Annotated in this window: 46 protein-coding genes, 1 tRNA gene, 1 other RNA gene and 1 pseudogene; 39 read left to right on the top strand and 10 right to left on the bottom strand. The window is 39.0% G+C overall.

Annotated elements, in window-relative coordinates:
* Nucleotides 1-155 (bottom strand): annotated as a pseudogene (locus A3EO_RS13295) (IS5/IS1182 family transposase); the annotation flags it as partial.
* 186 nt (nucleotides 156-341) lie between these two features.
* Here A3EO_RS13295 and A3EO_RS0102740 point away from each other — a divergent pair.
* From A3EO_RS0102740 to A3EO_RS0102720, 5 genes are read left to right on the top strand one after another with little or no spacing between them, the layout of a single operon-like run.
* Nucleotides 342-677: a TusE/DsrC/DsvC family sulfur relay protein gene (locus A3EO_RS0102740; RefSeq protein ID WP_018345889.1), complete on the top strand. Its 336-nt coding sequence runs from the start codon at nucleotides 342-344 to the stop codon at nucleotides 675-677.
* A 49-nt stretch (nucleotides 678-726) separates the two neighbouring features.
* The gene (locus tag A3EO_RS0102735; protein WP_169333122.1) at nucleotides 727-1,629 is read left to right on the top strand and encodes a metal ABC transporter substrate-binding protein; all 903 of its coding nucleotides are present in this window, start codon (nucleotides 727-729) and stop codon (nucleotides 1,627-1,629) included.
* The gene (locus A3EO_RS0102730) at nucleotides 1,622-2,500 is read left to right on the top strand and encodes a metal ABC transporter ATP-binding protein (protein ID WP_018345887.1); all 879 of its coding nucleotides are present in this window, start codon (nucleotides 1,622-1,624) and stop codon (nucleotides 2,498-2,500) included. Before A3EO_RS0102735 ends, A3EO_RS0102730 begins: the two co-directional genes overlap by 8 nt.
* Nucleotide 2,501: 1 nt before the next feature.
* Entirely contained in the window at nucleotides 2,502-3,353 is an 852-nt protein-coding gene (locus tag A3EO_RS0102725; protein ID WP_018345886.1) for a metal ABC transporter permease, read from the top strand.
* Between the two features lie 9 nt (nucleotides 3,354-3,362).
* Entirely contained in the window at nucleotides 3,363-4,202 is an 840-nt protein-coding gene (locus A3EO_RS0102720; RefSeq protein ID WP_018345885.1) for a metal ABC transporter permease, read from the top strand.
* On the opposite strand, the gene A3EO_RS0102715 is transcribed toward A3EO_RS0102720, so the two are convergent.
* Nucleotides 4,199-4,471 carry an acylphosphatase gene (locus A3EO_RS0102715; protein WP_018345884.1) on the bottom strand — a complete coding sequence of 91 codons (273 nt, stop codon included), beginning with the start codon at nucleotides 4,469-4,471 and terminating at the stop codon, nucleotides 4,199-4,201. The two genes, A3EO_RS0102720 and A3EO_RS0102715, sit on opposite strands and share 4 nt — an antisense overlap.
* Before the next feature lie 92 nt (nucleotides 4,472-4,563).
* Here A3EO_RS0102715 and A3EO_RS0102710 point away from each other — a divergent pair, with 92 nt between their 5' ends.
* From A3EO_RS0102710 to yccS, 4 genes are all read left to right on the top strand, one after another.
* Complete coding sequence (locus A3EO_RS0102710; RefSeq protein WP_018345883.1) at nucleotides 4,564-5,223, top strand: curli polymerization inhibitor CsgI-related protein; 660 nt, start codon at nucleotides 4,564-4,566, stop codon at nucleotides 5,221-5,223.
* A gap of 79 nt (nucleotides 5,224-5,302) precedes the next feature.
* The gene (locus A3EO_RS0102705; RefSeq protein WP_013745106.1) at nucleotides 5,303-5,761 is read left to right on the top strand and encodes a methylglyoxal synthase; all 459 of its coding nucleotides are present in this window, start codon (nucleotides 5,303-5,305) and stop codon (nucleotides 5,759-5,761) included.
* A gap of 3 nt (nucleotides 5,762-5,764) precedes the next feature.
* The gene (locus A3EO_RS0102700; protein ID WP_013745105.1) at nucleotides 5,765-6,199 is read left to right on the top strand and encodes a YccF domain-containing protein; all 435 of its coding nucleotides are present in this window, start codon (nucleotides 5,765-5,767) and stop codon (nucleotides 6,197-6,199) included.
* A gap of 11 nt (nucleotides 6,200-6,210) precedes the next feature.
* Nucleotides 6,211-8,394, top strand: a complete 2,184-nt coding sequence (yccS, locus tag A3EO_RS0102695) for a YccS family putative transporter (RefSeq protein ID WP_018345882.1) — start codon at nucleotides 6,211-6,213, stop codon at nucleotides 8,392-8,394.
* A gap of 36 nt (nucleotides 8,395-8,430) precedes the next feature.
* Here yccS and ycaO read toward each other — a convergent pair whose 3' ends face one another.
* From ycaO to argR, 3 genes are all read right to left on the bottom strand, one after another.
* Nucleotides 8,431-10,188 carry a 30S ribosomal protein S12 methylthiotransferase accessory factor YcaO gene (ycaO, locus tag A3EO_RS0102690; RefSeq protein ID WP_018345881.1) on the bottom strand — a complete coding sequence of 586 codons (1,758 nt, stop codon included), beginning with the start codon at nucleotides 10,186-10,188 and terminating at the stop codon, nucleotides 8,431-8,433.
* A gap of 173 nt (nucleotides 10,189-10,361) precedes the next feature.
* Complete coding sequence (locus A3EO_RS0102685) at nucleotides 10,362-11,252, bottom strand: TIGR01777 family oxidoreductase (protein ID WP_018345880.1); 891 nt, start codon at nucleotides 11,250-11,252, stop codon at nucleotides 10,362-10,364.
* Between the two features lie 20 nt (nucleotides 11,253-11,272).
* Nucleotides 11,273-11,737, bottom strand: coding sequence for a transcriptional regulator ArgR (argR, locus tag A3EO_RS0102680; RefSeq protein ID WP_031205037.1), 465 nt, complete (start codon nucleotides 11,735-11,737; stop codon nucleotides 11,273-11,275).
* A gap of 232 nt (nucleotides 11,738-11,969) precedes the next feature.
* Here argR and mdh point away from each other — a divergent pair, with 232 nt between their 5' ends.
* The 8 genes from mdh (at nucleotide 11,970) to ruvC (ending at nucleotide 19,496) form a co-directional block, all read left to right on the top strand.
* On the top strand, nucleotides 11,970-12,902 hold the full coding sequence (mdh, locus tag A3EO_RS0102675) for a malate dehydrogenase (RefSeq protein ID WP_018345879.1): 933 nt from the start codon (nucleotides 11,970-11,972) through the stop codon (nucleotides 12,900-12,902).
* A 163-nt stretch (nucleotides 12,903-13,065) separates the two neighbouring features.
* The gene (locus tag A3EO_RS0102670) at nucleotides 13,066-14,082 is read left to right on the top strand and encodes a branched-chain amino acid aminotransferase (RefSeq protein ID WP_013745095.1); all 1,017 of its coding nucleotides are present in this window, start codon (nucleotides 13,066-13,068) and stop codon (nucleotides 14,080-14,082) included.
* Nucleotides 14,083-14,169: 87 nt separating this feature from the next.
* Entirely contained in the window at nucleotides 14,170-14,898 is a 729-nt protein-coding gene (cmoA, locus tag A3EO_RS0102665; protein ID WP_018345878.1) for a carboxy-S-adenosyl-L-methionine synthase CmoA, read from the top strand.
* Between the two features lie 93 nt (nucleotides 14,899-14,991).
* The gene (gene aspS, locus A3EO_RS0102660; RefSeq protein ID WP_018345877.1) at nucleotides 14,992-16,761 is read left to right on the top strand and encodes an aspartate--tRNA ligase; all 1,770 of its coding nucleotides are present in this window, start codon (nucleotides 14,992-14,994) and stop codon (nucleotides 16,759-16,761) included.
* Nucleotides 16,762-16,774: 13 nt separating this feature from the next.
* Nucleotides 16,775-17,668, top strand: coding sequence for a DUF3298 domain-containing protein (locus tag A3EO_RS0102655; protein WP_018345876.1), 894 nt, complete (start codon nucleotides 16,775-16,777; stop codon nucleotides 17,666-17,668).
* A gap of 3 nt (nucleotides 17,669-17,671) precedes the next feature.
* The gene (gene nudB, locus A3EO_RS0102650; protein WP_018345875.1) at nucleotides 17,672-18,124 is read left to right on the top strand and encodes a dihydroneopterin triphosphate diphosphatase; all 453 of its coding nucleotides are present in this window, start codon (nucleotides 17,672-17,674) and stop codon (nucleotides 18,122-18,124) included.
* Between the two features lie 12 nt (nucleotides 18,125-18,136).
* Nucleotides 18,137-18,880 (top strand): YebC/PmpR family DNA-binding transcriptional regulator, encoded by a 744-nt coding sequence (locus A3EO_RS0102645; protein WP_018345874.1) that lies wholly within the window; start codon nucleotides 18,137-18,139, stop codon nucleotides 18,878-18,880.
* A gap of 52 nt (nucleotides 18,881-18,932) precedes the next feature.
* Nucleotides 18,933-19,496 carry a crossover junction endodeoxyribonuclease RuvC gene (gene ruvC / locus A3EO_RS0102640; protein WP_018345873.1) on the top strand — a complete coding sequence of 188 codons (564 nt, stop codon included), beginning with the start codon at nucleotides 18,933-18,935 and terminating at the stop codon, nucleotides 19,494-19,496.
* A gap of 236 nt (nucleotides 19,497-19,732) precedes the next feature.
* On the opposite strand, the gene A3EO_RS0102635 is transcribed toward ruvC, so the two are convergent.
* Nucleotides 19,733-19,822, bottom strand: a tRNA-Ser gene (locus A3EO_RS0102635).
* A gap of 209 nt (nucleotides 19,823-20,031) precedes the next feature.
* Between A3EO_RS0102635 and dinB the strand changes: the two genes are divergently transcribed.
* The 3 genes from dinB (at nucleotide 20,032) to A3EO_RS0102620 (ending at nucleotide 22,672) form a co-directional block, all read left to right on the top strand.
* A complete protein-coding gene (gene dinB / locus A3EO_RS0102630) occupies nucleotides 20,032-21,096 on the top strand; it encodes a DNA polymerase IV (protein ID WP_018345872.1) in 1,065 nt (354 codons plus the stop codon).
* Between the two features lie 100 nt (nucleotides 21,097-21,196).
* Nucleotides 21,197-22,060 (top strand): protease HtpX, encoded by an 864-nt coding sequence (htpX, locus tag A3EO_RS0102625; RefSeq protein WP_013745087.1) that lies wholly within the window; start codon nucleotides 21,197-21,199, stop codon nucleotides 22,058-22,060.
* Nucleotides 22,061-22,135: 75 nt separating this feature from the next.
* Nucleotides 22,136-22,672, top strand: coding sequence for an elongation factor P hydroxylase (locus A3EO_RS0102620; protein WP_018345871.1), 537 nt, complete (start codon nucleotides 22,136-22,138; stop codon nucleotides 22,670-22,672).
* Nucleotides 22,673-22,678: 6 nt separating this feature from the next.
* On the opposite strand, the gene can is transcribed toward A3EO_RS0102620, so the two are convergent.
* Complete coding sequence (can, locus tag A3EO_RS0102615) at nucleotides 22,679-23,368, bottom strand: carbonate dehydratase (RefSeq protein WP_013745085.1); 690 nt, start codon at nucleotides 23,366-23,368, stop codon at nucleotides 22,679-22,681.
* 118 nt (nucleotides 23,369-23,486) lie between these two features.
* Between can and A3EO_RS0102610 the strand changes: the two genes are divergently transcribed.
* The 11 genes from A3EO_RS0102610 (at nucleotide 23,487) to ffs (ending at nucleotide 33,864) form a co-directional block, all read left to right on the top strand.
* On the top strand, nucleotides 23,487-24,428 hold the full coding sequence (locus A3EO_RS0102610) for an ABC transporter ATP-binding protein (protein WP_018345870.1): 942 nt from the start codon (nucleotides 23,487-23,489) through the stop codon (nucleotides 24,426-24,428).
* Nucleotides 24,429-25,199 (top strand): ABC transporter permease, encoded by a 771-nt coding sequence (locus A3EO_RS0102605; protein WP_013745083.1) that lies wholly within the window; start codon nucleotides 24,429-24,431, stop codon nucleotides 25,197-25,199.
* 25 nt (nucleotides 25,200-25,224) lie between these two features.
* Nucleotides 25,225-25,941 (top strand): molybdate ABC transporter permease subunit, encoded by a 717-nt coding sequence (gene modB / locus A3EO_RS0102600; RefSeq protein WP_018345869.1) that lies wholly within the window; start codon nucleotides 25,225-25,227, stop codon nucleotides 25,939-25,941.
* Nucleotides 25,934-26,989 (top strand): molybdenum ABC transporter ATP-binding protein, encoded by a 1,056-nt coding sequence (modC, locus tag A3EO_RS0102595; RefSeq protein ID WP_018345868.1) that lies wholly within the window; start codon nucleotides 25,934-25,936, stop codon nucleotides 26,987-26,989. The genes modB and modC overlap by 8 nt, the downstream gene beginning before the upstream one ends.
* A 44-nt stretch (nucleotides 26,990-27,033) precedes the next feature.
* Nucleotides 27,034-27,792, top strand: a complete 759-nt coding sequence (gene modA, locus A3EO_RS0102590; RefSeq protein WP_018345867.1) for a molybdate ABC transporter substrate-binding protein — start codon at nucleotides 27,034-27,036, stop codon at nucleotides 27,790-27,792.
* 207 nt (nucleotides 27,793-27,999) lie between these two features.
* Complete coding sequence (locus A3EO_RS0102585) at nucleotides 28,000-28,953, top strand: ABC transporter permease (RefSeq protein ID WP_026210961.1); 954 nt, start codon at nucleotides 28,000-28,002, stop codon at nucleotides 28,951-28,953.
* The gene (locus A3EO_RS0102580) at nucleotides 28,946-29,911 is read left to right on the top strand and encodes an iron chelate uptake ABC transporter family permease subunit (RefSeq protein ID WP_018345866.1); all 966 of its coding nucleotides are present in this window, start codon (nucleotides 28,946-28,948) and stop codon (nucleotides 29,909-29,911) included. Before A3EO_RS0102585 ends, A3EO_RS0102580 begins: the two co-directional genes overlap by 8 nt.
* Nucleotides 29,902-30,663, top strand: coding sequence for an iron ABC transporter ATP-binding protein (locus A3EO_RS0102575; protein WP_018345865.1), 762 nt, complete (start codon nucleotides 29,902-29,904; stop codon nucleotides 30,661-30,663). The genes A3EO_RS0102580 and A3EO_RS0102575 overlap by 10 nt, the downstream gene beginning before the upstream one ends.
* Nucleotides 30,664-30,693: 30 nt before the next feature.
* A complete protein-coding gene (locus A3EO_RS0102570) occupies nucleotides 30,694-31,602 on the top strand; it encodes a siderophore ABC transporter substrate-binding protein (protein ID WP_018345864.1) in 909 nt (302 codons plus the stop codon).
* Between the two features lie 114 nt (nucleotides 31,603-31,716).
* Nucleotides 31,717-33,639, top strand: a complete 1,923-nt coding sequence (locus tag A3EO_RS0102565; RefSeq protein ID WP_018345863.1) for an ABC transporter ATP-binding protein — start codon at nucleotides 31,717-31,719, stop codon at nucleotides 33,637-33,639.
* A 129-nt stretch (nucleotides 33,640-33,768) separates the two neighbouring features.
* Nucleotides 33,769-33,864, top strand: an RNA gene (gene ffs / locus A3EO_RS13055) — signal recognition particle sRNA small type.
* Nucleotides 33,865-33,896: 32 nt separating this feature from the next.
* On the opposite strand, the gene A3EO_RS0102560 is transcribed toward ffs, so the two are convergent.
* Both A3EO_RS0102560 and A3EO_RS0102555 read right to left on the bottom strand, forming a co-directional pair.
* On the bottom strand, nucleotides 33,897-36,554 hold the full coding sequence (locus A3EO_RS0102560) for a PqiB family protein (RefSeq protein ID WP_018345862.1): 2,658 nt from the start codon (nucleotides 36,552-36,554) through the stop codon (nucleotides 33,897-33,899).
* Nucleotides 36,538-37,770, bottom strand: a complete 1,233-nt coding sequence (locus A3EO_RS0102555) for a paraquat-inducible protein A (protein ID WP_013745073.1) — start codon at nucleotides 37,768-37,770, stop codon at nucleotides 36,538-36,540. The genes A3EO_RS0102560 and A3EO_RS0102555 overlap by 17 nt, the downstream gene beginning before the upstream one ends.
* A gap of 226 nt (nucleotides 37,771-37,996) precedes the next feature.
* Between A3EO_RS0102555 and proQ the strand changes: the two genes are divergently transcribed.
* The 8 genes from proQ to hslU all read left to right on the top strand — a co-directional run bounded on the left by proQ (nucleotide 37,997) and on the right by hslU (nucleotide 47,904).
* The gene (proQ, locus tag A3EO_RS0102550; protein ID WP_018345861.1) at nucleotides 37,997-38,641 is read left to right on the top strand and encodes an RNA chaperone ProQ; all 645 of its coding nucleotides are present in this window, start codon (nucleotides 37,997-37,999) and stop codon (nucleotides 38,639-38,641) included.
* Nucleotides 38,642-38,748: 107 nt separating this feature from the next.
* On the top strand, nucleotides 38,749-40,758 hold the full coding sequence (gene prc, locus A3EO_RS0102545; RefSeq protein WP_018345860.1) for a carboxy terminal-processing peptidase: 2,010 nt from the start codon (nucleotides 38,749-38,751) through the stop codon (nucleotides 40,756-40,758).
* A gap of 159 nt (nucleotides 40,759-40,917) precedes the next feature.
* Complete coding sequence (locus tag A3EO_RS0102540) at nucleotides 40,918-42,327, top strand: L,D-transpeptidase family protein (protein WP_018345859.1); 1,410 nt, start codon at nucleotides 40,918-40,920, stop codon at nucleotides 42,325-42,327.
* A gap of 203 nt (nucleotides 42,328-42,530) precedes the next feature.
* Nucleotides 42,531-43,091: a YcbK family protein gene (locus A3EO_RS0102535; RefSeq protein WP_013745069.1), complete on the top strand. Its 561-nt coding sequence runs from the start codon at nucleotides 42,531-42,533 to the stop codon at nucleotides 43,089-43,091.
* A gap of 26 nt (nucleotides 43,092-43,117) precedes the next feature.
* Entirely contained in the window at nucleotides 43,118-43,762 is a 645-nt protein-coding gene (locus A3EO_RS0102530) for an MBL fold metallo-hydrolase (protein WP_026210960.1), read from the top strand.
* A gap of 104 nt (nucleotides 43,763-43,866) precedes the next feature.
* Nucleotides 43,867-45,810: an LTA synthase family protein gene (locus A3EO_RS0102525; RefSeq protein ID WP_018345857.1), complete on the top strand. Its 1,944-nt coding sequence runs from the start codon at nucleotides 43,867-43,869 to the stop codon at nucleotides 45,808-45,810.
* 219 nt (nucleotides 45,811-46,029) lie between these two features.
* On the top strand, nucleotides 46,030-46,554 hold the full coding sequence (gene hslV, locus A3EO_RS0102520) for an ATP-dependent protease subunit HslV (protein WP_013745066.1): 525 nt from the start codon (nucleotides 46,030-46,032) through the stop codon (nucleotides 46,552-46,554).
* Nucleotides 46,555-46,569: 15 nt separating this feature from the next.
* Nucleotides 46,570-47,904, top strand: a complete 1,335-nt coding sequence (gene hslU, locus A3EO_RS0102515; protein WP_013745065.1) for an HslU--HslV peptidase ATPase subunit — start codon at nucleotides 46,570-46,572, stop codon at nucleotides 47,902-47,904.
* A gap of 202 nt (nucleotides 47,905-48,106) precedes the next feature.
* Here the strand turns inward: hslU and A3EO_RS0102510 are convergent.
* On the bottom strand, nucleotides 48,107-48,367 hold a 261-nt coding region (locus A3EO_RS0102510), incomplete at its 5' end, for an IS1595 family transposase (protein ID WP_018345856.1).

Genomic DNA, 48,367 nt, shown 5'->3' with positions numbered 1-48,367 from the left:
CCGTTGTCATGGCAATAGAGATGCGCCACTTCATCACGAATGAAGTCAAAATCGATGGCTTTCGCGACTTTACGGACAAGGTGGTCTTTTGGAACGAGTTGTTCGAGACTTATCATCTCGATTTCATATTGGAGTGAGGGTGTATTTTTGAGCATAGGCATTTCCTTTTTTCGATATGCCTATTAGATCAAACCTCTAGAGGTATGTCTAGAGGTTTGTCAACAGTCTGACCGCATCAATCGATGTGGTTTTTTTATGGCTTGTAAATTGTAACGATAGGTAATTTAAGCGATTATTGAACATAAAATTTTGTACAATAACTAAAAAAACAGAGGAATATTATGGCACAGTTAGATTTTAACGGTAAAAAAATTGAATTGGATGCACAGGGTTATTTATTAAATAGTGAGGATTGGACTCCCGCTTTGGCTGAAATATTGGCAGAGCGTGAAGCATTGACATTGACTGAAGCTCATTGGGAAGTGATCCATTTTGTGCGTGATTTTTATCAAGAATATAAAACTTCGCCAGCTATCCGGATGTTAGTTAAAGCAATGGCGCAGAAATTGGGAGAAGACAAAGGGAATAGCCGTTATTTACAGCGTTTATTTCCTGATGGACCGGCAAAACAGGCAACAAAATTAGCAGGTTTGCCTAAGCCAGCGAAATGTTTGTAGTTGAGAATTATTCTCAAATATGGATCGTTGTGGTAGGATAGTGAAAGTGATGAAGATAAGGAGAAAAGTAGTGTTAAGAAAAGCACTGTTATTGCTTTTACTACTGATTGCACCGCTGGCAATGGCAAAACCGTTTAAAGTGATCACATCATTTACTATTATTCGGGATATTGCGCAGAATGTTGCTGGTGATAGTGCTGTTGTGGAATCGATTACTAAGCCGGGTGCAGATATTCATAATTATCAGCCAACACCAAAAGATATTGTTAAAGCACAGGATGCTCAGTTGATTTTATGGAACGGCTTGAATTTGGAACAGTGGTTTGAGCGTTTTTTTAATAATTTGCCTAGTGTGCCGAGTGTAATTGTTAGTGAGGGGGTTGAACCTTTATCCATTTACAAAGGGCCTTATCAAGGTTTTGCTAATCCTCACGCTTGGATGTCACCGAAAAATGTAATGATTTATGTAGAAAATATCCGTAAAGCATTGGTGAAATATGATCCGCAACATCAGGATAATTACAACCATAATGCAGCGGTTTATCAACAAAAACTGATTGAATTAGATAAGAAATTTCAGCGGCAGTTGGCTTTTATTCCTACAGAAAAACGTTGGTTAGTCACCAGTGAAGGCGCATTTAGTTATTTAGCTAAAGATTATGGCTTTTCTGAATTATATTTGTGGCCGATTAATGCTGAACAACAAGGCTCTCCGCAGCAAATTCGTCACGTTATCGAACAGATGCGTAAACATCGATTGCCGGTGATTTTTAGTGAAAGCACCATTTCCGATAAGCCGGCAAAACAGATTGCAAAAGAGACCGGCGCCAATTACGGTGGGGTGCTTTATGTGGACTCACTTTCGCAACCGGATGGTGCGGTGCCGACGTTTCTTGATTTATTGACAGTCACAGTTAACACAATAACACAGGGATTTAAACAGAATGACTGATTCAGCTTCTTTGGTGGTTGATAATATTAGTGTGCGTTATAATAACGGACATACGGCAATTCAACAAATGTCATTTCATCTTGAGGGTGGCACTATTTGTGCCTTAATTGGTGTAAATGGTAGTGGAAAATCAACACTGTTTAAAAGCATTATGGGATTAATTACACCACAACAAGGGCAGATTAGATTATGTGATAAAAGTGTTAAACAAGCACTGAAGCAACATCTTGTCGCCTATGTGCCACAAAGTGAAGAGGTAGATTGGCAATTTCCGATTTCTGTTTACGATGTGGTAATGCAAGGGCGTTATGCACATATGAATTTTTTGCGTATGGCCAGAGCTGCAGATAAAGCAGCAGTTGAACAAGCGATGGCAAGAATGGATATTACTCATTTGAAAAATCGCCAAATTGGAGAGCTTTCTGGTGGTCAAAAAAAACGGGTGTTCCTAGCGAGAGCATTAGCTCAGCAAAGCCGGATTATTTTGTTGGATGAGCCTTTTACTGGTGTAGATGTGCAAACAGAAGTGGCTATTATTAATTTATTACAGCAGTTACGCGAGGAAGGGCGTTTAATTTTGGTGTCAACGCATAATTTAGGTAGTGTGCCGGATTATTGTGATCAGGTGGTAATGATTAATCGAACTGTTATTGCCAGCGGTGCAACCGCAACCACTTTTACGCAAGAAAATCTGGAAAAAGTGTTCAGTGGTGTGTTGCGTCATATCAAACTGCACGGTGAACATTTACACGAAGATGGCGATGAACGCGCGGTAACAGTGCTGACGGATGATGAAAAGGCAGCGGTGTTCTACGGTAAAACCAAAAATGAGCCGCCGGCAACATTACTCAATCGTAAAAAAGGAAAATAATATGTGGGATCTGCTGATACTGCCGTTTCAATATGATTATATGTTTAAGGCGATTTGGGTGAGTGCGGCGATTGGCGGCGTATGTGCCTTTTTATCTGCTTATTTAATGTTAAAAGGTTGGTCATTGATCGGCGATGCGTTGTCGCACTCGGTAGTGCCCGGTGTGGCGATTGCTTATGCGTTGTCATTGCCGTATGCGATTGGTGCGTTTTTTTCCGGTATTTTGGCAGCAGTGGCGATTTTATGGATAAAGGCAATTACACCTTTGCGTGAAGATGCCATTATCGGTTTTATTTTTACCACTTTTTTAGCGCTGGGATTATTTGTGATTTCGCTAAATCCGACTTCGGTGGATGTGCAAAGCATTATTCTGGGGAATATTTTGGGCATTGCTGATAGTGATGTTTGGCAAGTTGTGATCATTTTGGCGGTCAGTTTTATGCTGTTATTGCTGTTTTGGAAAGATCTATTACTGGTCTTTTTTGATGAAATTCAAGCGAAAGCGAGCGGCTTAAATCCAACGGTATTGAAAGTATTATTTTTTACTTTATTGAGTGCCTGTATTGTCGCCGCGTTGCAAACTGTCGGTGCGATCTTGGTGATTGCAATGGTGGTTACACCGGGTGCAACGGCTTATCTCTTAACCGATAAATTTAAAACGTTGCTGAAAATTGCGGTGGCTTTCGGTTTTTTCACCAGTGGTTTTGGGGCTTATTTAAGTTTCTATCTGAACGGTGCAACCGGCGGCATTATTGTTACCTTACAAACATTACTGTTTTTGTTGGCTTTTGCTTTTTCGCCGAAATATGGCTTTTTTACGCAACGTTATTATCACGTTAGCCGGAAACATTAGGAGATCACAATGTTGGCTTGGTTAATTGAACCGATTTCATATCCCTTTATGCAGGTTTCATTGATAACCGCTTTAATGATTGCAACAATCTGTGCTGTGTTGTCCTGTTATTTGGTATTAAAAGGTTGGGCATTGATGGGCGATGCCATTTCACACGCCATTTTGCCCGGCATTGTACTGGCTTTTATCTTTAATCTACCGTTGACGTTAGGTGCGTTTTTAGCCGGAATCGGTTGTGCCGGCAGCATTGGCTTTTTGAAGAATCACGCCCGTTTGAAAGAAGACACCATTATGGGCATTGTATTTTCCGGAATGTTTGCCTTCGGTTTGGTTTTATTCGGTCAGGTGCAGACCAATCAACATCTGACTCATATTTTATTCGGTGATATTCTGGGCATTGATCGCCGACAAATGTGGCAAATGTTGGCAGTGGGAGCGGCAATTCTAGTATTGATTTACAGTAAATGGCGTGATTTGTTGCTTTATTGTTTTGACTCTGTGCAAGCAAAAGTGATGGGCTTGAATACCACTTTTTTGCATTATGGGTTGTTGGCATTGTTATCTTTGTCAGTCGTGCTGGCGATGCAGATTGTCGGCGTGATTTTGGTGGTTGCAATGCTGATTTCGCCGGGAATTACCGCTTACTTATTGAGTAAACGTTTTTCTACAATGCTGTTGATTGCGATTGGCAGCGCATTAGTATCCAATATTGGCGGCATTATCATCAGTTATCACCTTGACAGTGCAAGCGGTGCGACGATTGTATTGACCCAAGCTGTCCTTTTTATTTTTGCGGTGATGATAAATAAATGGAAAAACCGCCAATTAAGTAAAGTAGATGTTAATTAATGCAAAATACGAAATTCTTCTAAAGATTCCTGTTCCGTTATCGGAAAACATTCCAAATGGGTCACATTAGCGGTTTTCGGACCTTTTTGCAGCCACTGTTGAAAGTCGGCAAGTTGTTGTTCCGTGCCTTGCGCCAACACGGCAACGCTGCCGTCATTTTGATTTTTAACCCAACCGCAAATGCCTAAACGTTGCGCTTCGCGGTAAGTAAAATAACGAAAACCAACGCATTGAACACGACCATAAACGATAAATTGTTGTGTTTTCATACGAAACCCTCCAAATTTTTATGTTCTTTTGAAAAGAAATGGCATAAGATAATAACCTCTTAAACTCGCTTTAACTTTTACTAGGAGTGTACATGAAATTATCACGTTTTGCATTGGCCTGTGTCGCCGCAACTGTTTCAATGAGCAGTTTAGCCGCAACGGTAACCGTAACGCCAAACATTTCTCTTCTTGCCATTGACGGTGAAAAAGCAAAATCCTCTCTTACCAAATCTCAAAACAGTTTCAATATCAATGATAACAACAAACACCAAGTTGTTGTTCGTGTATCTGAAGTGGTAGATAACGGTTCGGATAAAACATTATTTGAATCTGATCCTATTATTGTTACTTTCCAAGCAGGAAATCAGGATTTAGTCATTAGCGCACCACGTTTAGATAATATGCGTAATGCAAATATGTTTGCTAAAGATCCAAAAATTGTAGTAAAAACCAGTGCAGATCAAACTGTGACAAGCAAACAAGATATTCTCAAACAAACCGGCATTTTCCCGGATACTCGTATTGCAGAAGATTTAGCTGAATACAACGCTTCTCAAGGCGTGGCAGCTGTGCCTAATTTAGTTTCTGTCAGTATGCCGGCAGCCATTCCGACTGCGGCAGGCGCAAAAGCAACTAAAGCGAAAATTACTGTTCAAGGTGAAAATGTTGCAGAACAAATGTTGCAATATTGGTATCAACAGGCAGATAAAGAAACTCAAGCACGTTTCTTAAAATGGGCGCAAGGAAAATAATCCTATAGGGTTAGTTATTGATTTAAGGTAAAATAAGCGGGCAGTTTGTCCGCTTTATTTTTATAAAAAGGAGTCATTTATGCAACAAACAACTAGAAAATTGGCGCAGCAGAAAACAGTAGCTTTGGTTGCACACGACCATTGTAAACAGGATTTGATTTTGTGGTGTAAAACTCATCAGCAACAATTATCACAACATCATTTAGTGGCTACTGGAACGACAGGCCATCTTATTCAAAAAGAAACAGGACTTAATATTCATAGTTTATTGAGCGGACCGATGGGCGGCGATCAACAGATTGGGTCATTAATTGCTGAAGGGAAAATAGACGTTTTAATTTTTTTCTGGGATCCGATGAATGCCGCACCACACGATCCGGATGTGAAAGCATTGATGCGTATTGCTACCGTTTGGAATATTCCAACCGCAATTACCAAAGCTTCCGCTAATTTTTTAATTTCATCACCATTGTTCACGCAAGAAACAGAAATTCAAATTCCTGATTATCAAGGTTATTTAACGGAGCGTTTGAAATAATATATGTGGAGTTTTATTTTTAATCTTTTAAATTTTGTATTGGGCGGTTTTGCCACTTCATTAGGGTGGCTAATCGCCACTTTTGTCAGTGCAGTGTTAATTGTGACCTTGCCTTATACGCGCAGTTGTTGGGAAATTTTTAAATTATCGTTGGTGCCTTTTGGACACGATATTGTGCATATTAATCAGATTGAACCGCAACATCCGATAATGAATGGCTTAGGTTCGGTGTTAAATATTGTTTGGTTTATCCTGTTTGGTTGGTGGTTGGCAATAATGCACATTATTGTTGGCGTAACTCAATGTTTAACTATTATCGGTATACCGACCGGTATTATGCATTTTAAATTGGTTCGTATTTCACTCTTTCCGGTTGGACAACGGGTGGTGGATAAAGAGTATGCGAATTTTTTAAAACAGAATAAATTTTTTAATTAAAAAATAGAATTATGATTCATCAAATAATAAAAAAAATAAATACAAACTGGTTAAATAGCAAAGTTATTGCCATTATTCCTATTTTTTTAGCGGTGAATATTGTGTCAATAATCGTTTGGTATTTTGATATTGCTTCAGTCAGTATGCCATTGACATTAGGGACAATTGCCGGTGGCTTGGTTGATTTAGATAATCGTTTAAGCGGCAGATTAAAAAATCTTTTTTATACATTAATCGCCTTTGCTATTTCTTCTTTGGTTATTCAGGTCACCTTTGTCGATCATTATTTATTTATTTTAATAATGGCGATTTTAACCTTTTTATTCACAATGTTAGGTGCAATCGGACAACGTTATAATACGATTGCGTTCGGCAGTTTGGTGGTCGCACTTTATACTATTCTTGCTTACGATCCGAATCAAATTTGGTTTATTAATCCATTGCTTATTTTGGTCGGCACATCGTTATACAGTTTCTTAACGATGCTGATTTATCTTGTTTTCCCTTTGCGACCTGTGCAGGAGAATTTAGCCAAAGCCTATTTATCACTTGCTGAATATTTGCAGGCGAAAGCGGAATTATTTAATCCGGATAATCGCGAGCAGGATTTGGATCGATATCAAACTCGATTGGTGATGGCAAACAGTAAAGTGGTTCAGGCATTTAATCTTTGTCGAAGCGCATTATTTTATCGTTCCTCCGGCGGTTATGTGTCTAATACAACATTAAAAATGATTAATAGCTATTTTATTGCGCAAGATATTCACGAAAGAATTAATTCAAACTATTTTGATTATCCGCAATTATTGAAAGATATGAAATATAGTGATTTGATTTTTAGAATTCGTTATTTAATTGAGTTGCAGGCTAAAATATGTAAGGCGTTTGCGAAACATCTACAGAAAAATGAAAACTTTATTTATCATAAAAAACTCAGATATGCGTTTGAACAGTTGCAACAATCTTACGAGCATTTCCAGCAACAATTTCCGCATTGTGAACATTTAAGTAATTTGAATATTTTATTGGAGAGTTTCCATAAAATAGAGCAGCAATTATCCCGCTTGGATGCAAAAGCAAAAGATATTGACACCACAACAGTTAATTGGCGTATTCATCAGGATCGCATTACCGGATTGGCAAATATTTTTCGAGTGATTAAAAATCAATGTACATTTGAATCTCAATTATTTAGACACGCCGTGCGTTTGACGATAGTGGTAACGGTATGTTGTTTAATTGCAAATAATGTACCGATTGAGCGTGGATATTGGATTTTATTAACGGCAGTTTTTGTGTGCCAACCGAATTATACTACTACTCAGGCACGACTTAGACAGCGTATTATTGGTACGATTCTGGGGGTATTAGTCGGTTCATTATTACCTTATTTTTCCACTAGTTTGGAAAGTAAATTGGGAATTGTAGTAATTGCTAGTAGCTTGTTCTTCTTTTTCCGCACCAATAACTACAGTTTTTCCACTTTCTTTATTACTATTCAGGTATTAATGAGCTTTAATATTATTGGAGTTGATATTGCTTCGGCTACTTTACCGAGAGCAATTGATACTTTAATCGGTTGTTTTATTGCCGGATTAGCTGTTTCTTATTTATGGCCGGATTGGAAATATCTGCGTTTAAATTATACGTTAATTAACGCTTTGAAGAGCAATGCGAGATATTTATTAACGATTATTGTGCAGTTGCAATTTGGTAATCATAATGATCTGAAATATCGTATTATTCGCCGTCAGGCACATGATAATGCAACGGCATTAAATACCGCTGTATCTAATCTTAATTATCAAGGCTATAAGGATAAATCACGTTTAAATAATGCCTTTGATTTATTGAAATTAAATTATGCCTTATTAAGTTATATTTCTGCGTTAGCAACATTTCGTAGTCAAATGGGAATTTCACATTTAAATACACAGATGCTGATTCATTTATATCCTATTTCTCGCCATATTGTGGAAATATTGGATAATTTTGCACAACTTAGTAAGCCGGAATTTGAGCAATCAATGCTGGATGTCACAAAATTATTATCTGATTTACAACAACAAGGTAGCGAGAACAGTGAGCTATCAGCACTTCTTCCATTAGTAAAACAGTTAGAAGCGATTGTGAAAACGTTACCTACTTTATTTACAGATTATCGGAAAGAGGTGGAGTGCCAAGCAAGCGTATAAATAAAAGGTGTGCCTTAAGCACACCTGATATGTTAATTAATAGAATGCTTTTTTTGCTTTTTGTAGTTTTTCATATGCCTGTAATAATTTTTGATGTTCATTAAAATTAGATAATGTTTCATCGCTAGCTGGTAATAAAAAGAACGGATTGCCGCCATTAATCGCATTCCAAGCAAAATCAACCGCTTTTTCACCATACATCCGGTTAAATACCTCACGATATTGTGCCGGATCACGATTTTCATCTAAAAATAACTCAAGGCTGTTAATTAAAGTGCGGTAATAGTTAGCTTGTTCAGCTCTAAAAATAGAGCTGTTCATTTGGTATGTCCAAGTTGCCCATTCCAATGCGTTTTCCAGATCACCCAAGGCAAGATAAAGCATCGATTTTAATTCACCGATACGTAATGTCTGCCAGCCACTGTTTTTTGGCGCAACGATACCAATAAATTCACGCACACGCACTGCATCATCGATTGCTTGTTCGTCCAATTCTGCCAATAATTCTTGATAAGTTTCCTGATCGTGATGGAAATGTGGTAGATCCAATATAATTTCACGCCAATCCATTCCCATATTGTTATTGGCATAAATTAAGTCATCAGCCGGATAAATATCAGACATTCCCGGCACGATAATACGACAAGCGTAAACACCGAGATGCTGATAATCCATAATATAGACCTCTTTATTTTCACGGCGGAACAGCGCCATCAAATTTTTATACTCTTCAGCGGTGGTGCCGGAAAAATCCCAATGAACGAATTCATAGTCACTTTGTTGTTTGAATAAATCCCAAGAGATTAAACCGCTGGAATCAATAAAATGTGTTTCCAAGTTGGCGTGATCGGCAACATCTTCATTATTGAATGACGGCGGTGAAAAGACATCAAGATCTTTTAAACTTCTGCCTTGTAGTAATTCGGTAACAGTACGTTCCAATGCGACTGCAAAATTTGGATGCGCACCGAAAGAGGCAAAGCAAGTGCCGTTATTCGGGTTGAGCAACACTACACAGATAACCGGATATTGTCCACCTAATGAAGCATCAAATGCGTAAATAGGGAAGCCCTCTTCTTCTAATTTAGCAATAGAGGCTTGCACAGATGGGTATTGATCCAACACCTGTTTTGGAATTTGCGGCAAACTGATTGCTTCGGCGATAATTTTATTTTTTACATAACGTTCAAAAACTTCAGATAGCCCTTGTACACGCGCTTCATTCTGTGTGTTACCGGCGGACATTCCGTTAGACACATAGAGATTATTGATGATTGCTTGTGGAATATAGATTGTTTTTTGATCGGATTGACGCACATAAGGCAATGCTACAATGCCGCGTTCATCGTTGCCGGATTGAATATCGACCAAGAGATCCGGAGTTAATTCCTGATTCGGATCAAAATAATCCAATAATTGATTATCCAGAATGCCGTTTGGCAGTAATTCCGGATCTTCAATCGGGAACCATTTTTCATTCGGATAATGAACAAATTCACCGTTGGCAATTTTCTTGCCTAAATAGTAATCAGAGAAAAAGTAGTTGGTGGAAAGACGTTCAAAATATTCACCTAAAGCGGATGCAAGAGCTGCTTTTTTGCTGGCACCTTTGCCATTGGAAAAGCATTGCGGACACTCTTTATCACGAATGTGTACCGACCAGACATTAGGCACCGGATTAAGCCAAGAGGCCTCTTCAATATTGAAACCGAGATTTTTTAATTTTTGTTGGAAGTTGGCAATGGAATCTTCCAAAGCGGCATCTTTGCCTAAAATAAAAGTTTGTTCTGTCATACATTATCCTTATTTTGTTATTGTTAGTCATTACAGTGTTTTAATGCATTGAAAAAGATTAAAAGATTTGTTTTCGATTTGAATAAAAGAGATGAAAACAAAAAGATGTAGCGATAGTACGGGAGATTTGATCCTCCCGCAAGCTATTTCAGTGATTACCAATATTTAAACAATCAGTTTTTCAGAATTTTGTTTAAGGCATCCGCTAAGGTCGGCAGCGTGAATTGAAAACCGGCTTTTAGCAGTTTTTCCGGATAAACTTTCTGACAATTCAGCAATAGTGAAGCGCGTTCACCCAAAATTAAGCGTAATAACCACGCAGGAACGTGGCAGATAGCAATACGCTTCATCAGTTTTGCTAACGTTTTATTGAATTCTTGATTGCTGACCGGATTAGGTGAAACTAAATTAAAAGCACCGCTGCACTGAGGGTTTTTTAATAGAAAAATAATCGCATTGACCATATCCGGCAGACTGATCCAAGACCAAATCTGTTGGCCGTTGCCTAATTTACCGCCAAGCCAGTGGCTATATAACGGCAGAATTTTCGCTAACATACCGCCGTAACTGCCTAATACTAAGCCGGTGCGTAATAAACAGACTCGAGTATTTGCCTGTAAAGCGGTATCTTCCCATTGCTTGCAGAGCTGCCCTTGAAAATCATCGGCAGCCGGCATTTTTTCAGTGAGTGTAATTTGATCATTATGACCGTAATAACCGGTGGCAGACCCAGAAATAAAAGTGTGCGGTGGTTGGTTGCTGCGATTAATCAACTCAACCAGTTGCTGTGTAATATGTACACGGCTATCTAACAAACATTGTTTTTGCGCTTCATCCCAACGTTTATCAAAAATCGGTTCACCGGCAAGGTTAATTACCACATCGAATTCATCTAAATTCTCGAAAGAAGATAAAGAGGAAAGAATAGTTGTTTTGGCAGAAAATTGAGTACGATATATTTCCGGCGAGCGAGAAATAAGCGTAATTTGATTTCCTTCACTTTCGAGCTGTTTCAATACTGCCCGACCGATAAAACCTGTACCGCCTGTGATTAGTATATTCATACTCTTCCCCCTTTGTGAAATTATAGAGAATCGTTGAATAATGCTTGAATATTCTCTATAAGTTGATCAATTTGAATATCTCTTGTCGGTGAGACGAAAATAGTATCATCACCGGCAATCGTCCCTAAAATACCTTCCGCTTTACTGACGGAATCTAATAAACGCGCAATTAATTGCGCCGCACCCGGACTGGTTTTAATCACAATAAGGTGGTTATTGTGATCAATATCCAGTACTAAATTTTTTAATGGGCTGGAAGTTGTCGGCACGCTTAACTCATTTGGCAGACAATAGACCATTTCCATTTTTGTATTTCTGGTTCGCACTGCGCCAAATTTTGCCAACATTCTTGAAACCTTGGATTGATTAATATTTTTAAAGCCCATATCGGTTAAAGCGTTGACAATTTCACCTTGCGAACTGAATTTTTCTTCTGCTAATAAAGATTTAAATGCTGAAAGTAATTTTTCTTGTTTATTTTCCATAGTAACCAAGATAAGAATTGCATAAATTTTGCATAAAAATGCAGAAATGAAGATTAAATTGCAATTATACTGCATAAAAATAGCCAAGTGGTGAGTTTTCTGAAAATAAATCAAACTTTTGTTAGAAAATGTGGCATAGCTCTCAATATTGAATTTATTTGTTTGAAAATTTGTTACAGTAGGCATAGAATTTCTTCATTAATTATTTATCTAACCATTAAGGAGTATACAAATGAAAGTTGCTGTTTTAGGTGCGGCAGGCGGAATTGGTCAAGCATTATCTTTATTATTGAAATTACAATTACCGGCAGGTTCTGATTTGGCGTTATATGATATCGCTCCGGTTACTCCGGGTGTGGCGGTTGATGTAAGCCATATTCCGACAGCGGTTACTGTTAAAGGTTTTGCCGGTGAAGATCCGACTCCTGCGCTTGAAGGTGCGGATGTTGTGTTGATTTCAGCAGGTGTAGCACGTAAACCTGGTATGGATCGTTCCGACTTGTTCAATATCAATGCCGGTATCGTGAAAAACTTAATCGAAAAAGTGGCTGCAACTTGTCCGAAAGCTTGTATCGGTATTATTACTAACCCGGTAAATACCACTGTGGCGATTGCTGCGGAAGTGTTGAAAAAAGCCGGTGTTTATGACAAACGTAAACTTTTCGGTGTGACTACTTTGGATACCCTTCGTTCAGAAACTTTCGTGGCTGAATTGAAAAATGTTGATGTCAGCAAAGTACAAGTTCCGGTTATCGGCGGTCACTCAGGCGTAACCATTCTTCCATTATTATCTCAAGTTCATTATGTTGAATGGAAAGAAGAAGAAATTGAACCATTAACAAAACGTATCCAAAACGCCGGTACAGAAGTTGTTAATGCAAAAGCGGGTGGCGGTTCTGCAACCTTGTCTATGGCTCAAGCAGCAGCACGTTTCGCATTATCACTTGTGCGTGCATTAAATGGTGAAAAAGTGGTTGAATGCACTTATGTTGAAGGTAACGGTGAATATGCACGTTTCTTCGCACAACCTGTCCGTTTAGGTAAAGAAGGGGTTGAAGCCTTATTACCGATCGGCCCATTGAGCGCATTTGAAAAAGCGGCAGTTGAAGCAATGTTGCCAACATTGAAGGCAGATATTGAATTAGGTGAAAATTTTGTTAAATAAGGTTCTCCTTAACGCTTGATAATAAAAAGTGCGGCTGATAAAAGTCGCACTTTTTTGTTTTTGCTTATAAAAAACTCACTCTCTGCTGGAAGTGCTTGCAAAGCCGTTATTATGGTGTAGATTAATATTTATTTTTTAGGACACAACAAATTAAGGAAGAATTATGAAAGATATTGACTGGAAAAATTTGGGTTTTAGTTATATCAAAACCGATTATCGCTACATTGCACATTGGAAAGATGGCAAATGGTCAAAAGGTGAATTGACCAAAGATAATCAACTTGTTCTGCACGAAGGTTCGCCGGCATTGCATTATGGTCAGCAATGTTTTGAAGGGTTAAAAGCCTATCGCTGCAAAGACGGTTCAATTAATCTATTCCGTCCGGATGAAAATGCAAAACGTATGCAACGCAGCTGTGATCGTCTGTTAATGCCGCACGTGCCGGTAGAAATGTTTATTGATGCCTGTAAACAGGTCGTTAAAGCTAATGAAGAATGGGTGGCGCCTTATGGTACCGGAGCGACACTTTATTTGCGCCCATTATTGATTGGCGTTGGCGAAAATATCGGCGTGCATCCGGCGAAAGAGTATATTTTTACCGTGTTCTGTTGCCCGGTAGGTGCTTATTTCAAAGGCGGCTTAAAACCGACAAACTTTATTGTTTCTGATTATGACCGTGCTGCGCCACAAGGTACCGGTGCCGCAAAAGTAGGTGGAAACTATGCGGCGAGTTTGCTTCCGGGAGAACACGCTCACGAACGTAATTTTAGTGACTGTATTTACCTTGATCCGGCCACACATACTAAGATTGAAGAAGTGGGTTCCGCTAACTTTTTTGGTATCACAAAAAATAATGAATTTATTACACCGTATTCACCATCTATTTTGCCTAGTATTACTAAATATTCATTGCTTTATCTTGCGGAAAAACGTTTGGGCTTAAAAGCAATTGAAGGCGATGTTTATATTAATCAGTTGGATCAGTTTACTGAAGCAGGCGCGTGTGGTACTGCTGCCGTGATTAGCCCGATTGGCGGTATTCAGTATGGTGATGATTTCCACGTGTTCTATTCTGAAACTGAAGTTGGTCCGGTTACCCAAAAACTTTATAAAGAATTGACCGGCATTCAATTCGGCGATATTGAAGCACCGGAAGGTTGGATTTTCAAAGTCGAATAAATTTTATAGGGTGGGTCGTTCCGCGACCTACCCCAATTTCCCCCATTATATTTTTGAGTTAAAAAGTTTACTTTCCTATTTATCCATATGTCTAAAGATACAATTTTTTCCGCACCTATTGAAAAATTGGGTGATTTTACTTTTGATGAGCGTGTCGCTGAAGTTTTTCCTGATATGATTCAACGTTCAATTCCGGGATATTCTAATATTATTACGGCAATTGGAATGTTGGCGGCTCGTTTTGTGCAACCGCAAACACAGGTTTATGATCTGGGGTGTTCTCGTGGTGCAGCAACATTATCTATACGCCGTAACGTTCATTGTGATGGCGTTAAAATTATTGGTATTGATAATTCTGAAGCTATGGTACAACGCTGTCGACAACATTTAGCCGCTTACCATAGCGAGGTGCCGGTTGAAATTTTTTGTGACGATATTCGTACAGTAGACATTCAGAATGCTTCAATGGTTGTGTTGAACTTCACATTGCAATTTATTCCGCCGGAAGATAGGGCAGCATTACTCAGAAAAATTTATCAAGGATTAAATCCAGGTGGAATTTTGGTGTTATCAGAAAAATATCGTTTTGAAGATAATGCGGTGAACGATCTTTTGATTGATTTACACCATGAATTTAAGCGCGCCAATGGTTATAGCGAATTGGAGGTCAGCCAGAAACGTACCGCATTGGAAAATGTGATGAAGACCGACAGCATTGAACATCAAAAGGAACTTTTGCAGCATATAGGTTTTAATCATATTGAAATGTGGTTCCAATGTTTTAACTTTGGTTCAATGCTTGCAATTAAAGCGTAAACAGTCCATTTTCCAATTCAAAGTAAGGCTAATTTTCGCTATAATCGCCGAGTCAAATTATTTTAGCTAATTTATACAACAAGGATTTATTTTATGATGCGTTCACATTATTGCGGTGCGTTAAATCGCAGCCATATCGGTCAGGAAGTTACTCTTAGTGGTTGGGTTCATCGTCGTCGTGATTTAGGCGGTTTAATTTTTATCGATATGCGTGATCGTGAAGGAATTGTACAGGTTTTTATCGATCCTAAAAATCAACAGGCCTTTGAAAAAGCTGCAAATTTACGCAGCGAATACTGTATTCAAATTAAAGGACAAGTTATTGCCCGTCCGGAAAACCAAATCAATAAAAATATGGCAACCGGTGAAGTGGAAGTTTCTGCAACGGATGTTTTAATTTATAACGCTTCTGAAGTTTTACCGCTAGATTTCAATCAAAATAATACAGAAGAGCAGCGTCTTAAATATCGTTATTTGGATTTACGCCGTCCGGAGATGGCGCAACGTTTAAAAACACGTGCCAAAATTACCAGCTACGTGCGTCGTTTTATGGATAGCCACGGTTTCTTAGATATTGAAACGCCAATGTTAACTAAAGCAACTCCGGAAGGTGCGCGTGATTATCTTGTACCAAGCCGTGTACATAAAGGTAAATTCTATGCGTTGCCACAATCTCCGCAGTTGTTTAAACAGCTATTAATGATGTCCGGCTTTGATCGTTATTACCAAATTGTAAAATGTTTCCGTGACGAGGATTTGCGTGCTGATCGTCAGCCTGAATTTACCCAGATCGATGTGGAAACTTCATTCCTTACTGCACCGGAAGTGCGTGCCATTATGGAAGAGATGATTCACGGTTTATGGTTGGAAATTTTGGGTGTTGATTTAGGCAAATTCCCAATTATGACTTATGCGGAAGCGATGCGTCGTTTCGGTTCTGATAAACCGGATTTGCGTAATCCGTTGGAAATGGTGGATGTTGCTGATTTATTAAAAGAAGTTGATTTCAAAGTATTCAGTGGTCCGGCAAATGATGCTAAAGGTCGTATTGCAGCAATTCGCGTACCGAACGGCTCGCATATTACTCGTAAACAGATCGATGAATATACTCAATTTGTCACTATTTATGGTGCGAAAGGTTTGGCGTGGATGAAAGTCAATGATGTTAATGCAGGTATTGACGGCGTTCAAAGTCCGATTGCTAAATTCTTATCCGCAGAGGTTGTTGCAGCGTTGCTTGAACGTTTACAAGCACAAAGCGGTGATATTATTTTCTTCGGCGCGGATAGTTACAAAGTGGTTACCGATGCGATGGGAGCATTACGTTTGAAATTAGGACGTGATTGTGGCTTAACTCAATTAGATCAATGGGCACCTTTATGGGTGATTGATTTCCCAATGTTTGAAGATGACGGCGAAGGCGGTTTGGCAGCAATGCACCATCCATTCACTTCCCCGGCACATGTTACTCCTGAAGAATTGGAAAAATCGCCGGTTGATGCAGTTGCCAATGCGTATGATATGGTGATTAATGGTTATGAAGTGGGCGGTGGTTCCGTTCGTATTTTTGACCAAAAAATGCAACAGACCGTTTTCCGTATTCTTGGTATTAATGAACAGGAACAATATGAAAAATTCGGCTTCTTGCTTGATGCCTTGAAATACGGTACACCGCCGCACGCCGGTTTGGCATTCGGTCTTGACCGTTTGACAATGTTGTTGACCGGTACGGAAAATATTCGTGATGTCATTGCTTTCCCTAAAACAACTGCCGCAGCCTGCTTGATGACTGAAGCACCAAGCGTAGCAAATCCGGCAGCGTTGCAGGAATTATCAATCCAAGTGGTTAAAGCGAAAGATTAACAAAGGGGAGATAATGAACATAATTAAATGGGGCTTGTTGGGAATGACCGGCTTAGCCCTATTTGTCTGTGAAGAAATTAATGCGGCGGAAATGCCGAATACTTCGGCAGATGCGGTTTCAGTGCCAATGGTAACCGCACAGCCGGAAATTTTCTTACAGACACAAAAGTGTATACGACAGAAAGAGGATCGTGAACGTTGTTATCAGATGGATCTCTATACACTAAAAACCAATATTGATTGGATTGATCCTTACTTTCAAAAGGCTGCACGTTCACTATTAAAATTTGATAGTTATACGCTTTCTAATCGAGAAATTAAAGAAAAGCAGGCGCAATGGGATAAATTGCCGGTTGATAAACTGAAAAAGGAATTTATCGCAAATGTTGAACGCCTCTTTGATAATGACGATGTGATGCCTGTAGGCTACTCATTAGAATATAAACCGCGGTTTCTTGCGCAAAATAATCAATTGGCAATGTTTGTAACTTATTATTATGCCTTTACCGGCGGTGCTCACGGTATTTACGGTACAAGTTTTTATAATTTTGATTTAAAAACGAAAAAATTATTAGATTTGGACGATATTTTGTTACCGGGAAAAAAACGAGAATTTGCCGAGTTATTGCGAGAAGCCTATCTTGAATATATTTCTGTGGTGGAGTCTGAACCGGATCAAGCAAAAGCGGAGCAACGTCTTCTAGAAAGAGAAGATAGAGGCTGGATTGCAGAACCGACAGATAACTTCGCATTCGTTTATAACGGCTTATTATTGGATTATTTGCCTTATATGTTAGGCAGTTTTGCGGAAGGCGAAATCCAATTGTTAATTCCTTATTCAAGGTTAACGGATATTGTTAAGCCGGAATATTTATTTAACACCACTAAAACGATTATTTCTGAGTAAATGATGAAATATAAACACCCTGAATCGGTTTTAGTTGTGGTATATTGTCGCACCACAAAACGTGTCTTAATGCTGCAACGTAAAGACGATCAGGATTTTTGGCAATCAGTATCAGGCAGTTTGGAACCGGGAGAAACTCCATTACAAGCTGCTCAACGAGAAGTATTTGAAGAGTTGCAATTGGATATTTCCAAACTTCCGTTTAAATTAAATGATTGCCATTATGAAGTTGATTTTGAAATCTTTGCCCAATTTCGGCAACGTTACGCCCCTAATGTAACGCATTGTCACGAATATTGGTTTACTTTGCCGTTGAATGAAGAGCAGAATGTGATATTAAGTGAACATTTGGCTTATCGTTGGGTTGAAGCGGACGAAGCGGTTAAGATGACGAAATCTTGGAACAACGCGCAAGCGATAGAGAAATTTGTAATACATCAACCTATTGAAAACTAAAGAGGATTTTTCATGGCTGGTCATAGTAAATGGGCTAATATTAAACACCGTAAAGCGGCACAAGATGCACAACGCGGTAAAATTTTTACTAAATTAATTCGTGAGTTGGTTACCGCTGCTAAATTAGGCGGTGCGGATGTGGGGTCAAATCCACGTTTACGTACAGCAGTGGATAAAGCATTATCAAATAATATGACTCGCGATACTATTAATCGTGCAATTCAACGTGGTGCCGGCGGTGGCGACGATACCAATATGGAATCTATCGTTTATGAAGGTTACGGCCCGGGTGGTACAGCAATTATCGTTGAGTGCTTAACAGACAATCGCAAACGTACCGTTTCTGAAGTGCGTCACGCCTTTACCAAATCCGGCGGTAACTTGGGAACAGATGGTTCGGTAGCCTATTTATTTACTCGTAAAGGCTTAATCTTAATTAATGAAGCGGATGAAGATGCATTGATGGAAGCGGCAATTGAGGCGGGTGCGGATGATGTTCAGCCTCAAGATGACGGCAGCTTTGAAATTTATACTGCTTGGGAAGAGTTGGGCTCAGTGCGCGACGCTTTAGAACAGGCAGGTTTCAAAATCGATGAAGCTGAAGTGACAATGATTCCGTCAACTACTGCAGAATTGGATGTGGAAACTGCGCCAAAATTAATGCGTTTAGTTGATATGTTAGAAGATTGTGATGATGTACAGAACGTTTATCACAATGGTGATATGAGCGATGAAGTCGCAGCAACTTTAGAATAATTTAACTTTTAAAAATAGGGCGTATTCGCCCTATTTTTTTATTTTTTCTGTTATGGCAATTATTCTTGGTATTGACCCCGGTTCTCGCTTAACCGGATATGGTGTGATTAAACAACAGGGTAAACAACTGACCTATTTGGGCAGCGGTGTGATTCGTACCGCTGTGGATGATCTGCCGAGCCGATTACAACGGATTTATAGCGGCGTAACGGAAATTATTACGCAATTTCAACCGGATATGTTATCCATTGAACAGGTTTTTATGGCAAAGAATGCTGATTCAGCATTAAAGCTGGGGCAGGCGAGAGGTGTGGCGATTGTGGCTGCAACAAATCAGAATTTGCCTGTATTTGAATATGCCGCCAGATTAGTAAAACAAACGGTTGTTGGCATTGGTTCAGCGGATAAAAAGCAAGTGCAACATATGGTCACCAGAATTTTGCATTTGTCCGCATCCCCACAAGCAGATGCTGCCGATGCATTAGCGATTGCAATTACCCACGCACATACTATGCAACATTCACTACAGGTGGCGACAACAACACAACCAACATTGAATGCCAATGCCGCATTGCTGAAAACACGTTACAGTCGAGGCCGTTTTAGATTGAAATAGTGTTTAGTCTTTTTATTATCTTCATAATTTTATTCAATATTTTACTATCTTTTGTGACTTGCCATAGAAAATGTTAGAAAGCACTGTATTTAAGTGAGGGGGGCTTTGTAGCATTTCATTTAGATCGTTGTTGACATCGAGAACGATTAAATAAGCGCGACGGAAAGGTTAACATAAAGGATAAAAACAAAAAACCGTAAGTTATTTTTCAAACTTACGGTTTCTTAAGAATGAGATGGCGGAGGAAAAGAGATTCGAACTCTTGGAGGACGTAAATCCTCGCCGGTTTTCAAGACCGGTGCCTTCAACCACTCGACCATTCCTCCGCAGGATAGCTTGTTTTCAGCGCTGTGAATAATACGGATTTCAAAGTGGTAAGTCAAGCAATGAAAATTATATTTTGCATAGTTGCTGGATTATTAGTCATAAAAGCGTGTTAATCGATTTTTGCGAGAGACATTAAGTAATAAATACTGTATTTTTATACAGTATTTGTGTAGAATATTCTATCCTTTTAACTTAATCAGACAACATAATGACAGTGCAAAAAATTATTCATATTGATATGGATTGTTTTTATGCGGCAATAGAAATTCGAGATAATCCAGCCTTAGCTAATCAGCCGGTCGCCGTTGGCGGTTTGCCCCAACAACGCGGTGTTTTAGCGACGTGTAACTATATTGCAAGGCGTTATGGGTTGCATAGTGCAATGTCCAGTGCACAGGCATTGAGGCGTTGTCCTGATTTAATTTTATTACCGGTGAATATGCCGCTATATAAAGAGGTGTCACGGCAATTACATCAAATTTTTCAACGCTATACTGATATTATTGAACCGCTTTCATTGGACGAAGCTTATTTGGATGTAACCGCATCTAACGCCTATTCCGGTTCGGCAACTTGGATTGCACAAGCTATTAGACAAGATATTGAAACGGAACTCCATTTAACAGCTTCAGCCGGTGTTGCACCTTTAAAATTTTTAGCCAAAATTGCTTCCGAGAAAAATAAACCGAACGGAATGTTTGTGATTTCACCCGGTGAAGTGGATGAATTTGTCAAAAATTTAACGTTATCGAAAATTCCCGGTGTAGGAAAGGTAGTAACAGAAAAGTTATCATCAATGGGGCTAATAACTTGTGAGGATGTGCGCCGTTTTCCATGGCATATATTGTATGATCAGCTAGGAAAAATGGGAGAGCGGATTTGGCAATTCAGCCACGCTAATGACACAAGACAAGTACAACCGCATAGAGAGCGTAAATCAATCGGAGTTGAGGAAACACTTTTAATTGATTTGGCGGAATTATCACAAAGTTTGTCGATAGTTGAAAAATTATATCAACAGTTGTTAGGGCGCTTGCAGCGTTATTCTGTCAGTATTTCGGCGCAGTCTTTTAAGTTGGGTGTAAAACTGAAATTTTCTGATTTTCAAATTACAACAGTGGAAAAAAGCGGATTGATATGTGAATTTTGGAGTTTTCAGCAACTGTTGGAAATTGCATGGCAACGAAGTCGAGGACGAAAAGTGCGTTTAATCGGTCTTCATCTTCATTTGCCACCGCCTCATCAACAACAGCAAATGAGTCTTTGGGATTAATTTTGAATAAAAAATTTTTTAAACTCTTGAAAATTGATAAAGAAATGCTATATAAAAGCACAATTTGCACAGAAGCATTATGAAAAGGAGAAAATCGGATATGATGCGTATTGTCTTGTTTTTAATCACAAATATGGCCGTTTTATTTGTGTTTAATATTATTCTAACGCTTACGGGCATTCGCGCCCAAGAGGCGACAGGTTTGTTAATTTTTGCAGCATTATTTGGCTTCAGCGGTTCATTAATTTCGTTGTTTTTATCAAAAACAATGGCGAAACGCTCTGTTGGCGCTGAAGTGATTGTCAATCCACAAAATGAAACAGAACGTTGGTTGGTGAATACGGTTAAGCAACAGACTGAAAAATTGGGTTTACCGATGCCGGAAGTGGCGATTTATCACTCTGCGGATGTGAATGCGTTTGCCACCGGCGCAAGTAAAAACAATTCTTTGGTTGCAGTAAGCACCGGATTATTAAACAGTATGACAAGAGATGAAGCGGAAGCAGTATTGGCACACGAAGTGAGTCACATCGGTAACGGCGATATGGTAACAATGACATTGTTGCAAGGCGTGTTAAATACGTTTGTTATTTTCCTCTCGCGTTTAATTGCCAGTGTAGCGGCACAAAGCCGTAGCAGTGATGAAGAAAGTAGCTCAAATTCAGGTATCTACTTTCTGGTATCAATGGTATTAGAAATTGTATTTGGTTTCTTAGCCAGCATTATTGCAATGTGGTTCTCACGTTATCGTGAGTTTCATGCAGATGCCGGATCGGCTCATCTTGTAGGAAAAGAGAAAATGATCGCAGCATTGCGTCGTTTGCAATCAATTCACGAGCCGGAAGAGCTTAACGGTCAGTTGGCAGCATTCGCTATCAATGGTAAAAGAAGCGGGTTGGCAAGTTTATTTATGAGCCATCCGCCATTAGAAAAACGTATTGAAGCGTTACAAAATTTAAAATAATCAATTAAATTGCTACGTTGGTTAATGCCTTAATTAGTGTAATTAAGGCATTAATTATTTTTTAGGGAAAAGATAATGGATCATAAAATAGAAGATCTAATGGCGATTTTTAATCGCTGTTTTTATGCAGAATATAATACAAAATTAGAAAAAGGTGGGGATGAACCTGTCTATTTGCCGGCAACGGAGGAGCGACCTTATCACGCAATCTATTTTGCTCGCGGATTTTATAGCAGCGGTTTACACGAAATAGCTCATTGGCTGGTTGCTGGCAAAGCGCGCAGAGAATTAGAAGATTTTGGTTATTGGTATGAGCCAGATGGTCGTAGTGAAGCTCAACAGCGGGAATTTGAAAAAGTGGAGGTGAAACCACAAGCTCTGGAATGGATTTTAGCCAATGCGGCAGGTTTTCGTTATTTTGCCAGTGCTGATAATTTGAATGGTAATCCCGGTGATACAAAACCATTTAAGCAAGCGGTGTATAAACAAGTTTGTGCTTATGTGGAGAAAGGGTTGCCGAAAAGAGCGGAAAAACTTCGCCTTGCATTGGCAGAATTTTATCAACGACCGTTAGCAATTAATCTTGCCGAATTTGATGTCGACAAGATTTAAGGCTGTTTATTTAAGTTTGGCGTCTGTTACTGATTGTGGTTGATCCACATATTCTAAGAGCAATTTGGCAATAGCTTGGCGGTAAGTGATCTCCAGTGTTTCTCGACTAGTCGCGATTACACCTTGATCGATGAGAAAACCATCACTGACATCGTAAACCCAACCGTGGAGTGAGAGTTTTTTACCACGATTCCAGGCGGAACGTACGATAGAGGACATCCCCAAGTTATACACCTGTTCGGCAACATTAATTCTGGTTAAAACATCCGCACGCTGTTCCGGTGATAATTTACCTAATAGATGGCTATGTTTGAACCAAATGTCTCGAATATGTAGCAGCCAGTTATTAATTAGACCGAGTTCTTGGTTGCTGATTGCGGCGTGAATGCCGCCACAATTGGTATGACCGCAAATAATGATATGCTCAATATCGAGTACATCAACGGCATATTGCACTACGGACAGACAGTTCAGATCAGTATGGATAACTTGATTGCCGACATTGCGATGTACAAACAGTTCTCCAGGACCTAAATTTGTTAGTTTTTCGGCAGGAACGCGGCTATCGGAGCAGCCAATCCAAAGGTAAGTCGGTTTTTGATGTTCGGCAAGTTGAGCAAAGTAATCTGCGTGTTGCTCTTTCATTTCTGTTGCCCATTTGAAATTGTTGGCAAACAGCTGTTCGATTTTCTTCATTGTTACACCTTAATCTTGAAGATATGTTATTATTGTCGAGCATTTTGCATTATACCGATAAAATCCTACCTGCCTATGACATTTTCATCAACAAAAGAAAATAATTGAAGGATCATTAATGTTTGCATTAGAAATTAAGCAATTAACAAAATCATACCGCAATGGTTTTAAAGCCTTGCACGGTATTGATCTTACTGTAAAAGAGGGTGATTTTTATGCACTGCTCGGGCATAACGGTGCCGGAAAATCTACCACAATTGGTATTATCAGTTCTTTGGTCAATAAGACGAGTGGTCAAGTAAAAGTGTTCGGTTATGATTTAGATACTCAACAGAGTGAGTTGAAAAAACAGCTGGGCGTTGTACCTCAAGAATTTAATTTCAATAATTTTGAGAAAGTGATTGATATTTTGACTAATCAAGCCGGTTATTACGGTGTGCCTCGTCAGGAAGCTTTAAAAAGGGCGGAAATTTGGCTGAAAAAACTGGATTTATGGGATAAGCGTTATCAAAAATCGATGCAGTTATCCGGCGGTATGAAACGCCGTTTAATGATTGCTCGTGCCTTGATGCATAAACCTCGTCTATTAATTTTGGATGAGCCGACTGCCGGTGTGGATATCGAATTACGCCGTACTATGTGGCAATTTTTACAAGAACTGAATCAACAGGGAACCACGATTATTTTAACTACGCACTATTTAGAAGAGGCGGAAATGCTGTGCCGAAATATTGGCATTATTCAGCAAGGGAGATTAGTGGTAAATACCTCGATGAAATCTCTGTTATCAAAATTGGAAACGGAAACGTTCATTTTGGATCTTGCGCATAGCGTATCTGAGGTGAAATTAAGTGATTATGCCGTGAAAATTGTCGATCCTGTCACGTTAGAGGTGGAAGTACATCGTGAACAGGGATTAAACGGACTCTTTCTTGAACTGGAAAAACAGGATATTACGGTGTTAAGTATGCGTAATAAGGCAAATCGATTAGAAGAGTTGTTCGTCAGTATGGCGTTAAATAAATCAGATGCGGATAAAGCAAAACAGGAGGAAGTATAAATGTCGTCACTGTCTTGGGTTGCCTATAAAACCATTTTACGCAAAGAAATTCAACGATTTATGCGTATTTGGGTACAGACTTTAGTGCCGCCGGTGATCACGATGATGCTCTATTTTGTGATTTTCGGAAAATTAATCGGTGGGCGGATCGGTGAAATGAATGGCGTAAGTTATATGCAATTTATTGTTCCGGGATTAATTATGATGTCGGCAATCACCAATTCATTCGCAAATGTCGCTTCATCTTTTTATAGTACAAAATTTGCACGTAACGTTGAGGAGTTATTGGTATCGCCTACTTCACCACATATCATCATTTTAGGTTATATTTCCGGCGGCATGGCAAGAGGCATTTTTGTTGGTTTTTTGGTTACCTTAGTTTCCCTCTTTTTTGTCCGTTTTGATGTCTATTCTTGGGTCGTTATTCTCTGTATTTTGTTGATGACCACGGCAACATTCTCGTTAGGCGGTTTAATTAATGCGGTGTTTGCACGTTCATTTGATGATACTTCTATCATTCCGACTTTTGTTTTAACGCCGCTAACTTATTTGGGCGGAGTTTTTTATTCTATTTCGTTATTACCGGAATTTTGGCAATGGGTATCTAAATTAAACCCGATCGTTTATATGATTAACGGTTTTCGTTATGGCTTTTTAGGCATCAGCGATGTGTCGCTGCATTACACTTTCAGTGTGTTGGCGTTGTTTATTGCAATCTTATATTGCTTTGTTTATCAATTAATTAAACGCGGTGTCGGTCTAAGAAACTAAGTGATGGCTTGAAGGGAAATTCTGTATGGATTGGTTAAACTATTTTATGTTTACGCCACAACAAGTGAAAGCATTATGGCTAAGTTTGGAAGTGGCGCTGAATGCAATGCTATGGAGTTTGCCTTTTGCAATTTTTATTGCTTGGTTATTGGCACGAAAACAGTTTTGGGGTAAATCATTGCTTAATAGCTTGGTCTACTTGCCGTTAGTGTTGCCACCAGTGGTGATTGGTTATTTATTGTTGGTGGTAATGGGAAGAAAAGGCATCATTGGGCAATATCTGTTTAATTGGTTTGGTTTATCGTTCGCTTTTAGCTGGCGAGGTGCGGTGTTAGCTTCAGCGGTAGTGGCATTTCCATTAGTTGTCCGTTCAATTCGGCTCTCATTAGAGAATATTGATCCGCATTTAGAATTAACGGCAAGAACATTAGGAGCTTCACCAAAACGTGTATTTTTTACCATTACATTGCCATTGGCATTGCCGGGGGTATTGGCTGGAATGGTGTTAGGCTTTGCGCGCTCTTTGGGCGAATTTGGTGCAACGATTACCTTTGTTTCCAATATCGTTGGGCAAACGCAAACCATTCCATTAGCGATGTATGCCTTTATTCAAACACCGGGAGCAGAGGATCAAGCCTTTAAACTATGCTTACTTTCCATAATGTTATCCTTGAGTTCATTAGCATTATCAGAATGGTTGGCGCGTTATATGTACAAAAAATTAGGGCAACGTTATGCTTGAATTACGGATTAAAAAACAGTTTCCTGATATTCAGATAGAGGTTGATCTGCAGTTGCCGACACAGGGAATCACAATGTTGTTCGGGCGTTCCGGAGCCGGAAAATCTTCGGTGTTAAATATGATTGCGGGGTTGAGTCATATTGATCAGGGATATATTTGCTTGCAGAACAATAGGTTAGTTGATATTGCACAACAGATTAATTTGCCCATTGAACAACGTCATATCGGCTACGTTTTCCAGGAAGCGCGTCTATTCCCTCATTATCGCGTTAAAGGAAATTTAACCTACGGTATGAAATCTTTTTCAAAAGAAAAGTTTAATGCGATTGTAGAGTTATTAGGATTATCACAACTTTTAAATCGTTATCCGATAACCTTGTCAGGAGGTGAAAAACAGCGTGTTGCTATTGGTCGAGCCTTGCTTTCCGAACCAAAATTATTATTGATGGATGAGCCTTTATCCGCACTGGATATTCCGAGAAAACAGGAGTTAATGCGCTATTTGCAGCGATTAGTGCAAGAAATTGATATTCCAATTCTTTATGTTACGCATAGTTTGGATGAATTGAAAACATTGGCGGATCGTGTGGTGTTATTAGAAAACGGCAAAGTGGCGGCGTTTTCTGATATTGAAACTATTTGGAATAGTGGCGTATTAAGAGAGTGGCAACGAGAACAAGCAAAACAGTGGCTATTCCCGGCAACAGTGACAGCGAATAAAGAGAACCTTGTTTGTGTAGAATTAGCTCAACAACCGTTAGCGATTCCAACCATATCGAAAATTGATGTTGGTTGCTCGGTAAAATGTTTGATTAGCCAGCGTGATCTGGTTTTAAGCCCACAGCCGATAGCAAATAGCAGCATTCCATATTGTTTACAAGGAACGATTCAGACGATAAAAACCAATAGTGCCGGAAGTACGGTGATTGTTTGTCTGTCTGATGATATGGTGATTGATATTCCCGTTAAGCAACAACTTTCGTCAATATTCGTTGCGCAACAAATGGTTTATATCTATTTGTTAGATATACAGATTTTACTTAAGTAGCAATAGTTAGAAAATTTATTCATCACAAGAAAAGGAGAACGGTAATGTTTAGAAAGTTATTAATTACTTCATTATTTTCCATCGCTACAATGTATGCATATGCGGAACAGGTAACGGTTTTTGCTGCAGCATCAATGACCAATGCGTTGCAGGATATTGCTCAACAGTATAAACAAAACTCGCCGAAAGATGAGATTGTCTTCTCTTTTGCATCATCGTCAACATTAGCAAAACAGATTGAAGAGGGAGCGCCGGCAAATATTTTTATCTCTGCTAATACAAAATGGATGAATTATTTGAAAGAGAAAGGGTTGTTGCTAAAAGATTCAGACCGTGTATTGGTCGGTAATGATTTAGTGATGATCGCTAATCAAGAGAGCCATTTGCAGCAAATTGATATTGCAAAAGGAGATTGGATACAAGAGTTGCAGCATAGTTTTCTTTCTGTCGGTGATCCTGATCACGTCCCGGCAGGGCAATATATGAAAGCGGCGACAACAAAACTTGGTCTGTGGGATAAGATCGAATCTAAATTGGCTCGTGGCAAGGATGTACGAGCAGCACTTGCGTTGGTGGAAAGAGATGAAGCGCCTTTAGGTGTGGTGTATGGTACCGATGCAAAACAGAGTGACAAAGTGAAAGTGGTGGCTATTTTCCCAGCGGATAGCTATCCGAAAATTGAGTATCCGGCAGCGTTAATTCGAGGTAATGACAGCGAAGCAGCTAAAGCATTTTTTAGTTATTTGCAGACAGATTCTGCCGCAAAAGTGTTTGAGAAATATGGATTCAGTGTATATAACTAATTGATATTATAAATTTTTTCTTATAGAAACGCGTAATGTGGTGCGCTATAAATTAAAACAGTATAGTTTATTTTTTTGTGAAAACCCTGTTATTCCCAATAGATAACAGGGTTATTTTTTACTTGAAATTCATTTGCTATCGTGGCAATATTGCCGCTTATTAGAAAAATAAGAATTGTTCTCATTTATAAGAGTTGATATAAAATGATGATTCAACGACGATATCTGTTGTTATTATTGGCGGTATTATCAATTACTTCTTTATTAATCGGTGTGAGTTCCGTCTCTATTAGCGGTCTACTACAATTTGATGCCGAACAGTGGCAAATTTTATTGATCAGCCGTATTCCTCGTTTAGTGAGCATTTTGATTGCCGGTGCCGGTTTAAGTATTTGTGGCTTAATTATGCAACAACTTAGTCGTAATCGCTTTGTTTCGCCAACCACCGCCGGAACGATGGATTGTGCGCGATTAGGTGTGTTATTAGCTATTCTTTGCTTTCCTGATGCTTCAATGTTATTAAAATCGGCTATTGCAATTATTGCCGCATTTGCCGGCTCATTATTATTTATGACTTTATTGTCAAAACTAAAATTTACCGATGTTATTTTTGTGCCGCTAGTTGGCATTATGTTTGGCAATATTATTAGTTCTATGACCGCTTTTATCGCCTACCAACAAGATTTATTACAAAATTTATCTGCTTGGTTGCAAGGCGATTTTTCGCTCATTATGAGTGGACGCTATGAGATGCTTTATATCAGCATCCCAACATTATTATTTGCATATATTTATGCGCAACGTTTTTCTATTGTCGGGATGGGAGAAGAATTTGCCACCAACTTAGGATTAAATTATAAGCAGGTACTTTATTTAGGACTAGCCATTGTTTCGATTGTGTCCGCCATTGTTATTGTTACCGTAGGCGTTATTCCTTTTTTAGGATTAATTATCCCAAATATTGTCGCTTTATATTTAGGAGATAACTTACGCAATACTTTGTCGCATACAGCATTATTAGGTGCTATTTTTGTATTATTTTGCGATATTCTTGGACGCATTGTGATTTATCCTTATGAAATTTCGATTAATGCCGTAGTTGGCGTTTTTGGTAGTGCTATTTTCCTCTATTTATTATTTAAAAGGTATCGTAATGCGTAATATTTTCTCTTGCCGTTTAAAGATTATATTATTGATTGTAGTTGCGATTGTTGTAACAGTTTTTTATTTGTTATACCAATTACCAAATCGTTGGCAATATGCATTAATGCATCGGAGTTTATCTTTATTAGCTATTATTGTTACCGGCACGGCAATAGCATTATCGACAATGCTGTTTCAAGCGTTGGTTAATAATAGAATTTTAACGCCGAGTGTACTGGGGTTAGATTCATTATATTTATTTATACAGACGGCTATTATCTTTTTTTCAGGATCAGCGACATTATTTGCGATTGATTCTATTGGATTATTCTTCTTTTCAAGCGCAATAATGTTGCTATTTGCATTAGTCTTATATCAATTATTATTTAGACAAGAACAGCAAAATATGTTTTTCTTATTATTAGTAGGAATAGTATTTGGTACTTTATTCCAAAGTATGACTACTTTTATGGAAGTATTAATTGATCCGAATGAATTCCAAATTGCACAGGATATTGGCTTTGCTAGTTTTAACCGGATTAATACCAATATTTTATGGATTGCGACAATAATGATTGTAGCTATTTCTCTTTTCAGTATTCGTTATTTTAGCGTTTTGGATGTGTTATCTCTTGGACGTGATCAAGCTATAAATTTAGGTATCAATTACCAACGAATAACTAAACAGCTATTAATTATCGTAACATTATTAATTTCAGTAGCAACGGCGTTGGTTGGACCTATTACATTTTTAGGTTTATTGGTTATGAATATTACCTTTGAATTTATGCCGAAATATCAGCATAAATGGTTAATTCCTACTGCGATTTTAATAGCGATTATTACATTAGTATTAGGGCAGTTTATTGTGGCACAATTACTCACCTTTAAAACAACATTGAGTATTTTAGTTAATTTTATCGGTGGAGTTTATTTTATTTATTTATTACTTAGGACAAATAAACAATGGCAATAGAATTAAGAAATATTAGCAAACAGTTTGGGCAGCAAAAAGTAGTGGATAATGTGTCATTGGTTATTCCGGAAGGAAAAATAACGGCATTTATCGGTCCAAACGGCGCAGGGAAAAGTACGTTATTAGCGATTATTAGTCGGTTATTAATGGCGGATCAAGGTGAAGTGATTTTAAATGGAACTCCTTTGCAACAACAATCAAGTGAAAATATTGCACGTCAACTGGCGATTTTAAAACAGAGTAATCATATTCCATTGCGTTTAACCGTTGAAGAATTAGTTTCTTTTGGTCGTTTCCCATATAGTAAAGGAAGGTTAAATGAGGAAGATCATAATGCCATTGCACACGCTATTGATTATATGAATTTAAATGAATTGAAACATAAACAAATTCATTTATTAAGCGGTGGGCAACGGCAGCGTGCTTATATTGCAATGACATTGGCGCAAGATACAGATTATATTCTGTTGGATGAACCGCTCAATAATTTGGATATGAAACACTCTGTACAAATTATGCAAGTATTACGCCAATTAGTAGAAAAATTAGGGAAAACAGTCGTAATTGTTATTCACGATATTAATTTTGCTTCTTGTTATGCTGATAATATTATCGCAATGCAGCAAGGAAAACTGATTGCTGAAGGTACAGTAGATAATATTATGCAGACTGATGTTTTGGCAGATATTTATGATATGCATATTCCAATTCAACAAATTAATGGGCAGAGAATTGCCACCTATTTCCGTTAAATTTAAATCATCTATATTAAGGAGAAAATGATGAAAAAATCATTAAAATTTGCTATTGGCTTACTAGGCTTTTTTATTGGCACTTCTGCTTATGCAGCGGATATAACAGTCGATTCGGTAATAGGCAAGCAGACTATTCCACAAGATGCGAAACGCATTGTGGTGTTAGATTTTGGTGTGGCAGATACATTACGGGAATTAAATGCCGAAGATCGTATTGTCGGTATTCCTAAATCTTCAGCATTACCGGCTTATTTAGAGTCATTTAAAGCAGATAAATTTGAGAATGTGGGGTCTTTGCCTGAACCGGCATTTGAAAAAATTAATGAATTAAATCCGGATTTAATTATTGCTTCCGGTCGTCAACAAAAAATGTTGGATCGTTTTAAAGAAATTGCACCGGTATTCTATTATCAAAATGATTACAACAATTATTACCCATCATTAGTCAATAATTTGGAAATTCTAGGAAAAATTGTAAATAAAGAAGAAGTAGCAAAACAGAAAATTGCGGAATTAGATAAAAAAGTGGATGAGTTAAATAAATTCACTAAAGGTAAAAATGCTTTATTAATATTGGTGAACGAGAATCGTATTAGTGCTTATGGTGATACTTCTCGTTATAGCTTGGTATATCAAAAATTCGGGTTTACGCCGGCAGATAAAAATATTAAATCATCTACTCACGGAATGAGTGTCGGTTTTGAGTATATTGTTGAGAAAAATCCGGATTATTTATTAGTAGTGGATCGTACAGCGGCAATTACTGATAAAAAGGATAATGCAAAAATTGTACTGAATAATGATTTAATTAAGAAAACTAAAGCTTATCAACAAAATCATATTATTTATTTAGATGCAGCAAATTGGTATTTGGCATTTGGCGGTTTAAAAGCAACAGAAAATATGATTTCTGAATTGGAACAGGCAATACAATAAAGTTGATTATCAGCGAAAGCCACTGTGATTTGATATTGAATTGCAGTGGTTTTTTTATTTGCTTTTGTGGGCTACAATAAGCGCCCTCAAGTTGTATGATTTTATAGGCAAATTATGGCGATACTTACTCTTTCAAATGCATATCTTTCATTTAGTGATCATCCTTTATTAGATTATGCCAATATGGCGATTGAGGCTGGGGAGCGAGTCTGTCTGGTGGGGCGTAATGGCGCAGGAAAATCGACTTTATTAAAAATTCTTGCCGGGGAAGCAGGAATGGATGATGGGCAATTGATTATTGAGAAAGATCGTATTATTGCGCGTTTGGAACAAGATCCGCCACGTCATATTGAAGGTACCGTGTTCGATTATGTCGCCGAAGGCGTGCGAGAGCTAGCAGATTTATTGAAAGAATATCATCAATTATCGTTGAAAATTGCACAAGATTATCAAGAAAAAACGATGAACCGTTTGTCTGAAGTGCAGAGTCAGCTGGATCACTTTGATGGTTGGCGTTTTGAAACAAGAATTCAAGAAATTTTGGCGAAATTAGGGTTAAATCCGGATATCGCATTAGCAGAATTGTCCGGTGGATGGCAACGAAAAGCCGCTTTAGCGAAAGCATTGGTTTGTGAGCCGGATTTATTGTTATTGGATGAACCAACCAACCATTTAGATGTTGACACCATTACTTGGCTAGAAAATTTATTGTTGGAGTTTAAAGGTAGTATTGTTTTTATTTCGCACGATAGAGCCTTTATTCGCAGAATGGCTACGCGAATTATCGATTTGGATCGTGGCAAATTGGTTTCCTATCCGGGAAATTATGATCAATATTTGCAACAAAAAGAGGAAGATTTGCGCGTTGAGGCTCTGCAGAATGAGTTGTTCGATAAACGTTTGGCTCAAGAAGAGATTTGGATTCGTAAAGGCATTGAAGCCAGAAGAACGCGCAATGAAGGGCGAGTGAGAGCATTGAAAGCAATGCGCGAGGAGCGTCGTCAGCGTCGAGATGTAATCGGGAAAGCCAATATTCAGGTCGATAACGCGGTGCGTTCCGGAAAAATTGTGTTTGAGATTGAAAATTTAAGTTATCAGCTAGCGGATAGGGCGCTAATCAAGGATTTTTCTGCGACCATTTTGCGTGGTGATAAAATTGCGCTTATCGGTCCGAATGGATGTGGCAAAACAACATTGATTAAGCTGTTATTGGGGGAATTACAACCGACATCCGGACGAATTCATACAGGAACAAAATTGGAAGTGGCCTATTTTGATCAATATCGTTCAACCCTTGATCCTGAGAAAAGCGTGATGGACAACGTGGCGGACGGCAAGCAAGATGTGGAAGTTAATGGCGTGAAGCGTCACGTGCTTGGATATTTGCAGGATTTCCTTTTCCCACCTAAGCGCGCGATGATTCCGGTAAAAGCCTTATCGGGCGGTGAAAAAAATCGGCTATTGTTGGCAAAATTATTATTAAAACCGAATAATTTGTTGATTCTGGATGAGCCGACGAATGATTTGGATGTGGAAACACTAGAGTTATTGGAAGAGTTGCTATCGGAGTATCAATGTACAGTCATTATAGTGAGCCACGATCGACAATTTATTGATAACACGGCAACCGAATGTTTTATTTTTGAAGGTGATGGCATTTTGCATAAATATGTTGGCGGTTACCACGATGCGAAACAGCAACAGGCGAATGTGTTAGCACAGAAAGAACAGCAACAGCCAAAAAGAGAAGAACCGGTAAAAGAGAATAAAAAACAGGCGTTTCGTGACAGTAAAGTGCGAAAAGTGAAGCTCTCTTACAAAGAACAACAGGAATTGGCGAAAATGCCGGAATTGCTGGAGCAGTTGGAGCAACAGATTCAACAGTTGCAACAGGAAATTAATCAGCCGGATTTCTTTAGTCAGCCGAACGAAGTGACCAGCAGTAAATTACAGCAATTAGCCGAACAGGAACAGGCATTGGATGATGCTTTAAATCGTTGGGCGGAATTGGAGCAAATTGCTGAGGGTGGGCAATAACAAACGAAATTTAATGGCAACGTCGTGCAAATGCTAAAAGAATGAACAGTTTAGCTGGCGATAAACTTGCATTTGGCGACAACTTATCGCATAATGCGTCCCGTCTTTTCGACATATCAATGGAGTCCTTTTCGGTTCCTCGCAACAAACTCTAGCTCAGCGGGTCAGGTTCGGAAGAAAGCAGCCCAAGTTAGAACTTTGTGTGCCGAGATCAAGCTGGAAAGGGCTCCGCCATTTTGAGCCCTTTCCATCCATTATCAATTTTGTGGCGCACTGCCTTGATTCCAATTTTGGCTTTCAGCCGGTTTTTTGGTTTGCAATAGAAAATGTTGATAAGCTTTTGCTACTGGCTGCACGACTTTTCCGGAAGGCGTGGAGAAGCCGATACCGCCACGAAGTAACTGCTGTGCGGTACCGGTTTGAAAATCAACACCGCTCCAACCAATATCTAAGGAATAACCTGAAGCTAACCAAAATTCACTGTTTTGACGAACCAAATGGCGATATTGTTGCGCTAATTGAATATCGACAAAAACACGATCGGCCGTAGTATTCAACTTAATATTGCTGATTGCTCCCACTTCAACACCGCGGTATAACACCGGCGCACCAACCGAAAGCGAAGCGGCATTTTCGGTTTCCAACACTAACGGAAAACCGTTTTGGTATTTATTATTTTCGCCGGAAGCGCGGGACAACGTGAATTGAGTTTGTGTTTTACCCTGTCCAAAACTTACATTGATATAGGGTTTCAATAACGCATCTAAATTTTGCACACCGCTGGCAGAGATTTGCGGTGTTACCAAGGTAAAATGACTGCCGTTTTTACTGAGTGCATTGAAGTAATCACGTTGAATAGACGCTAATGCAACCACTCTTTGTTTGTGTTTGTCCAATGATATTTTTTGGATAGTGCCGACCTCTAAACCTAAATAACGTAACGGCATTCCGGTTGTAAGATTGTCGGCATTATCTGCAACAAGCGTGATTTCATATCCGGCAGAGAGTGCCGCAGTTTGAGTTGGATATAGGATGGTTTGCTCACCGCTTTGACCAATATTATCGAAGCTGATTGCTCCTTTCAGTATTCTGGAAAGCGGTGCTGCTTTAATATCGACCCCTTGTAGCGAAACATCAACCTGTACCGCATTTTCTGCCCAGAATCGACTTTGTTTGGTAAATAGATATTGGTATTGCTGATTAATGAAGACCGCAATATCAAACGATTGCTTATTCGGTTTGATCGATAAAATTTTACCGACAGGTAAGCGGCGATAAAGCACTAATGAACCTTCGCTGATGTCAGGCAATTCTGCTGTGGTCAGCACGATAGTCGGTTTGATATTATCCGAAGTAATGCCGGCAAGTGCGTTACTGTTATTGGCATACAACGGATATTGTTGCAAGGCTTTGCCGCCTGTTTTGTTGGAGCGTAATAAAACGTTAATGCCGCCCTGTAACCATTTTCGTGGCGATTCCACATTCATTTGTACGCCATCACTGCTTACATCCAATGAGAAATTGCTTGCGGCCACGAACAGTGTTTCTGCATTAATTAAATGGCGATAAGCTGCCAAAATCACCGCTTTAAAGGTGGTTTTGTCAATCTCAACCTGACGCGACACGATTTCACCGATTTTAATGCCGTTATAGCTGATCGGTTGCCCTTCTTCTATGCCATAAGTTTGTGGTGAAGTTAAACTAAGAATTAAAGCGCCCGGTTGCTGCAGTAATAATTCAGACTGTTTTATCACCTCAAAATGGCTGGTCGGTGTACCGTTGCCGTCAATAATTTCAAAATACTTACCTTGTAAAAATTGATTTAAATTAGACACTTCCGCCAATGAAGGGCGATCCATTAAGACAATTTTTGAACCGCTTTTGAGATTGGATTTGATGCTTGGGTCAACCAAGAGTTTGGCTTGAATTGTTGGGGTACTGTTGATAACCGCCTCATCTTCACCATAATTGATTTCACTTAATACACCAACTTGCAGATCGTGAAAATAGACCGGCGTGTCGTTCTCTTTTAAACCGGAAATATCATTAGGTAGCGTGATATCAACGTTCAGCCCACGTTTTGCCGCTTTGATGGAAGCGTAGAGCGGAAAGGTGGTTTCGCCTTGCACTTCATTGCTGTCATCCGGCGAATCAAAGGCAATTGCACCTTGTAAAATCGCCTGCACGCTATCCATACTAACGGAAATACCGTTCCAATTGGCATCGGCTTTAATTCCGCTGATATTCCAGAAACGGCTCTCTTTTTTCACAAATTTTGCATACTGTTTATAAATAATGATGTCGATAGCGACTTTTTTATCATCAGTAAAGCTATAGTTGTTCACTTTGCCAACCGGCACTTTACGGAAAAAAATGCTTGAGCCTAATTCGATGGAGCCGAGATCATCTGCAATTAAATGGATCAATAAATCACCTTCACTCAATTCGGCAATCGGACCGCGATCTTCAGCCACAAAAGTATCCGCTTCTTCGCCTTTGCCCGGAGAAAGTGTGATGTAGTTTCCTGATACGAGCGCATCTAAACCGGAAACGCCGGCTAACGAGGCGCTGGGTTGAACAATCCAGAATTTAGTATCTTCACGTAATACCGACACGGCTTCTGGGTAGATATTGGCTTCAACTTTGACCGATTTCATATCTTGGGTGAAGTTTACTTTTTTGACTAAACCAATTTGTAAGCCTTGATAACGAATCGGTGTTTTTTCCGCAATTAAGCCTGAGCCGTCAGAAAAAAAGATGGTTATCTTTTCACCTTGCTCCTGATGAATTTGATAAAACAACACGATGCCGACACAAAATGCGATAAAAGGCAACAACCAAAATGGTGAAATCCGCTTAATGGCGGAAATCTTGGCTGACATTGAGGTAGGAATGTTATTATTTGTTTGCTTCATAATTTTTCCAAAGTAAACGCGTATCAAAAACTTCTGCTGAAATCATTGTCAAAAAAACAGCAAGACCAAAATAAATGGCGGCAGGGCCGACCGAAAAGCTGATAATTTGTCCTCTCGTGACCAATGACATCATTAACGATAGCACAAACAGATCCAACATAGACCAACGTCCGACAAAATGAACGATTTCAAACAGTTTCATCTGAAAGTGAATATTTTTGCTATAGCCGAAATGAATGCAACATAAAAGGTACAACATAATCAACACCTTAGAAATCGGCACAAAAATACTGGCGATAAATACGATAGCGGCGATGCTGTAATTGCCCATTTCAATAAAGGTAATCACGCCGGAAATCAGCGTATCTGCACTCGGCGCACCATTCACATAAACAACGGAAATCGGTAATAAATTGGCGGGTAACAGCATTATTGCGCCGGCAATTAACGTGCTCCAAGTACGTTGTAATACTAAATTTTTATCTAATGCAGTGTTAGCGTGACAGCGTGGGCAAATATGATCGGGAGCAGCTTGTTCAGGAAAGCTTAAACCACAGGTTTTACAGTAGCAAAGATGTTGATTTTGTTGGAATTGTGGCGGATAAAAGAGATCCCAAAATTGTTTCGGTGATGTTTTAGTAAACAGCAAGATGGTTAAAAATGTGACTAAAACAAAAGGAATAAGATAAAGCGTAAACGAAATATCGGCGTATTCACGCACTTTAAATGCTGCCACCGCAAGCGAAATTAAATAAACATCAAGCATTACCCAAGAACGGATATAGTTGAGTGACATCAACAACATTCTTGCGCGTAGGTGAAAAAGACGGCAAAGTTGCAACAGTAAAATCAAAACAATATAGGAAACCGGCATGACAATTGCACAAAATAGCACTAAAAATGCAGAATAAGGATAGCCTTCAGTCGCCATTTTCCAAACACCGCTCCAAATTGAGGTGTAAACCGGTACACCTAGCAGTTGAATATTCAACAGTGGAAAGGTGAAAGCGAACGGCATCAAAATTAAAATGGAAAGTGCCAAAATGGAACAACGCTTTAAACTCCATAGACCACCGACTCTGACAACGTGATGACAATGTGGGCAGCTTGCTTTTTGATTTGCGTTTAGCGCCGGTAAAGAGATGGCGTGGTCGCAAATATCGCAACAAATTGCCTGTTCTGTTGCGGAGAGTGGAGAAAAACGTCTAACTTGCATTAAATTTTTGAATAAATAAGATGATTAGTTTAAATAAGCCAATAAAAGTTGTTGAACAAGTATATAAATAAAGGGAAAATATACAAGTAAATAATCTTATCGATTTGAATTTCCAAGGCGTCAATCTTTAAACTAAAAATGCAGATTTTTATGATAAAGATTGACACAATGAATCATAATTAATGTCTATAACAGGGCAATTTAACCAAGTATTACGAGTAGGACTATGTCGTTAGAAACAGAAAACCAAACAGCGAATCAGCAACCAGCAGCAAATGTTGCACCTTCAAAAAATAAATTCCAAGAAAATAACCAAACGATCGCTTATTTAGCAGAAAAATTTCCGCGCTGTTTTTCAACACAGGGCGAAGCAAAACCGTTAAAAATCGGTATTTTTCAAGATATTATTGCTAGATTAAAAGATGATAATACCGTTTCCAACACACAAATTCGTCGTGCATTGCGTCAATATACTGCCGGATGGCGTTATTTATACGGTTATAAAGCCGGGGCAAAACGTGTTGATCTTGACGGCAACGAATGTGGTGAAGTGGAGCAACAACATATTGAACACGCAGAACAACGTTTGCGTGAAAGCAAAGCAAAAAATGCAAGCCATCGTCCACAACAGAAAGAAAATCGAGCAGCACGTAAACCGAATAACAAACCACGCAGAAATGTTGTTAGACGCAAACCGAATTTAGTGCCGGCGGATTTGGCTTCTTTGCAAGAATCACAACAAGTCAAGATTAAAGTCGGTGAAAAAACACAGGTTGCAACCGTAATTGCGGTAGGCAAAGATAATGTTCGTGTCGAATTGGCACAAGGATTAGTCTTAACCGTTACTGAAGATCGTGTATTCCAATTGTGATAGACGAAAGGTTAAGAAATAACAAAGCAGGTGATCGCCTGCTTTCTGTTTCTAACGCAAGTTCAAATTGATTGATGGGTTTATAAGAATTAAGAGGATTGAACGTAATGAAGTTCAAGAAATTGGCACTAAGTATCGTTATCGGTACGTTATTTGTGAATGTGCCGGCGTGGGCGGCAAAACCGGATATCAGCGCAGATAAAATTGTTGTCCCGGCACCATCCGATTCAAATTCATTGGAAGCAAAACGTGTAACATCAAGATTGATTCAATCACATTACAAGAAGTTTTCTTTAGATGATGCATTATCGGAAAAGATTTTTAATCGTTATATCGACTTTTTGGATTACAGCCATAACACATTTTTGCAATCCGATGTTGATGAGTTGCGGGCAAAATATGCAAAACATTTTGATGATGATTTGAATGCAGGCGATTTAACCGCGGCTTTTGCGATGTATGATTTGTTGCAACAACGCCGTTATCAACGCTATAGCTATGCACTTTCGTTGTTGGATAAAGAACCGAATTTAAAAGAAAACGATCAGATTGAAATTGATCGTAGTAAAGCGCCTTTCCCGAAAACAGAAGAAGAGGCGGATAAATTATGGAAAGAGCGTGTTAAAAACGATGTCATTTCTATGCGTTTGCAAGGGAAATCTTGGTCACAAATTAAGAAAAAATTGACAAAACGTTATAATTTGGCGATTAAACGCTTAACACAGACCAAGGCGGATGATATTACGCAACTGTTTTTAAACTCTTTTGCTCGTGAATTGGATCCTCACACCAGTTATCTTTCACCGCGCAATGCGAAAAGTTTCCACGAAGATATGAATCTCTCATTAGAGGGAATCGGAGCGACATTGCAATCGGAAGATGATGAAACCATTATTAAATCACTGGTACCGGGTGCGCCGGCGGATAGAAGTAAAAAAATTAAAGCGGGTGACAAAATCATTGGTGTCGGACAAGGCAAGAAAGGTGAAATCGAAGATGTGGTCGGTTGGCGTCTTGATGATGTTGTTGAGAAAATTAAAGGTAAAAAAGGCACAACTGTTCGCTTGGAATTGGAATCGGCAAAAACCGGCAAAACGCGTATTGTCACTTTAGTGCGTGATAAGGTGCGTATTGAAGATCGTGCAGCCAAATTAAAAATGGAAAAAGTGGATAATCACAATATTGCTGTGATTACTATTCCAAGTTTTTATAATGGCTTAACGGTTGATGTCACTAAATTATTGGCAGAGATGAAACAGAAAAATGCAGAAGCATTAGTGATTGATCTTCGTAATAATGGTGGCGGCTCTTTGCCGGAAGTGGTCAGCTTAAGCGGTTTGTTTATTAGTGACGGTCCGGTGGTTCAGGTGCGTGATGCTTTCAACCGTATCCGTGTGCACGATGATGTTGATCCGCAACAGCTTTATAACGGACCAATGATTGTGATTGTTGACCGTTTCAGCGCATCGGCATCAGAAATTTTTTCAGCGGCAATGCAGGATTACGGGCGTGCGATCATTGTCGGTCAAGACACTTTCGGTAAAGGTACTGTGCAACAAAGTAGACCGTTAAACTTTATTTATGACACTGATCCGACACCTTTAGGCGCAATTCAATACACTATTCAGAAGTTCTATCGTATTAATGGTGGAAGCACTCAATTAAAAGGGGTTACTCCAGATATTAAGATTGCCGAGCTTATTGATGAATCTGAATATGGTGAAAGTAAAGAGGATAATGCATTGGCGTGGGATAAAATTCCTGAAGCACAATATACTCGTGTTGCAGATTTGTCTGATTTAATTAAGAAATTGTCAGAAAATCATAAAGCCAGAGTGGCAAACGATCCTGAATTTATTGTGTTAAATCAAGATATTGAAACCAGAGATCAGCGCAATCAACGCAAATTCCTTTCTTTAAATTTAGCGGATAGAAAAGCTGAGAACGATAAAGACGATGCTAAACGTTTAAAAGATTTAAATGCCAGATTTAAACGTGAAGGTAAGAAGCCATTGAGAAAATTGGATGATTTACCGAAAGATTATGAAGCACCGGATTTTGTATTAAAAGAAGTTGAACATATGGCATCGGATATGTTGCCACAAAAACAAAATTAATTTACATCTTTTGTAATTTTTTGTTATAGAATAAAGTAGGTGGAGGGATTATCTCTCCACCTCTTTTTTAAGAGCGTTCGATAGATTTAAATTTTTATAGCTGGTTATACGCTATCATTCAAATATTTCAATACTTAAGGATTAATCAGGAGGTTAATTATGTTGCTTAAAAAACACGTTTTAACCACAATGTTTCTCTCATCATTGATGATTAGCTCGGCGTTTGCGGAAGAGAACGGGACGGCGAATGAGAATAATCAGGAAGAGAGTACGGTTGCAGTGGTAACTGAAGATCAAACACAGGCACAGCTTTTGAAGTTGAAAGAGGTGATGAAGGATGTTCAGTTGGTATTTCCGGAAAAGCTGGCTGAAATTTATGCGGCTAGAGATTTTTCTCCTATTTGGCAAGATGAAAATGCGAAAAACCAATTTTTGCAAGATTATGCGTTATTAGGTTTGACCAATGTTTCCAATGATGTAAAAGCACAATTGGAAAGACTTTCACACGTAGAGAAAAATAGTTTGGCTGCTGATATTTTAGTGACTGATAGTTGGTTAAATTATTTAAATTATGTTTCCAATGTGCGTTCAAATGCACAAAATTGGCTTTATGACAGTTATCGTTATCGCGCACAGTTGCCAAGTGATGAGGTAATTAATGCGTGGTTGGATGCGGTATCACAGCAACAGTTGGCAGCCTTTGTCGCTAAATTTGATCAAGTTAATCATCGTTATGCACAAACCAAAAAAGCGATTTTGTCCGAATTAACAAAATCAACAGCGGATAGCAACGTATTAGCGAAATTGGCTATTAATTTACAGCGTTTGCGTTTTATTCCGGATTTTGAAACCGGAATTTTTGTGAATATTCCAACTTTTCAATTACATTATTATCGTAACGGTGAGGAAATTTTAAGTTCACGTGTTATTGTTGGTAAAAAAGCGAGAAAAACGCCGGTAATGATGAGTAAACTGAGCAATATTGTGGTCAATCCGCCGTGGAATGCGCCGGTGCGCTTAATTAATGAAGATTTAATTCCGAAGGTTCGCAAAGATCCGAGTTATATTTATCGTAACGGTTATACCATCATTGACAGCAAAGGTAATACTATCGACCCTTACACTATCGATTGGGAAAATATGACGGCAAAACGCTTCCCATATCGTTTGCGTCAGGCGCCGGGCGGTGATAGTGCATTAGGTAATTTTAAATTTAATATGCCGAGTAAAGATGCCATCTATCTGCACGACACACCTAATCATCGTCTGTTTAATAATAAAAACCGCGCGATCAGTTCCGGATGTATTCGTGTCAATAAATCGGATGAATTAGCGACTTTATTGTTAACGGAAGCAGGCTGGAGTGTTGATAAAAAAGCACAAGTGCTAAAAAGCCGTAAAACGACTTCGGTACCGATTCAGTCTACTAATCCGGTCTATCTTTACTATGTAACAGCGTGGGCGGATGCTCAAGGTAAGGTTCATACTGTTGCTGATATTTATGGCTATGATCAAAAATTATCGTTAAGCGAAGAAAATAAATCGTTATTGCAACAATATTTGCTTTGATCATCAGTAAAAATCAGTATAATCCAAAAGGCTATTCTTTATGCAATAGCCTTTTTTAATCTCTTATTTATAGACTCACTATTTACTATAGAACTATAGAAAAGTTACCACGAAGTCACTTATTTTGAGTCGAAGATGTATAAAATCATTTTTGTACATTGAAAATAGGAAACCGGTTTTTTAGTTAGCGATAGGAAAGGGAAATGGGAAATATTGATCAATCACGCCGTAAATGGTTGTCGTTAGGCGGAATTATCCTAGGAAGCTCATTTGTAGCCAACTCCGCTTTGGCAGCATTATCCACAGCAGCACCTAAAATCCTACACTTTAAAAATATCAATACAGGTGAAAAATTAAGTTCACCTTTTTCACCGAATAAAGGATTGGCAAAATCCGAATTACAAAAATTAAATTATTTAATGCGGGATAGACGCAGTAATTTGGTTCACAATATGGATCCAAAATTATTTATGAAGTTTTACCAAATTCAGTCGCGTTTAGGCTTACGTTCTTGTGAAATTTCAGTGATTTGCGGTTATCGTGCGCCGGCAACTAATGCGGCAATGCATCGTCGCAGTAAAGGCGTGGCGAGCAACAGTTATCATATGCGTGGGCAGGCGATAGATTTTCGTATTGATAATGTAGCGTTAAATAGAGTGCGTGAAGTGGCACAGTCGTTAAAAAACGGCGGTGTTGGTTATTATCCGCGCAGTAATTTTGTACACGTTGATACCGGTCCGGTCAGAACGTGGCGCGGTAGTTGATAATGTTTAGAAGTTAAAAAATGAGTATGAATGTTCAAATTATTCCGGTGACGGCATTTCAGCAAAACTGTTCAGTAGTTTGGGATGATGAGAAGAATGCGTCGATTATTGATCCGGGTGGAGATGCAGAAAAAATTCTTCAATTTCTAGAAGATAACAAATTAATTGCAAAGTTTATTTTATTAACGCACGGTCATTTGGATCACGTTGGTGCCGCAGCAAAATTAAAACGTGACTTAAATATTGATATTTTAGGTCCGGAGAAATCTGATGAATATTGGTTACAAGCACTGCCGGAGCAAGCTTCTCAATTCGGTTTGCCTTATTGTGCGCCACTGTTGCCGGATCGTTGGTTAAATGAGGGCGAAGTTATCACGATTGGTAAGTTAACATTTGACGTTCTGCATTTGCCAGGGCATACACCTGGGCATATCGGGTTCATTAATAAGGCTGAAAATATTGCTTTTACCGGTGATGTTCTGTTCAGACAGAGTATTGGGCGAACTGATTTCCAAGGCGGCAGTTTCTCGGAATTAATCGATAGTATCAAAAATAAATTGTGGCCATTAGATAATAATATGCAAGTTGTTGCCGGGCACGGACCATTAACAACGATAGGTTATGAAAAACAATATAATCCTTATCTGACAACACAAATAATAGACGAATAAATTGAACTCTTTATTTGAAATCACCTCTAATAACCGTTTGGTATTAGAGGTTTATTTTGTAATATTCCTTTAAAGAAATAATTTTAATAAATAAAAAGAGACTTATGTCTGAGGGTGGTATGTTTAGAAAATTTTCTCTTTATCCGGTGATCTACTTTTTCTTGCTGAATTTAGTAATTTTATCCTTGAGCCGAATCGGATTAGCATTGTGGCAGCAAGAACGTGTTGATGCGGTAAATGGTTGGTTTCCATTATTAATTCAGGGCATCCGGATGGATGTGGTGTCACTGTGTTGGTTATTTGGTCTGTTTGCACTGTTCTCCACGTTATTATTGGATAACAGCTCGATCGGCAGAGTAATGCGAGTTATTTTACGCATTGGATTGACAGCCGGATCGGTATTCATTCTTTTTATGGAGTTGGCAACACCGGAATTTATCCGTACTTATGATTTTCGTCCGAACCGTCTTTTTGTTGAGTACTTAGTGAATCCGAAAGAGGTGTTCACGATGTTGGCAAAAGGGCATCTGGCGACAATGATTATTTCGTTGATCGTAACGCTATTGGCGATTTGGGCATATTGGAAATTATCCGGTTATGTGACCCGTTATGCGACAGCGGGAAAATGGAAATACCGTCCATTGGTGGCATTGTTGACCGCCGCATTTGTCTTTATCGGTGCGCGTTCTACTTTTGCACATCGCGGTATTAATCCTTCGATGGTGGCATTTTCATCCGACCCTTTGGTCAACTCGTTAGTACTCAATTCTGGTTATTCCGTACTGTTTGCTATGCAACAGATGGGGGATGAGGAAAATGCAGCAGCTGTTTATGGACGTTTACCGCCGGAAGAGATGTTATCAACACTGAAAGCATTGCATCCACGCCCGGCAAGCGATTATATTGACGGTGATATTCCGCTCTTAAGCCAAAATAAAGCGAGCTATCAAGGTAAGCCAAAAAATTTAGTGATTATTTTGGAAGAGAGTTTAGGTGCGCAATTTATCGGTGCATTAAATGGTAAACCGCTATCACCAAATTTGGATCAATTAAGCAAAGAGGGTTGGTGGTTTGAGAATTTATATGCGACCGGTACGCGTTCAGTACGAGGCATTGAGGCAGTGATCACCGGCTTTACGCCGACACCGGCGCGCTCGGTAGTTAAATTACCGAATAGTCAAACTAATTTCTTTACCATCGCTGATTTGTTGAAACGTCACGGTTATCACACTTCCTTTATTTATGGTGGTGAAAAACATTTTGATAATATGGCAAGTTTCTTCTATGGCAATGGTTTTGAGGAGATTGTTGATGAAAATGACTATCCTCATCCAATGTTTAAAGGTACTTGGGGTGTTTCCGATGAAGATCTGTTTATTCGTGCCGATCAGGAGTTTGAGAAATTATCGCAACAAGGCAAGCCGTTTTTCAGTTTAGTGTTCAGCTCAAGCAACCACGATCCGTTTGAATTTCCGGATAATAAAATTTCGCTTTATGAACAGCCGAAAGCGACACGAAACAATGCAGCAAAATATGCTGATTTTGCATTAGGTGAGTTTTTCAAACGTGCTAAACAATCAAAATATTGGAAAGATACAATCTTTTTGGTGATAGCTGATCACGATTCGCGAGTGTCGGGTGCGGTGCTTGTGCCGATTGCTCATTTCCATATTCCGGCATTGATTATTGGTGATGGTGTTGCCGCTAAAGCGGATAATCGTTTAGTCAGCCAAATAGATATGCCGCCAACATTGTTATCATTAATCGGCATAGATGCACAATATCCAATGTTGGGATTTGATTTGACTAAATATAGCCCGAACAGGGCATTAATGCAGTTTGATAAATCAATGGCATTAATGAATGACAAACATCAAGTGGTGATTTTGGAAGCAAATAAACAACCGCAAGGGTTTGTTTATGATACCACGCAAAAAAGCTTAAACCCGGCTGAGGTTTCAGATCAGATGAAAAAAGAAGCGTTAACCTATGCCTTATGGGGAAGTTATTTGTATAAAAACAGATTGTATCATTTGCCAAGTAAATAACTTATTGAAACTGAAATGGAAAAATGGTGTTTGCATAATCTATGATTTATGCAGACACCATTGTTTTATCCTTATAAGACATTTTTGATTTTTTCTCTTTTTATTCTGTACTTAGGATAAAAATTTATCACTTTCGATGATACCTGCCTTGAAACTTCCTATCCAGCACCCATATAGGGAAACATTGTTTTTAAATAGACTAAAAAAGGAAACGAAAAAATGACTACAATCGTAAGTGTTCGCCGTAATGGGCACGTAGTAGTTGGCGGAGATGGACAGGTTTCGCTAGGGAATACCGTAATGAAAGGCAATGCTCGTAAAGTGCGCCGTTTATATGGTGATAAAGTGCTTGCCGGGTTTGCAGGTGGTACAGCCGATGCGTTTACATTGTTTGAATTGTTTGAGCGTAAATTAGAAATGCATCAAGGGCATTTGTTAAAGAGTGCCGTTGAGCTGGCAAAAGAGTGGCGTACGGATCGGGCATTGCGTAAGTTGGAGGCAATGTTGATTGTTGCCGATGCCAAAGAGTCATTGATTATTACCGGTCTAGGGGACGTGGTGCAACCGGAGGAAGATCAAATTCTGGCGATTGGTTCCGGTGGCAACTATGCAATGGCAGCTGCAAGAGCATTGGTTGCAAATACCGATTTATCGGCGAGAGAAATTGTTGAGAAATCATTAAAAATTGCCGGTGATATTTGTGTTTTCACTAACACGAATTTTACTATTGAGGAATTACCGTAAACAAAGGATAAAAAAATGTCTGAGATGACTCCAAGAGAAATAGTTTCTGAATTAGATAAACATATTATTGGCCAAGCGGATGCAAAACGAGCAGTGGCGATTGCGTTGCGTAATCGTTGGCGTCGTATGCAGCTGCAAGAGCCGTTGCGTCACGAAGTAACCCCGAAAAATATTTTGATGATTGGACCGACAGGGGTTGGTAAAACCGAAATTGCTCGCCGTTTGGCAAAATTGGCAAATGCACCTTTTATTAAAGTTGAAGCGACAAAATTTACCGAAGTAGGTTACGTTGGTAAAGAGGTGGATTCCATTATCCGTGATTTGACTGATGTCGCAATGAAATTAGTACGTCAGACTGAGATTAATAAAAATCGCTATCGTGCAGAAGAGGCGGCGGAAGAGCGAATTCTGGATGTTTTGTTGCCTCCGGCGAAGGATCAGTGGGGCAATGTTGAGAGCAATGATTCGCACAGCAATACTCGCCAGATTTTCCGTAAAAAATTGCGTGAAGGTCAGTTGGATGATAAGGAAATCGAAATTGATGTTGCTGCCGGCGGCACAGTTGGTGTTGAAATTATGGCACCACCGGGAATGGAAGAGATGACCAACCAGTTGCAATCAATGTTCCAAAGTTTATCCAGCGGTCAAACGCAAAAACGCAAAATGAAGATTAAAGATGCGTTAAAAGTGTTGATCGAAGATGAAGCGGCTAAATTAATCAATCCGGAAGAGCTGAAATTAAAAGCGATTGAAGCGGTTGAACAACACGGTATCGTTTTTATTGATGAAATCGATAAAATTTGTAAACGCGGTGAAACCAGTGGCCCGGATGTTTCGCGTGAAGGTGTTCAGCGTGATTTATTGCCGTTGGTGGAAGGTTCAACTATTAATACTAAACACGGAATGGTGAAAACTGATCATATTTTGTTTATCGCATCCGGCGCGTTTCAGGTTTCCAGACCTTCGGATTTAATTCCTGAATTACAAGGGCGCTTACCGATTCGTGTTGAGCTCGGTGCATTAAGTGCGAAGGACTTTGAGCGTATTTTAACTGAACCAAATGCATCATTAACGGAGCAATATAAAGCGTTGATGCAGACTGAAGGGGTAACGATTGAGTTTACTCAAGATGCAATCGCCACAATTGCCGAAGCAGCATTTCGTGTTAATGAGAAAACCGAAAATATCGGCGCAAGACGTTTACACACGGTGTTGGAACGCTTGATGGATAAAATTTCTTTTGAAGCATCTGATATGAGTGGTGAAAAAGTGACTATTGATGAAGCTTATGTGAAATCCGCTCTCGGTGATGTCGTTGAAAATGAAGATTTAAGTCGTTTCATTTTATAATATTACTTTATGATATAAAGGCTAAGTAGTTGATACTTAGCTTTTTTTATTCATTGTTATCATAGGTAAAAAGCAAAGGAACACATAAGTTTCCGAACGCCGCCAATTCTTTTTTAAGGTGAGAGGCTCAATTTCTAGGGATTTTTTCACTTTCCATTTTTCAGCCACTGATAAAAAGCTATGGGGCTGAAGTAGATTAGCGTTAAATCTGACACCATTTCCGCAGGATTTTGAGCTGTTGAGATGGTGTCCCATAGTTGAAACGAAACTCACATTCTTTCAAAAAAAGAGGGAAAGATTTTCGATCAATTCCATTATACTTTCTTAGCACACGCTTTGCTTGATTCCAAAAATTCTCTATCCCATTAATGTGATTTCGCCGCTCAGCAAAATGAGTACTGTGGTTAATTCTATAGTGCGTAAACTCACTAACATCTAGCACATCATAGCTATGATAACAATC

This window comes from Gallibacterium anatis DSM 16844 = F 149, assembly GCF_000379785.1.
GTDB classification, from domain to species: domain Bacteria; phylum Pseudomonadota; class Gammaproteobacteria; order Enterobacterales; family Pasteurellaceae; genus Gallibacterium; species Gallibacterium anatis.
The sequence above is the reverse complement of the archived record's forward strand: the minus strand, read 5'-3'. Positions and strand labels throughout refer to the sequence as shown.

Bases quoted from the DNA above. Each gene is read 5' to 3' on its own strand.
- A3EO_RS0102565 (WP_018345863.1), top strand. From the start codon at position 31,717: ATGGCGATACTTACTCTTTCAAATGCATATCTTTCATTTAGTGATCAT.
- argR (WP_031205037.1), bottom strand. From the start codon at position 11,737: ATGGAAAATAAACAAGAAAAATTACTTTCAGCATTTAAATCTTTATTA.
- can (WP_013745085.1), bottom strand. From the start codon at position 23,368: ATGAAGAAAATCGAACAGCTGTTTGCCAACAATTTCAAATGGGCAACA.
- A3EO_RS0102530 (WP_026210960.1), top strand. From the start codon at position 43,118: ATGAATGTTCAAATTATTCCGGTGACGGCATTTCAGCAAAACTGTTCA.
- A3EO_RS0102525 (WP_018345857.1), top strand. From the start codon at position 43,867: ATGTCTGAGGGTGGTATGTTTAGAAAATTTTCTCTTTATCCGGTGATC.
- A3EO_RS0102555 (WP_013745073.1), bottom strand. From the start codon at position 37,770: ATGCAAGTTAGACGTTTTTCTCCACTCTCCGCAACAGAACAGGCAATT.
- A3EO_RS0102715 (WP_018345884.1), bottom strand. From the start codon at position 4,471: ATGAAAACACAACAATTTATCGTTTATGGTCGTGTTCAATGCGTTGGT.
- A3EO_RS0102700 (WP_013745105.1), top strand. From the start codon at position 5,765: ATGTGGAGTTTTATTTTTAATCTTTTAAATTTTGTATTGGGCGGTTTT.
- A3EO_RS0102735 (WP_169333122.1), top strand. From the start codon at position 727: ATGAAGATAAGGAGAAAAGTAGTGTTAAGAAAAGCACTGTTATTGCTT.
- A3EO_RS0102535 (WP_013745069.1), top strand. From the start codon at position 42,531: ATGGGAAATATTGATCAATCACGCCGTAAATGGTTGTCGTTAGGCGGA.
- nudB (WP_018345875.1), top strand. From the start codon at position 17,672: ATGAAATATAAACACCCTGAATCGGTTTTAGTTGTGGTATATTGTCGC.
- A3EO_RS0102580 (WP_018345866.1), top strand. From the start codon at position 28,946: ATGCGTAATATTTTCTCTTGCCGTTTAAAGATTATATTATTGATTGTA.
- htpX (WP_013745087.1), top strand. From the start codon at position 21,197: ATGATGCGTATTGTCTTGTTTTTAATCACAAATATGGCCGTTTTATTT.
- A3EO_RS0102655 (WP_018345876.1), top strand. From the start codon at position 16,775: ATGAACATAATTAAATGGGGCTTGTTGGGAATGACCGGCTTAGCCCTA.
- A3EO_RS0102620 (WP_018345871.1), top strand. From the start codon at position 22,136: ATGGATCATAAAATAGAAGATCTAATGGCGATTTTTAATCGCTGTTTT.
- aspS (WP_018345877.1), top strand. From the start codon at position 14,992: ATGATGCGTTCACATTATTGCGGTGCGTTAAATCGCAGCCATATCGGT.
- ycaO (WP_018345881.1), bottom strand. From the start codon at position 10,188: ATGACAGAACAAACTTTTATTTTAGGCAAAGATGCCGCTTTGGAAGAT.
- proQ (WP_018345861.1), top strand. From the start codon at position 37,997: ATGTCGTTAGAAACAGAAAACCAAACAGCGAATCAGCAACCAGCAGCA.
- modA (WP_018345867.1), top strand. From the start codon at position 27,034: ATGTTTAGAAAGTTATTAATTACTTCATTATTTTCCATCGCTACAATG.
- A3EO_RS0102605 (WP_013745083.1), top strand. From the start codon at position 24,429: ATGTCGTCACTGTCTTGGGTTGCCTATAAAACCATTTTACGCAAAGAA.
- yccS (WP_018345882.1), top strand. From the start codon at position 6,211: ATGATTCATCAAATAATAAAAAAAATAAATACAAACTGGTTAAATAGC.
- A3EO_RS0102540 (WP_018345859.1), top strand. From the start codon at position 40,918: ATGTTGCTTAAAAAACACGTTTTAACCACAATGTTTCTCTCATCATTG.
- A3EO_RS0102585 (WP_026210961.1), top strand. From the start codon at position 28,000: ATGATTCAACGACGATATCTGTTGTTATTATTGGCGGTATTATCAATT.
- A3EO_RS0102575 (WP_018345865.1), top strand. From the start codon at position 29,902: ATGGCAATAGAATTAAGAAATATTAGCAAACAGTTTGGGCAGCAAAAA.
- modB (WP_018345869.1), top strand. From the start codon at position 25,225: ATGGATTGGTTAAACTATTTTATGTTTACGCCACAACAAGTGAAAGCA.
- modC (WP_018345868.1), top strand. From the start codon at position 25,934: ATGCTTGAATTACGGATTAAAAAACAGTTTCCTGATATTCAGATAGAG.
- A3EO_RS0102570 (WP_018345864.1), top strand. From the start codon at position 30,694: ATGAAAAAATCATTAAAATTTGCTATTGGCTTACTAGGCTTTTTTATT.
- A3EO_RS0102705 (WP_013745106.1), top strand. From the start codon at position 5,303: ATGCAACAAACAACTAGAAAATTGGCGCAGCAGAAAACAGTAGCTTTG.
- prc (WP_018345860.1), top strand. From the start codon at position 38,749: ATGAAGTTCAAGAAATTGGCACTAAGTATCGTTATCGGTACGTTATTT.
- hslV (WP_013745066.1), top strand. From the start codon at position 46,030: ATGACTACAATCGTAAGTGTTCGCCGTAATGGGCACGTAGTAGTTGGC.
- A3EO_RS0102610 (WP_018345870.1), top strand. From the start codon at position 23,487: ATGTTTGCATTAGAAATTAAGCAATTAACAAAATCATACCGCAATGGT.
- A3EO_RS0102710 (WP_018345883.1), top strand. From the start codon at position 4,564: ATGAAATTATCACGTTTTGCATTGGCCTGTGTCGCCGCAACTGTTTCA.
- A3EO_RS0102670 (WP_013745095.1), top strand. From the start codon at position 13,066: ATGAAAGATATTGACTGGAAAAATTTGGGTTTTAGTTATATCAAAACC.
- ruvC (WP_018345873.1), top strand. From the start codon at position 18,933: ATGGCAATTATTCTTGGTATTGACCCCGGTTCTCGCTTAACCGGATAT.
- dinB (WP_018345872.1), top strand. From the start codon at position 20,032: ATGACAGTGCAAAAAATTATTCATATTGATATGGATTGTTTTTATGCG.
- A3EO_RS0102720 (WP_018345885.1), top strand. From the start codon at position 3,363: ATGTTGGCTTGGTTAATTGAACCGATTTCATATCCCTTTATGCAGGTT.
- A3EO_RS0102685 (WP_018345880.1), bottom strand. From the start codon at position 11,252: ATGAATATACTAATCACAGGCGGTACAGGTTTTATCGGTCGGGCAGTA.
- hslU (WP_013745065.1), top strand. From the start codon at position 46,570: ATGTCTGAGATGACTCCAAGAGAAATAGTTTCTGAATTAGATAAACAT.
- mdh (WP_018345879.1), top strand. From the start codon at position 11,970: ATGAAAGTTGCTGTTTTAGGTGCGGCAGGCGGAATTGGTCAAGCATTA.
- A3EO_RS0102645 (WP_018345874.1), top strand. From the start codon at position 18,137: ATGGCTGGTCATAGTAAATGGGCTAATATTAAACACCGTAAAGCGGCA.
- A3EO_RS0102560 (WP_018345862.1), bottom strand. From the start codon at position 36,554: ATGAAGCAAACAAATAATAACATTCCTACCTCAATGTCAGCCAAGATT.
- cmoA (WP_018345878.1), top strand. From the start codon at position 14,170: ATGTCTAAAGATACAATTTTTTCCGCACCTATTGAAAAATTGGGTGAT.
- A3EO_RS0102730 (WP_018345887.1), top strand. From the start codon at position 1,622: ATGACTGATTCAGCTTCTTTGGTGGTTGATAATATTAGTGTGCGTTAT.
- A3EO_RS0102725 (WP_018345886.1), top strand. From the start codon at position 2,502: ATGTGGGATCTGCTGATACTGCCGTTTCAATATGATTATATGTTTAAG.
- A3EO_RS0102740 (WP_018345889.1), top strand. From the start codon at position 342: ATGGCACAGTTAGATTTTAACGGTAAAAAAATTGAATTGGATGCACAG.